The organism is Aeromonas sp. R7-5 (genome assembly GCF_040908015.1).
Taxonomy (GTDB): Bacteria; Pseudomonadota; Gammaproteobacteria; order Enterobacterales; family Aeromonadaceae; genus Aeromonas; species Aeromonas caviae.
Genome location: NZ_JBFOCZ010000028.1, coordinates 1 through 55,669, shown reverse-complemented (window position 1 = coordinate 55,669; position 55,669 = coordinate 1). Strand labels below are relative to the sequence as shown.

53 protein-coding genes (1 of these 53 cut by a window edge) are annotated in these 55,669 nt (G+C 63.2%); 20 read left to right on the top strand and 33 right to left on the bottom strand.

Features of this window, described 5'->3' with window-relative positions; translation table 11 throughout:
* Both rstB and AB5Y53_RS11980 read left to right on the top strand, forming a co-directional pair.
* Positions 1-564, top strand: partial view of a two-component system sensor histidine kinase RstB gene (gene rstB / locus AB5Y53_RS11985; RefSeq protein ID WP_368182124.1) — the 3' end only. Its footprint begins 762 nt before the window's first position; the window shows 564 of its 1,326 coding nt (coding positions 763-1,326); the start codon falls outside the window, past its left edge; it ends in the stop codon at positions 562-564.
* A gap of 54 nt (positions 565-618) precedes the next feature.
* On the top strand, positions 619-801 hold the full coding sequence (locus tag AB5Y53_RS11980) for a hypothetical protein (RefSeq protein ID WP_010676075.1): 183 nt from the start codon (positions 619-621) through the stop codon (positions 799-801).
* A 73-nt stretch (positions 802-874) separates the two neighbouring features.
* On the opposite strand, the gene AB5Y53_RS11975 is transcribed toward AB5Y53_RS11980, so the two are convergent.
* From AB5Y53_RS11975 to rpmE, 3 genes are all read right to left on the bottom strand, one after another.
* A complete protein-coding gene (locus tag AB5Y53_RS11975) occupies positions 875-2,131 on the bottom strand; it encodes a malic enzyme-like NAD(P)-binding protein (protein WP_103243917.1) in 1,257 nt (418 codons plus the stop codon).
* A 179-nt stretch (positions 2,132-2,310) separates the two neighbouring features.
* The gene (locus AB5Y53_RS11970; protein WP_042864746.1) at positions 2,311-3,744 is read right to left on the bottom strand and encodes a DUF2867 domain-containing protein; all 1,434 of its coding nucleotides are present in this window, start codon (positions 3,742-3,744) and stop codon (positions 2,311-2,313) included.
* Between the two features lie 116 nt (positions 3,745-3,860).
* Positions 3,861-4,076, bottom strand: coding sequence for a 50S ribosomal protein L31 (gene rpmE, locus AB5Y53_RS11965; protein WP_010676078.1), 216 nt, complete (start codon positions 4,074-4,076; stop codon positions 3,861-3,863).
* Between the two features lie 147 nt (positions 4,077-4,223).
* Between rpmE and priA the strand changes: the two genes are divergently transcribed.
* Positions 4,224-6,431 carry a primosomal protein N' gene (gene priA / locus AB5Y53_RS11960; RefSeq protein ID WP_368182122.1) on the top strand — a complete coding sequence of 736 codons (2,208 nt, stop codon included), beginning with the start codon at positions 4,224-4,226 and terminating at the stop codon, positions 6,429-6,431.
* On the opposite strand, the gene AB5Y53_RS11955 is transcribed toward priA, so the two are convergent.
* Positions 6,428-6,967, bottom strand: coding sequence for a TetR/AcrR family transcriptional regulator (locus AB5Y53_RS11955; RefSeq protein WP_368182120.1), 540 nt, complete (start codon positions 6,965-6,967; stop codon positions 6,428-6,430). The genes priA and AB5Y53_RS11955 overlap by 4 nt on opposite strands.
* 150 nt (positions 6,968-7,117) lie before the next feature.
* Between AB5Y53_RS11955 and AB5Y53_RS11950 the strand changes: the two genes are divergently transcribed.
* Positions 7,118-7,513, top strand: a complete 396-nt coding sequence (locus tag AB5Y53_RS11950; RefSeq protein WP_041201741.1) for an HPP family protein — start codon at positions 7,118-7,120, stop codon at positions 7,511-7,513.
* A gap of 52 nt (positions 7,514-7,565) precedes the next feature.
* On the opposite strand, the gene ompA is transcribed toward AB5Y53_RS11950, so the two are convergent.
* The 6 genes from ompA to ilvG form a co-directional block, all read right to left on the bottom strand.
* Positions 7,566-8,696 carry a porin OmpA gene (gene ompA / locus AB5Y53_RS11945; RefSeq protein WP_368182119.1) on the bottom strand — a complete coding sequence of 377 codons (1,131 nt, stop codon included), beginning with the start codon at positions 8,694-8,696 and terminating at the stop codon, positions 7,566-7,568.
* A gap of 248 nt (positions 8,697-8,944) precedes the next feature.
* Complete coding sequence (gene ilvA, locus AB5Y53_RS11940) at positions 8,945-10,477, bottom strand: threonine ammonia-lyase, biosynthetic (RefSeq protein WP_368182117.1); 1,533 nt, start codon at positions 10,475-10,477, stop codon at positions 8,945-8,947.
* A gap of 64 nt (positions 10,478-10,541) precedes the next feature.
* The gene (gene ilvD / locus AB5Y53_RS11935; protein WP_128273001.1) at positions 10,542-12,383 is read right to left on the bottom strand and encodes a dihydroxy-acid dehydratase; all 1,842 of its coding nucleotides are present in this window, start codon (positions 12,381-12,383) and stop codon (positions 10,542-10,544) included.
* Between the two features lie 146 nt (positions 12,384-12,529).
* The gene (locus AB5Y53_RS11930; protein WP_368182116.1) at positions 12,530-13,474 is read right to left on the bottom strand and encodes a branched-chain amino acid transaminase; all 945 of its coding nucleotides are present in this window, start codon (positions 13,472-13,474) and stop codon (positions 12,530-12,532) included.
* A gap of 12 nt (positions 13,475-13,486) precedes the next feature.
* A complete protein-coding gene (ilvM, locus tag AB5Y53_RS11925) occupies positions 13,487-13,744 on the bottom strand; it encodes an acetolactate synthase 2 small subunit (protein ID WP_010676086.1) in 258 nt (85 codons plus the stop codon).
* On the bottom strand, positions 13,741-15,387 hold the full coding sequence (gene ilvG / locus AB5Y53_RS11920) for an acetolactate synthase 2 catalytic subunit (protein ID WP_368182115.1): 1,647 nt from the start codon (positions 15,385-15,387) through the stop codon (positions 13,741-13,743). The genes ilvM and ilvG overlap by 4 nt, the downstream gene beginning before the upstream one ends.
* 384 nt (positions 15,388-15,771) lie before the next feature.
* On the opposite strand from ilvG, the gene AB5Y53_RS11915 reads away from it, so the two are divergent.
* The 3 genes from AB5Y53_RS11915 (at position 15,772) to AB5Y53_RS11905 (ending at position 19,285) form a co-directional block, all read left to right on the top strand.
* On the top strand, positions 15,772-17,289 hold the full coding sequence (locus AB5Y53_RS11915; protein WP_069784600.1) for a YifB family Mg chelatase-like AAA ATPase: 1,518 nt from the start codon (positions 15,772-15,774) through the stop codon (positions 17,287-17,289).
* A gap of 132 nt (positions 17,290-17,421) precedes the next feature.
* Complete coding sequence (locus AB5Y53_RS11910) at positions 17,422-18,321, top strand: acyltransferase (RefSeq protein ID WP_368182113.1); 900 nt, start codon at positions 17,422-17,424, stop codon at positions 18,319-18,321.
* Between the two features lie 7 nt (positions 18,322-18,328).
* Complete coding sequence (locus tag AB5Y53_RS11905) at positions 18,329-19,285, top strand: acyltransferase (RefSeq protein WP_368172468.1); 957 nt, start codon at positions 18,329-18,331, stop codon at positions 19,283-19,285.
* Here the strand turns inward: AB5Y53_RS11905 and AB5Y53_RS11900 are convergent.
* Together AB5Y53_RS11900 and AB5Y53_RS11895 are read right to left on the bottom strand one after the other, a co-directional pair.
* A complete protein-coding gene (locus AB5Y53_RS11900; protein WP_368182112.1) occupies positions 19,231-19,716 on the bottom strand; it encodes a DUF523 domain-containing protein in 486 nt (161 codons plus the stop codon). The genes AB5Y53_RS11905 and AB5Y53_RS11900 overlap by 55 nt on opposite strands.
* 76 nt (positions 19,717-19,792) lie before the next feature.
* Positions 19,793-20,443 (bottom strand): DNA mismatch repair protein MutT, encoded by a 651-nt coding sequence (locus tag AB5Y53_RS11895; RefSeq protein WP_368182110.1) that lies wholly within the window; start codon positions 20,441-20,443, stop codon positions 19,793-19,795.
* Between the two features lie 74 nt (positions 20,444-20,517).
* Here AB5Y53_RS11895 and AB5Y53_RS11890 point away from each other — a divergent pair, with 74 nt between their 5' ends.
* Complete coding sequence (locus AB5Y53_RS11890; RefSeq protein WP_045522729.1) at positions 20,518-21,153, top strand: nicotinamidase; 636 nt, start codon at positions 20,518-20,520, stop codon at positions 21,151-21,153.
* Between the two features lie 101 nt (positions 21,154-21,254).
* Positions 21,255-22,433 (top strand): nicotinate phosphoribosyltransferase, encoded by a 1,179-nt coding sequence (gene pncB, locus AB5Y53_RS11885; protein ID WP_201970049.1) that lies wholly within the window; start codon positions 21,255-21,257, stop codon positions 22,431-22,433.
* 74 nt (positions 22,434-22,507) lie between these two features.
* Here the strand turns inward: pncB and AB5Y53_RS11880 are convergent, their stop codons facing one another.
* The 9 genes from AB5Y53_RS11880 to rph form a co-directional block, all read right to left on the bottom strand.
* Positions 22,508-23,116 (bottom strand): thiol:disulfide interchange protein DsbA/DsbL, encoded by a 609-nt coding sequence (locus AB5Y53_RS11880; protein WP_010676095.1) that lies wholly within the window; start codon positions 23,114-23,116, stop codon positions 22,508-22,510.
* A 209-nt stretch (positions 23,117-23,325) separates the two neighbouring features.
* A complete protein-coding gene (locus AB5Y53_RS11875) occupies positions 23,326-24,315 on the bottom strand; it encodes a serine/threonine protein kinase (RefSeq protein ID WP_368182197.1) in 990 nt (329 codons plus the stop codon).
* A 74-nt stretch (positions 24,316-24,389) separates the two neighbouring features.
* Positions 24,390-25,838 carry a cytochrome c oxidase accessory protein CcoG gene (gene ccoG / locus AB5Y53_RS11870; protein WP_010676097.1) on the bottom strand — a complete coding sequence of 483 codons (1,449 nt, stop codon included), beginning with the start codon at positions 25,836-25,838 and terminating at the stop codon, positions 24,390-24,392.
* 197 nt (positions 25,839-26,035) lie between these two features.
* Entirely contained in the window at positions 26,036-26,299 is a 264-nt protein-coding gene (locus AB5Y53_RS11865) for a YihD family protein (protein ID WP_010676098.1), read from the bottom strand.
* 30 nt (positions 26,300-26,329) lie between these two features.
* Positions 26,330-27,484, bottom strand: coding sequence for a diguanylate cyclase (locus tag AB5Y53_RS11860; protein WP_039039690.1), 1,155 nt, complete (start codon positions 27,482-27,484; stop codon positions 26,330-26,332).
* 153 nt (positions 27,485-27,637) lie between these two features.
* A complete protein-coding gene (gene cueR, locus AB5Y53_RS11855) occupies positions 27,638-28,027 on the bottom strand; it encodes a Cu(I)-responsive transcriptional regulator (protein ID WP_010676100.1) in 390 nt (129 codons plus the stop codon).
* On the bottom strand, positions 28,024-30,453 hold the full coding sequence (locus AB5Y53_RS11850) for a heavy metal translocating P-type ATPase (protein WP_368182109.1): 2,430 nt from the start codon (positions 30,451-30,453) through the stop codon (positions 28,024-28,026). The genes cueR and AB5Y53_RS11850 overlap by 4 nt, the downstream gene beginning before the upstream one ends.
* Positions 30,454-30,632: 179 nt before the next feature.
* Positions 30,633-31,286 (bottom strand): orotate phosphoribosyltransferase, encoded by a 654-nt coding sequence (gene pyrE / locus AB5Y53_RS11845; protein ID WP_368182107.1) that lies wholly within the window; start codon positions 31,284-31,286, stop codon positions 30,633-30,635.
* A 75-nt stretch (positions 31,287-31,361) separates the two neighbouring features.
* Positions 31,362-32,078: a ribonuclease PH gene (gene rph, locus AB5Y53_RS11840; RefSeq protein ID WP_368182106.1), complete on the bottom strand. Its 717-nt coding sequence runs from the start codon at positions 32,076-32,078 to the stop codon at positions 31,362-31,364.
* A 146-nt stretch (positions 32,079-32,224) separates the two neighbouring features.
* On the opposite strand from rph, the gene AB5Y53_RS11835 reads away from it, so the two are divergent.
* Positions 32,225-33,088: a YicC/YloC family endoribonuclease gene (locus tag AB5Y53_RS11835; protein WP_010676104.1), complete on the top strand. Its 864-nt coding sequence runs from the start codon at positions 32,225-32,227 to the stop codon at positions 33,086-33,088.
* A 317-nt stretch (positions 33,089-33,405) separates the two neighbouring features.
* On the opposite strand, the gene AB5Y53_RS11830 is transcribed toward AB5Y53_RS11835, so the two are convergent.
* From AB5Y53_RS11830 to waaF, 3 genes are all read right to left on the bottom strand, one after another.
* Positions 33,406-34,284 (bottom strand): DMT family transporter, encoded by an 879-nt coding sequence (locus AB5Y53_RS11830; RefSeq protein ID WP_368182104.1) that lies wholly within the window; start codon positions 34,282-34,284, stop codon positions 33,406-33,408.
* A 111-nt stretch (positions 34,285-34,395) separates the two neighbouring features.
* A complete protein-coding gene (waaA, locus tag AB5Y53_RS11825) occupies positions 34,396-35,664 on the bottom strand; it encodes a lipid IV(A) 3-deoxy-D-manno-octulosonic acid transferase (protein ID WP_368182103.1) in 1,269 nt (422 codons plus the stop codon).
* Between the two features lies 1 nt (position 35,665).
* Positions 35,666-36,763 (bottom strand): lipopolysaccharide heptosyltransferase II, encoded by a 1,098-nt coding sequence (gene waaF, locus AB5Y53_RS11820; protein ID WP_368182101.1) that lies wholly within the window; start codon positions 36,761-36,763, stop codon positions 35,666-35,668.
* A 339-nt stretch (positions 36,764-37,102) separates the two neighbouring features.
* Here waaF and AB5Y53_RS11815 point away from each other — a divergent pair, with 339 nt between their 5' ends.
* Complete coding sequence (locus AB5Y53_RS11815; protein WP_010676108.1) at positions 37,103-37,879, top strand: glycosyltransferase family 2 protein; 777 nt, start codon at positions 37,103-37,105, stop codon at positions 37,877-37,879.
* Positions 37,880-38,219: 340 nt separating this feature from the next.
* On the opposite strand, the gene AB5Y53_RS11810 is transcribed toward AB5Y53_RS11815, so the two are convergent.
* The gene (locus tag AB5Y53_RS11810; protein WP_010676109.1) at positions 38,220-39,263 is read right to left on the bottom strand and encodes a glycosyltransferase family 9 protein; all 1,044 of its coding nucleotides are present in this window, start codon (positions 39,261-39,263) and stop codon (positions 38,220-38,222) included.
* A gap of 221 nt (positions 39,264-39,484) precedes the next feature.
* Between AB5Y53_RS11810 and coaD the strand changes: the two genes are divergently transcribed.
* Positions 39,485-39,967, top strand: coding sequence for a pantetheine-phosphate adenylyltransferase (gene coaD, locus AB5Y53_RS11805; RefSeq protein WP_368182100.1), 483 nt, complete (start codon positions 39,485-39,487; stop codon positions 39,965-39,967).
* A 74-nt stretch (positions 39,968-40,041) separates the two neighbouring features.
* On the opposite strand, the gene AB5Y53_RS11800 is transcribed toward coaD, so the two are convergent.
* The 6 genes from AB5Y53_RS11800 to radC form a co-directional block, all read right to left on the bottom strand.
* Positions 40,042-40,914 (bottom strand): VirK/YbjX family protein, encoded by an 873-nt coding sequence (locus AB5Y53_RS11800; RefSeq protein WP_368182196.1) that lies wholly within the window; start codon positions 40,912-40,914, stop codon positions 40,042-40,044.
* A 176-nt stretch (positions 40,915-41,090) separates the two neighbouring features.
* Entirely contained in the window at positions 41,091-41,903 is an 813-nt protein-coding gene (gene mutM / locus AB5Y53_RS11795) for a bifunctional DNA-formamidopyrimidine glycosylase/DNA-(apurinic or apyrimidinic site) lyase (protein WP_368182098.1), read from the bottom strand.
* A 14-nt stretch (positions 41,904-41,917) separates the two neighbouring features.
* A complete protein-coding gene (locus AB5Y53_RS11790; protein WP_042864728.1) occupies positions 41,918-42,373 on the bottom strand; it encodes a hypothetical protein in 456 nt (151 codons plus the stop codon).
* 90 nt (positions 42,374-42,463) lie between these two features.
* On the bottom strand, positions 42,464-42,631 hold the full coding sequence (gene rpmG, locus AB5Y53_RS11785; protein WP_005323752.1) for a 50S ribosomal protein L33: 168 nt from the start codon (positions 42,629-42,631) through the stop codon (positions 42,464-42,466).
* Between the two features lie 11 nt (positions 42,632-42,642).
* The gene (rpmB, locus tag AB5Y53_RS11780) at positions 42,643-42,879 is read right to left on the bottom strand and encodes a 50S ribosomal protein L28 (RefSeq protein ID WP_005307492.1); all 237 of its coding nucleotides are present in this window, start codon (positions 42,877-42,879) and stop codon (positions 42,643-42,645) included.
* 136 nt (positions 42,880-43,015) lie between these two features.
* On the bottom strand, positions 43,016-43,690 hold the full coding sequence (gene radC, locus AB5Y53_RS11775) for a DNA repair protein RadC (protein WP_039040991.1): 675 nt from the start codon (positions 43,688-43,690) through the stop codon (positions 43,016-43,018).
* Between the two features lie 148 nt (positions 43,691-43,838).
* Here radC and coaBC point away from each other — a divergent pair, with 148 nt between their 5' ends.
* The 4 genes from coaBC to AB5Y53_RS11755 all read left to right on the top strand — a co-directional run bounded on the left by coaBC (position 43,839) and on the right by AB5Y53_RS11755 (position 47,364).
* Positions 43,839-45,041: a bifunctional phosphopantothenoylcysteine decarboxylase/phosphopantothenate--cysteine ligase CoaBC gene (gene coaBC, locus AB5Y53_RS11770; protein WP_319861905.1), complete on the top strand. Its 1,203-nt coding sequence runs from the start codon at positions 43,839-43,841 to the stop codon at positions 45,039-45,041.
* Positions 45,042-45,117: 76 nt separating this feature from the next.
* The gene (gene dut / locus AB5Y53_RS11765; protein ID WP_010676116.1) at positions 45,118-45,576 is read left to right on the top strand and encodes a dUTP diphosphatase; all 459 of its coding nucleotides are present in this window, start codon (positions 45,118-45,120) and stop codon (positions 45,574-45,576) included.
* 70 nt (positions 45,577-45,646) lie between these two features.
* On the top strand, positions 45,647-46,243 hold the full coding sequence (gene slmA, locus AB5Y53_RS11760; protein ID WP_010676117.1) for a nucleoid occlusion factor SlmA: 597 nt from the start codon (positions 45,647-45,649) through the stop codon (positions 46,241-46,243).
* Between the two features lie 284 nt (positions 46,244-46,527).
* A complete protein-coding gene (locus AB5Y53_RS11755) occupies positions 46,528-47,364 on the top strand; it encodes a mechanosensitive ion channel domain-containing protein (RefSeq protein WP_039040993.1) in 837 nt (278 codons plus the stop codon).
* 106 nt (positions 47,365-47,470) lie between these two features.
* Here AB5Y53_RS11755 and AB5Y53_RS11750 read toward each other — a convergent pair whose 3' ends face one another.
* Complete coding sequence (locus tag AB5Y53_RS11750; protein WP_029314882.1) at positions 47,471-47,659, bottom strand: hypothetical protein; 189 nt, start codon at positions 47,657-47,659, stop codon at positions 47,471-47,473.
* Between the two features lie 421 nt (positions 47,660-48,080).
* Here AB5Y53_RS11750 and pgi point away from each other — a divergent pair, with 421 nt between their 5' ends.
* Positions 48,081-49,730 carry a glucose-6-phosphate isomerase gene (pgi, locus tag AB5Y53_RS11745; RefSeq protein ID WP_368182095.1) on the top strand — a complete coding sequence of 550 codons (1,650 nt, stop codon included), beginning with the start codon at positions 48,081-48,083 and terminating at the stop codon, positions 49,728-49,730.
* A gap of 259 nt (positions 49,731-49,989) precedes the next feature.
* On the opposite strand, the gene ilvC is transcribed toward pgi, so the two are convergent.
* Positions 49,990-51,471, bottom strand: a complete 1,482-nt coding sequence (ilvC, locus tag AB5Y53_RS11740) for a ketol-acid reductoisomerase (protein ID WP_368182093.1) — start codon at positions 51,469-51,471, stop codon at positions 49,990-49,992.
* A 193-nt stretch (positions 51,472-51,664) separates the two neighbouring features.
* On the opposite strand from ilvC, the gene ilvY reads away from it, so the two are divergent.
* The 3 genes from ilvY (at position 51,665) to AB5Y53_RS11725 (ending at position 55,521) form a co-directional block, all read left to right on the top strand.
* Entirely contained in the window at positions 51,665-52,558 is an 894-nt protein-coding gene (ilvY, locus tag AB5Y53_RS11735) for an HTH-type transcriptional activator IlvY (protein WP_010676123.1), read from the top strand.
* 107 nt (positions 52,559-52,665) lie between these two features.
* Positions 52,666-52,857 carry a hypothetical protein gene (locus AB5Y53_RS11730; protein ID WP_042878337.1) on the top strand — a complete coding sequence of 64 codons (192 nt, stop codon included), beginning with the start codon at positions 52,666-52,668 and terminating at the stop codon, positions 52,855-52,857.
* Between the two features lie 90 nt (positions 52,858-52,947).
* Positions 52,948-55,521 carry a GNAT family N-acetyltransferase gene (locus AB5Y53_RS11725; protein WP_368182091.1) on the top strand — a complete coding sequence of 858 codons (2,574 nt, stop codon included), beginning with the start codon at positions 52,948-52,950 and terminating at the stop codon, positions 55,519-55,521.
* Positions 55,522-55,669: the final 148 nt, after the last annotated feature.

Here is a 55,669-nt window from a genome sequence, read left to right as displayed (position 1 = left end):
GCCCTCGATGCCCTCATCGAGGAGATGCTCACCTATGCCAGGCTCGATCGCCCCGAACTGCCGCTGCAATGCAGCGATCTGGAGCTCGGCAGCTGGGCCGGCAGCCGCCTGGCCGACTGGCAGGCCCTGCGACCGGACAAGCGGCTCGACTTCGTGCGCCCGGCCATGGCTCTGCCCTGGCGCGGCGACACCCGATTGCTGGACCGGGCGCTGGAGAACCTCATCGGCAACGCCCTGCGCCATGCCACCAGCCAGGCAAGCCTCTGCATAGCGCGACAGGGGGACGACTATCTGCTGGAGGTGGCCGACGATGGCCCCGGCATCGATCCCGCGCTGGCCCCGCAGATCTTCGAGCCCTTCGTGCGCCTAGATCAGAGCCGGGACAGACGCACCGGCGGCGCCGGGCTGGGGCTGGCCATCGTGCGCAGCATCGCCCACCACCACGGCGGCGAGGTGCAACTGCTGCCAAGCAGCAGCGGTGCCCGTTTCTGCCTGATCCTGCCCGTACATTTGGATACAAACCGTCACCAGTCGCTCACTGAACCGCAGGTCGAACAGCCCTAGGATGAAGTCATGGAGAAACGCTCCATGTCATCAAACCGAACGAGGAACTGGAATATGAACAAGCTGATCCCCCTGACTCTGGCCGCTGTCTTCGCCCTGACCTCCGGCTTCACCATGGCCGCCACCCCGACCAAGGCCGCCGCTCCCCACGCCACCCAGACCAAGGTCGTGAAAAAGCATCACAAGGCTGCCCACGCCAAGGCGCCGGCCGTCAAGGTTGCCCCCAAGACCAAGTAAGCTGCCCGCTTCCACCATGAAAAAGGGGCCCCCGACAGGGGGCCCCTTCTGTTTTTTACGCGCTTGCCGTGACTCAACCCAGCATGTAATCCGCCGGCAGTTCGATGCGGGCCACCCCGGAGGCAACCGCCGCCAGTGCCACGGCACGGGCAACCCGCGGCAGCAGGCGGGCATCCATGGGCTTGGGAATGACGTAATCTTTGCCGAAGGCGAGTTCACTCACGCCAGCGGCGGTCAGCACCTCGGCGGGCACCGGCTCCTTGGCCAGAGCCCGGATAGCCTCCACTGCCGCGATCTTCATGGCATCGTTGATGCGGCTGGCACGGGCGTCGAGGGCGCCGCGGAAGATGAAGGGGAAGCAGAGCACGTTGTTGATCTGGTTCGGGTAGTCCGAGCGGCCGGTACCCATGATGAGGTCACCGCGCACTCCGTGAGCCAGGGCAGGCTTGATCTCGGGGTCCGGGTTGGAGCAGGCGAAGATCACCGGGTTGGGGGCCATCAGGGCCACCGCCTCGGCGGGCAGTACGTCCGGGCCGGAGACGCCGACGAAGACGTCAGCCCCGTCGATCACCTCCATCAGGGTGCGCAGGGGGGTGTCGTTGGCGAAACGCTGCTTGTACTGGTTGAGATCGGTGCGGCCGCTGTGGATCACACCCTGGCGGTCCAGCATGAAGATGTTGTGCGGCGCAGCCCCGCACTTGATCAGCAGATCCATGCAGGCGGTGGCGGCGGCGCCGGCGCCCATGCAGACGATGCGGCTGGTACCAATCTCCTTGCCCTGCACTTCCAGCGCGTTGAGCAGCCCGGCGGCGGTGACGATGGCGGTACCGTGCTGGTCATCGTGGAACACCGGGATGTCGCAGCGAGCGATCAGCGCCTCTTCAATTTCGAAGCACTCGGGGGCCTTGATGTCTTCCAGGTTGATGCCGCCAAAGGTGTCGGCGATGGCGGCCACCGTATCGATGAACTGGGCGCTGGTCTCGTGCTTCACCTCGATGTCGATGGCGTCGATGCCGGCAAAGCGCTTGAACAGCAGGGCCTTGCCCTCCATCACCGGCTTGGAGGCCAGCGGGCCCAGATTGCCCAGCCCCAGGATGGCGGTGCCGTTGGAGATGACGGCCACCAGGTTGCCCTTGCCGGTGTAGCGGTAGGCATCGGCCGGATTGGCGGCGATCTCGCGTACCGGTTCGGCAACGCCCGGGCTGTAGGCCAGCGCCAGATCGCGAGCGGTCTCGGCGGGCTTGGTGAGGGCGATGGCGATTTTGCCCGGAACGGGTTGGGCGTGGTAGTCGAGTGCCTGTTGGCGGAGATCGTGCTGCTGATCGGACATGGGGGACCCCGATACGGAAATGAATGAGTGATGCGTTGGCTCGCCGACGGGCAAGGGCTGAGGATCATAAAGAAATCCCCCGCCCTTTCACAGCATAAAATATCGCTGGATAGCAATGACAGACTAGTCAGCAGCATGTCATGCCACCCAAAACTACCCAATTAGTTATAGATTCGATTTCAATCCATGACTGGAATGCCGGCTTTTGCCTCTGCCTGCCGGGCGATGGCCTCCGTCATCCCCTGGAAGATGAAGAGGTGGAACGGCAGCATGGCGAGCCAGTAGGCCAGCCCCCAGGCACCCTGCGGATGCCAGTGGGCCGTCACCCGCAGCCGGGTCAGGCCGGACTCCAGGGGCTGAATGTTGAACTCCAGCCGACCGACGCCGGGGGCCTTCATGTTGAACAGCAGATCCAGCCTGCGTCCTTCATCCACCCCGAGGATCTGCCAGGAGTCCAGCATGTCCCCCTTCACGAAGCGATCCGGGTTGGTGCGTCCCCGGGTCCGGGCCGGGCCGCCGATCAGATGATCCATCCATTCGCGCACCACCCACAGCTCGTTCATGTAGAAGTAGCGCTGCTCGCCCCCCAGCTGCTGCAGCACCTGCCACACCACCTCGGGGGCGGCGAGGCAATCCGCCTCCCCGCTGGCGGTGCGGTCGTAGAAGCCATACTCGGGATGACGCCAGCGCAGACCCAGGGGCGTCTCCTCCCCGTGCTGCTCGGCACCGAGCCTCTGCTCCAGCGCCAGGCTCTCCGCCAGCGCCTCGTCGAAGCTGAGCAGATGCTGGGGCAACAGGGCGCGCAAGGGGCCATCATCCGCCGGGATGTCGTGCTTGAGCCCCCCCACCAGCGCCTTGGCGATGGGTTGGGGAACCGAGGTGGCGAACTGCAGCCACCAGGCGGAGAGCCGGGGGCTCAAAAAAGGTATCGGAATGATGGGGCAGCGTTTGCCGATATGGGTGGCGAACTTCTGGAGCTGCTGCTGGTAGCTGAGCAGCTCGGGGCCGGCCGCATTGAAGATCTGGCCATCCACCCCGTCGGCTTCCACCAGCCCGCCCAGATAGTGCAAGAGGTTGGAGAGGGCAATGGGGGGCGTGCGGGAGCGCACCCACTTGGGCGTCACCATCATGGGCAGGTTGTACACCAGATCCCGCATCACCTCGAACGCCGCCGAGCCGGGGCCTATGATGATGCCGGCACGCAGCTCTACCGTGGGCACCCCTGCGCTGCGAAACAGCTCGCCACAGTAGCGCCGGGAGTTGAGGTGGCGACTGTTGCAGGGCTCGGGCTGGATGGCGCCGAGATAGACGATGCGGCGCACCCCGGCGGCACGGGCGGCGGCGGCGAAATTCTTCACTCCCTGCTGCTCCAGCCGATGAAAACCGGCCCCCGCCCCCATGGCGTGTACCAGATAGAAGACGGTGTCGACCCCCGCCAGCGCAGGGGGCAGGGTGGCAGGCTTGAGGCTGTCGGCGAGGCGAAACGCCACCCCCTCCGGCAGACGGCAGGGACGACGGGCCCCGGCGATGACCCTGTACCCCAGACCCTGCAGATGAGGCACCAGGTAGGATCCTATGTACCCGGCAGCTCCCATCACCAGACATGTGCGCATCGGCTCTTCTCCCTTGGTTGAGCCAACACCATAGGGCAAAGCGGGGAATTACAGAATGGCGGCCAATAAAAAAGGCACCCGATGGGCGCCTTTTTCAGAATTCTTCAGAAGCAAGATTACTTCTTGGAGGTCAAGCCACCGAAACGCTTGTTGAACTTGTCTACGCGGCCGCCGCTAGAAACTTCTTTCTGCTTGCCGGTGTAGAACGGGTGGCACTCGGAGCACACGTCCAGGTTCAGATCTTTACCGATGGTAGAGAAGGTGTTGATGACGTTACCGCAAGAGCACTTGGCGGTGATGGCTACGTAGTCAGGATGGATACCAGCTTTCATGGACAACCTCAATTATCAGGCCGTGTCGCCATCCGATCTCTTGTCGGACACCACACGATTGTTGAACACAGTTTCAAAGGCTGCGAATAATATAGGAAACGCCTGAGATCAGGCAAGTGGCTTCGCAGAAAAAATAGGCAATCCCTGGTGAATTCTTCCCAAACGCTGGATCTGGTTCGTGTGGCTGTGCCGGTGCCGTTACGCCGTCATTTCGACTATCTCTCTCCCCTGCCCTTGCCTGCCCCCGGTTGCCGGGTCGAGATCCCGTTCGGCCCGCAGACCCTGGTCGGTCTGGTGGTGGATCACCCGACCGAGAGCCAGGTCCCCCGCAACAAATTAAAGCCCTTGAAGAGGGTGCTCGACAGCGCCCCCGTGCTGGGGCCCGACATCCTGGCGCTGATGGCCTGGAGCGCCGGTTACTACCAGCACCCGCTGGGGGAGGTACTGCCCCACGCCCTGCCGGTGCTGGTGCGCAAGGGGGAGCCCGCCGCCTATCGGGAGCTGGAGTTCTGGTTTGCCACCGAGGCCGGCATGGCCATCGACCTCAACGAGCTCAAGCGGGCGGCCAAGCAGCAGCAGGCCCTCGCCTTGCTGCGCAAGGGGCCGCAAACCCCCTCCGCCCTCAAACAGGAGGAGATCCAGAGCGCGGCCCTCACCGCGCTGGAGAAGAAGGGACTGCTGGAGAAGCGCTCGCTGGAGCCGAGCCATGATGGCGATTGGGCCACCCGCTTCGAGCCGGGTGAGGGGCTGCGCCTCAACGGCGAGCAGGCGCTGGCGGTGGCCGCCGTCACCAGCCAGAGCAACAAGTTCGGTGCCTTCCTGCTGGACGGCATCACGGGCTCCGGCAAGACCGAGGTTTACCTCAGCATCCTCGAGCCCCTGCTCAAGGCGGGCAAGCAGGCGCTGGTGATGGTGCCGGAAATCGGCCTCACCCCCCAGACCATCAACCGCTTCCGGCGCCGCTTCAACGTGCCCGTGGTGGCGATGAACTCCGCCATGAACGACAGGGAGCGGCTCGATGCCTGGCTGGCCTGCCGCGACGGTGGTGCCGCCATTCTGATCGGCACCCGATCCGCGGTGTTCACGCCGTTCAAGGACCTCGGCATCATCATCATCGACGAGGAGCACGACAGCTCCTTCAAGCAACAGGACGGCTTTCGCTACCACGCGCGGGATCTGGCGGTGATGCGGGCCCATCGCGCCGGCATTCCCATCCTGCTTGGATCTGCCACCCCGTCGCTGGAGACGCTGCACAACGCCCGCAGCGGCAAGTATCACCACCTCACGCTCACTCGCCGCGCTGGCAACGCCCAGACCGCTCGCCAGGTGATCCTGGATATCAAGAACGTGCGGCTGCAGGCGGGGCTCTCCCCCCAGCTGGAACAGCTGATGGCCGAGCACCTGGCGGCGGGCAACCAGGTGATGCTGTTTCTCAACCGTCGTGGCTATGCCCCGGCTCTTATCTGCCACCAGTGCGGCTGGAGTGCCGCCTGCGAGCGCTGTGACGCCTGGTACACCTGGCACCAGGCCGGGCGGCGGCTGCACTGCCACCACTGCGACAGCGTGCGCCCGCTGCCCCACCACTGTCCCGAGTGTGGCAGCAACGAGCTGATCGGCTCCGGGGTCGGCACCGAGCAGCTGGAGCAACTGCTTGGCACCGTGTTCCCGCAATATCCGGTGGTGCGCATCGACCGGGACAACACCCGCCGCAAGGGGGAGCTGGAGACCCATCTCGGCGACATCAAGGCGGGCAAGTACAAGATCCTGATCGGCACCCAGATGCTGGCCAAGGGCCACCACTTCCCGGATGTGACCCTGGTCGGACTGCTGGATGTGGATGGCGCCCTGTTCAGCGCCGATTTTCGCGCCGCCGAGAAGCTGGCCCAGCTCTACACCCAGGTGGCGGGCCGGGCTGGTCGTGCCAGCAAACCCGGGTTGGTGGTGCTGCAGAGCCACCATCCCGAGCACGCCCTGCTGCAGGATCTGACCCAGAACGGCTATGGCCACTTCGCCGACACGGCGCTGAAAGAGCGCCGCCTGCTGGGGCTGCCACCGTTCAGCCATCAGGGGCTGTTTCGGGCCGAGGCCAACGGCCGCGACGAGGTACAGCTGTTCCTCAGTCGCCTCGCCGATACCCTGCGCAGCGCCCGCTATCCCCAGGTGCAGGTGCTGGGGCCCATCAGCGGCTTCATGGAGCGCAAAGCGGGCAAGTTTCGCATGCAGCTGCTGGTGCAGGGGCCCAGCCGGGCACCGCTGGCCCAGTTGCTCGACTGGGCAGTGAAGGAGCTGGAGGGATGGCCCGAGACCAAGCGGGTGCGCTGGAGTCTGGATATCGACCCCACGGAACTGAACTAGCGCGGCTCTGCCAGCACGGCCCCCGCCAACACCCTGGCCTGTTCCAGAGCCAGGGGCTGCTGATAGCTGTGGGCCATCACCACGGCCCCTTCCAGCAGCAGGCATAACCCGGTGGCCTGCACCTCGGTGCATTCGAGGGCCTCCCTGACCCAGTTCAGCAACGCCCGCTTGTGGGCCACCACCAGCTTGCGCACCGGGTGGCGAGGATCGGAGAACTCGGCGCTCGCGTTGATGAAGTTGCAGCCGTAGAAGTCGCTGCGGCCAAACCAGTCGGCAAAGCCATCGAGCAGCGCCAGCAACCTGGCCTCCCGTCCCGACACCCCATCCATCCTGGCATCGAGCAGGGCAAAGAACTCCGCATCCCGCGCCATCAGCACGGCTTCGATCAACGCATCCTTGGTGGGGAAGTGGCGATAGAGGGTGCGTTTGGTACTGCCCGCCTCGGCCCAGATGCGATCGATGCCGGTGGCGTGAAAGCCGTGACGATTGAACAACCGATAGGCTGTCGTCATCAGCTGTTGCCGTTTGTCGCTCATGGTGAATTTCCTCTTGAAGTACACCGATCTGTCTACCTAATGTCGCAGGCTGGATCAAGTGATCCGGCACAGACAAGGAGACAGGAGATGGAAACAAGACGATGGCGAAGTGCCTGGCTGGCAGGGCTCGGTGCCTGCCTGGCCATAATGTTGCTCGGCTGGCTGGACATGAGCTGGCAGTCGACCCTGTTGATGGCACCGTTCGGGGCAAGCTGTGTGCTGCTCTTCTCCCTGCCGGACAGTCCGCTGGCCCGTCCGCAGAACGTGCTGGGAGGCCATCTGCTATCGGCCACCGTGGGGTTGGTGGTGCAATTGCTCCCGCTACCGATGGAGCTCAAGCTGGCGCTGGGTGTGGGCCTGTCCATTGCACTCATGCAGGGACTGGGGCTGATCCACCCACCCGCCGGAGCCAATCCACTGTTGATCCTGCTCACCACCCAGTCCTGGCCTTTCCTCTGGCAAACAGTGCTGCCCGGCGCCTTGCTGCTGATCATGGTGAGTCATTGCGCCAGGCGGCTGCAAACGTCACGACTCACACCCACATAAACAACGAGGGGGCCAAGGCCCCCTCGTTGTTTAATAGCAAGGCAAAGATGGCTTATTCGGCGACCTGGGAGACCCCGGTCAGGCGTACCTCGACCCGGCGATCCGGGGCCAGACAGGCGATCATCTGCGCCTTGGCGCCATCCGGGCAGCTGCCCCCGGTCACGGGCGAAGACTCTCCCCGCCCTTCGGCACGCACCTTGTCGGCAAACAATCCCTTGGCGATGAGATAATCCGCCACCGTGCGGGCACGCTGTTCGGAGAGGGACTGGTTGTAGCCCTCCGAGCCGATGCGGTCGGTATGACCGATCACCGTCGCCACCCCGTCTTTCGGATTGGCCGCCAGGATCTGGGCAAACAGGTTGTCGAGGGCCTGGCTGGCGGCTGGCTTCAGGGTCGCCTTGTTGAACTCGAACAGCACATCGGAATCCAGGCTGAACTGTTTCTCCACCAGCACGGGGGCCGGGGCGGGCGCAGGTTCGGGCGCAGGCGTTGGTGCCACCGGCTCGTCGCCGATCTGGCCGAAGCGATAGAGCATGCCGACCGACAGCAGGCCGTTGTCCATCTCGATGCCTGACTCGTCGAGGGAAGTCTTGCCAAGGGGTGTGGTGTACTGGTATTCGAGGCGGGCGGCCCAATCCTTGTCGATGGCGTATTCGACCCCCAGCGCCCCGACAAAGGCAGCACCATGATATTTGTTGCCCTCATGGGATTCGGAGAGGCTGCTGGTGCCATCGCTGGCCCTGACGTTGAGTGAGCTCTCGGTCCAGGCATAGGCCCCCCCGAGACGGCCGTAGATATCCAGTGCCGAGGTTGCAGGCAGGATGATCTTCATGGTGGCCTGCACCATCTGGGCCTTGGCCTCGCCATCGAGTGCGAAATCAACCCCGTTGCCCGAGTAGTGCTTGTCCACCTGATACTTGCCGAGCCAGTCATAGCCGAGCTCAACCGCCACGTTTCTGTTCACCTGATAACCGGCAAACAGCCCCAGACCGAGATCATCGCTGTTCTCGTTCACCTTGGTCGCATCGAACAGCTCTTCGACCTGAGCGTTGTAATCCACCCCGTAATAATTTGACCAGCCGGCCTTGCCGCCGACATACCAGGTGTTGTCCTGGGCGGCAGCCTGCACCGTCCCTGTTGCCATCAAAGCGCCGATCAGGACGGCGAGCATAGATCTGTTCATGGATGAGCCCCTGCAATGAATTGTTATGACGCGGCTGCGTCTCTCTTCCCTGACGGGGCCCTGAACCCAAGCCCCGCATTCAGATTATCCCATCTGCAACCAGCCTCAAACGACCAGGGACTCAGGAGTGTGATATTGGCGACATTATCAGCCACCGTGCCCCCAATCATGGGGGCCGACGCGTTGCCCATAAAAAAACGAAGAGCCGAGCTCTTCGTTTTTCATCTGGCAAGGGGATGGCTCCCCGCTCACTGACTGCCCTGGCTCGCCAAGAAGAGGCGGTAGGCGGGATCCTCGCTCACCTCTTTCCAGCCGTAGCCAATCTCGTGCAGGTAGTCGTGGAAGGCGGCCACGTCCTCGTCCGGCAGCTCGAAGGCGCAGAGCACCCGTCCATAGTCGGCGCCGTGGTTGCGGTAGTGGAACAGGCTGATGTTCCAGCGACAGCCCAGGGTCTCCAGGAAGCGCATCAGGGCCCCCGGCTGCTCCGGGAACTTGAAGCTGTAGAGGCGTTCACCGAGGGGCCGGGCCGGGCGGCCGCCAATCATGTAGCGCACGTGGTTCTTGGCCAGTTCGCTCTCGGTCATGTTGACCACCGGATAGCCGTTGCCGCCGAGCTGATCGATGATCTGGCCGAGCTCCTCGTCACCGCCGGTGAGGCGCACCGAGACGAACAGCGACGCCTGCTCCGCGTCCGCATAGCGATAGTTGAACTCGGTCACCATGCGGGGCCCGAGCTGACGGCAGAAGTCGAGGAAGGCCCCCTTGCGCTCGGGGATGGTCACCGCCAGCATGCCCTCGCGCTTCTCGCCAATCTCGCAGCGCTCGGAGACGTAGCGCAGGCTGTGGAAGTTGACGTTGGCGCCGGACAGAATGGCCGCCATCCGCCCTCCTTTCACCTGCTCTCGCTCGCTGTACGCTTTCAGACCCGCCAGCGACAAGGCCCCCGACGGCTCGGCGATGGCGCGGCAGTCATCGAAGATGTCTTTCAGGGCGGCGCAGATCTGGTCGTTGGAGACGGTCACCACCTCGTCCAGATACTGGTTGCACAGCCGGAAGGTCTCCTCACCGATGCGCTTGACCGCCACCCCGTCCGCAAACAGGGAGACCCGGTCCAGATTGACCGGCTCGCCGGCCGCCAGCGCCGCCTTGAGGCAGGCGGACCCCTCCGCCTCCACCCCGATCACCTTCACATCCGGCAGCAGCTGCTTGATGTAGACCGCCACCCCGGCGGCCAGGCCGCCGCCGCCCACCGGCACGAAGACGTGGGTGAGGTGGGTATCCTGCTCCAGCAGCTCCTTGCCGATGGTGCCCTGGCCCGCGATCACCTCGACGTCGTCGAACGGCGGGATCAGGGTGTAGCCCTCCAACTCGGCGAGTCGGCGGCTCTCGCCGTAGGCCTCATCAAAGCTGTTGCCAAACAGCATGACGTTGCCGCCCTGACGGCGCACCGCGTCGATTTTGATGTCCGGCGTGGTCTTGGGCATCACGATGATCGCCTTGATGCCGAGCTTGGCGGCCGACAGGGCGACCCCCTGGGCGTGGTTGCCGGCGGAGGCGGCGATGACGCCGCGCTCTTTCTGCTCCTGGGTCAGGGTGGCGATCTTGTGGTAGGCGCCGCGCAGCTTGAAGGAGTGAACCGGTTGCAAATCCTCCCGCTTCAGGCTGATGTGATTGCCGAGCCGCTCGGAGAGTTTCTTCAGGGTTTGCAAAGGGGTGACCCTCGCCGCCTCGTAGACGGGGGAGAGGAGTACCTTGCGTAGATAATCCGCCGCAGAGACCATGGTTTATACCCCCGTCTCGTGGCGAAGGGCGCGCAATGCGCCCATATCATAACTGTTCATTCTCTCACTCCCCCAGCAGGGTGCGGTCACGCACCGCGCCCTTGTCGGCGCTGGTGGCGAACATGGCGTAGGCGCGCAGGGCAAAGGAGACCTGACGCTGGCGATCGAGCGGCTTCCAGCCACGGGCTTCAACGGCAACGCGGCGGGCAGCCAGCACGCTGTCGGCCACCTCCAGCACCATGCTGCGGGCCGGGATGTCGATGTTGATGATGTCGCCATCCTCCACCAGACCGATAGTGCCACCAGAGGCCGCCTCCGGGGAGACATGGCCGATGGAGAGACCCGAGGTACCGCCGGAGAAGCGACCGTCGGTGATGAGGGCACACGCCTTGCCCAATCCCATGGATTTCAGATAGGTGGTGGGATAGAGCATCTCCTGCATGCCGGGGCCCCCTTTCGGGCCCTCGTAGCGGATCACCACCACTTCACCGGCTTTCACCGTGCCGTCCAGAATGCCGCTCACCGCGCTCTCCTGGCTCTCGAATACCCGGGCCGGGCCGCGGAAGGTGAGGTTCTCCTCGTCCACCCCGGCGGTCTTGACGATGGCCCCGTTGAGGGCGAGGTTGCCAGCGAGGACCGCCAGGCCACCTTCCTGGCTGTAGGCGTGATCGAAGGAGCGGATGCACCCCTCGGCGCGGTCCAGATCCAGCTCGGGCCAGCGGCAATCCTGACTGAACGCCTTGGTGGTACGGATGCCGGCAGGGCCTGCACGGTAGAAGTCGTGAACCCCCTTGTCATTGCTGCGGCTGACGTCATATTCGGCCAGCAGCTCCACCAAGGAGGTGCCCAGCACGTTGCGGGTATCCCCGTGCACCAGGCCCGCTTTTTCCAGCTGACCCAGGATGGCGACCACGCCGCCGGCGCGGTGCACGTCTTCCATGTGGTACTTCTGGGTGGAAGGCGCCACCTTGCACAGCTGGGGCACCTTGCGGGACATGCGGTCGATGTCGGCCATGGTGAAGTCGACACCCGCCTCCTGGGCTGCCGCCAGCAGGTGCAGCACGGTGTTGGTGGAGCCGCCCATGGCGATGTCGAGCGCCATGGCGTTCTCGAACGCCGCCTTGGTGGCGATGTTGCGCGGCAGTGCCGAGGCATCGTCCTGCTCATACCAGCGCTTGGCCAGAGTGACGATGCGCTGGCCCGCCAGCTTGAACAGCTGCTCGCGATCGGCGTGGGTTGCCAGCAGGGAGCCGTTGCCCGGCTGGGAGAGACCCAGTGCCTCGGTCAGGCAGTTCATGGAGTTGGCGGTGAACATGCCGGAGCAGGAGCCGCAGGTGGGGCAGGCACTGCGCTCGATCTGATCGCTCTGTGCATCGGAGACCTTGGGGTCGGCGCCCTGGATCATGGCGTCCACCAGATCCAGCTTGATGATCTGGTCGGAGAGCTTGGTCTTGCCCGCTTCCATGGGGCCGCCGGAGACGAAGATCACCGGGATGTTGATGCGCAGGGCAGCCATCAGCATCCCCGGGGTGATCTTGTCGCAGTTGGAGATGCAGACCATGGCGTCGGCACAGTGGGCGTTGACCATGTACTCCACCGAGTCGGCGATGAGTTCGCGGGACGGCAGGGAATAGAGCATGCCGCCGTGGCCCATGGCAATGCCGTCATCCACGGCGATGGTGTTGAACTCCTTCGCGACCCCGCCAGCCGCCTCGATTTCGCGGGCGACCAGCTGGCCCAGATCCTTGAGGTGGACGTGGCCCGGCACGAACTGGGTGAAAGAGTTGACCACGGCGATGATGGGCTTGCCGAAATCCTGATCGGTCATGCCGGTGGCACGCCAGAGGGCGCGGGCCCCGGCCATGTTACGTCCGTGGGTGGTGGTGGCGGATCTCAACTTCGGCATTGTCTCTACTCCCTGAATGCCCCTGGGGCGCATTGTCTTTCAACATGAATGTGTGATTCGCGGATCGGGAATCGATCCTGGTGAAGGCACCCCGGGGAGCCTTCACCGGAAGCGACTCGGGGAGGCGTAACGCCTCCCCGCTATCATCAGTCGTTGACCGGCGTCAGCCAGCCCCACTTGTCTTCGGTCTTGCCGTTGAACAGGCCGAAGAAGGCGTTCTGCAACTGCTCGGTCACCGGGCCACGGCAACCGGCGCCCACCTTCATCCGATCCACCGAGCGTACCGGGGTCACCTCGGCCGCCGTGCCGGTCATGAAGATTTCGTCTGCGACGTACAGCGCTTCACGGGGCAGCGCCTGCTCGCGTACCTCGTAACCCAAGTCGCGGGCCAGCGTCATGATGGTGTCGCGGGTGATGCCGGGCAGGATGGCGGCAGTGGCGGGCGGGGTGAACAGCACGCCGTTCTTCACCAGAAACAGGTTCTCCCCCGCCCCTTCGCTCAGATAGCCGTTCACATCCAGCGCCAGCCCCTCGGCGAAGCCGTTGCGCTTGGCCTCACGGCTGATGAGCTGGGAAGAGAGATAGTTGCCCCCCGCCTTGGCACCGGTCGGGATGGTGTTGGGAGCGAGCCGGTTCCAGGAGGTGACGCACACATCCACCCCGTTTTTCAGCCCCTCTTCTCCGAGGTAGGCGCCCCAGGGCAGGGCCGCGACCATGAGGTCGGCCTTGGCACCCAGCGGCGGATGCAGCCCCAGCCCCACGTTGCCGACAAAGGCCAGCGGGCGCAGGTAGCCGCTCTTCAGGCCGTTCTCGCGCACCACGGTGCGGCAGGCTTCATTCACTTCGGACTCGCTGTAGGGGACGTCCATCCAGTAGATCTTGGCGGAGTCGAACAGGCGGCGGGTGTGCTCCTGCAGGCGGAAGATGCAGGTCCCCTTGGGAGTGTCATAGGCCCGCACCCCCTCGAACACCGAGGATCCGTAGTGCAGGGCATGGCTCATGACATGCACCTGGGCATCCTGCCAGGGGACCAGCTTGCCGTTGAACCAGATGTATTGGGGGTGGGCGGCGGATTGGGAAGGCTGTGACATTGGCTTGGCTCCTTAAGCTCTGATCCGGGGTTGCTGTTCCAGTGCATCGACCCGGGAGACATCCACCAGCTTCACCAGCTGGCTCCACAACTGCTGGATGGGACGTACCGATTCGACAGTAACCGTGATCCGCAGCTGTTGGCAATCCTGCTCCATGTTGAGGGCGCAGAGATTGAAACCGCGGTGACGGACCACCCGCAGCACCCGTTCCATCACTTCGGGTCTGGGTTGGGCATGGATTTCCAGGGTGCTGGTATTGAGCTGGTTCATGGGCGTTGCTCCATCATCTTGTGGTTGGCGACTCCTGGCGGAACCAGGGGCCAGACATTTTCTTCCTCTGAAATAGCCACATGCAGCAGATAGGCACTCTCGCTCGCCAGCAGGCGATCCAGTGCCGGACCTATCTCTTCCTTGCATGTGATGGTCTCGCCGGGGATGCCGAAGGCGGCGGCCAGAGCGACGAAATCGGGGTTGTCGGACAGATTGGTCTCGCTGTAGCGACCGTCGAAGAACAGCTCCTGCCATTGGCGCACCATGCCGAGGCGCTGGTTGTCCAGCAGCACCATCTTCACCTTGAGCCGGGCACGGCGGATGGTGCCGAGCTCCTGCACGTTCATCATGAAGGAGCCGTCACCGCTCACCAGCACCACCTCGTCATCGGGGCGCGACATCTTGGCGCCGATGGCGGCGGGCAGGCCGAAGCCCATGGTACCGAGGCCGGCACTGGAGAGGTGGTTGCGCGGGCTGGTGAAACGCATGTGCTGGGCCACCCACATCTGGTGCTGACCCACGTCGCAAGCCACCACGCTGGTGTCAGGCAGCTGGCTTGAAAGCTCTTTGAGCAGGGCCGGGGCGTAGATGGCCTGACCCGGATGGTCGTAGCGGAAGGCGTATTCCCGAGCCATGGTGGCGCAGTGCTCGCGCCAGGGGTCGAGGGTCAGCGTCATCGCCAGGGCGGGCAGCACACGCTTGAGATCCGTGGTGATGCCCACATCGGCGGCGCGGCGCTTGCCGAACTCGGCGGCGTCCACATCCAGGTGGATCACCTTCGCCTCGGGGGCAAACTCTTCCAGCTTGCCGGTCACCCGATCATCGAAACGGGCGCCTACCACCACCAGCAGATCGCACTGCTGTACCGCCAGGTTGGCGGCCTTGGTACCGTGCATGCCGAGCATGCCCAGATAAACGGGGCTGTCAGGGTCGAGGGCACCTATCCCCTTGAGGGTGGTGACCGCCGGCATCCCCGTGGTGGCGGCAAAGTCGCGCAGCTGCTGCTCGGCATTGGCCATGCCCACCCCGCCGCCGACGTAGAGTACCGGACGCTCGGCACCGGCCAGCAGGGTACGGACGACCGTCAGTTCGGCCGGATTCATGGGGTCGGGTTCCTCCACTGCAAACAGCGGGCTTTGAGAGGGAACGGCGGCCAGTTGCACATCCTTGGGCAGGTCGATGAGCACGGGGCCCGGACGCCCTTCGGTGGCGATGGCGAAGGCTTCGGCAATGACCCGTCCCAGATCCGCCGGGTCCGTCACCATGAAGGAGTGCTTGGTGCAGGAGAGGGACATGCCGAGCACGTCCACTTCCTGAAAGGCATCGGTACCGACGGCGGCGCAGGGCACCTGGCCGCTGATGGCCACCAGCGGTACCGAATCGAGCAGTGCCTCCGCGAGGCCGGTGACCAGGTTGGTGGCGCCGGGGCCAGAGGTGGCGATGCAGACCCCCACCTGACCGGAAGCGCGGGCATAACCCACCGCAGCCATGGCGGCACCCTGCTCGTGGCGGCAGAGCTGATGGGCCAGGCCACCGTCATACAGGGCGTCATAGACCGGCATGATGGCCCCGCCCGGGTAACCAAACACCTGGGTCACACCCTGTTTCTTGAGAGCCTGTACCAAAAACTGCGCGCCGTTCATGTGGAAAATCCTGTCCTTTGGTCGAAAAAAAACCCCCGGGCCGTGAGGCTCGGGGGTCGCTTGTTTCGTTCTGTCCGGTGGTGGGTCTATCCCTTGTTCCGTGCAGCCAAACGAGCCCCGAGCGGTGAGATAATAATCACCACTAGGACCACAATAATGCTGACGAAACGGGAGGCCATGTTCATAGTTACAACCGGAAATCCTGTGAAATGGGAGCGGAGCTTGCCGCGAATGGCTATTAGAACTAGCACGGTGATTTTTATTGGGCAAGCACTTTTTACCTGACAAGACTCTGATTTTAACTGCTCTGAAACCTGACAACTGGAACAAAAAACTAATAAAAAACGGTTAACCAGCATATACATCAAACCAAGGACGGTATTTATGTCATTAGCTGTTGTTTATAGCCGTGCCAGCCTGGGGATAGCGGCGCCGCAAGTCACGGTGGAGGTGCACCTCTCCAACGGCCTGCCCGCCTTCAACATGGTGGGGTTGCCGGAAACCTCGGTGAAAGAGTCGCGGGATCGGGTGCGCAGCGCCCTGCTCAACGGCAATTTCGAATTTCCGGCCAAGCACATCACGGTCAACCTAGCCCCTGCGGATCTGCCCAAGGAGGGGGGCCGCTTCGACCTGGCCATCGCCATCGGCATTCTCGCCGCATCCAAGCAGATACCCGCAAAATACCTGCTAAATCACGAATTTTTAGGGGAATTGGCCCTGACGGGCGAGATCCGCCCCGTGCTTGGGGTGCTCCCCTCGGTGCTCGCCTGCCGCGACGCGGGGCGCACCCTACTGGTCCCACGGGAGAACGGTCCGGAGGCTTCCCTCATACAGGATGCCGAGGTGCGCACCGCCCACCAGCTGCTGGCGGTCACCGCCTGGCTGGCCGGCCAGTACGAACTACCGCTGCCGGAACCCCAGAGCGCGGAGACCCTGCCCGACGTGCCGGATCTACAGGACGTGATCGGTCAGTCCCAGGCGAAGCGGGCGCTGGAGATCGCCGCAGCCGGCAGCCACAACCTGCTGTTCATCGGCCCCCCCGGCACCGGCAAGAGCATGTTGGCCAGCCGTCTGCCCGGCATTCTGCCGCCGCTCAGCGAACAGGAGGCGCAGCAGACCGCCGCCATCCACTCCATCGGCGGCCTCACCCCCCGCGCCGGCCACTGGCACCACAGGCCGTATCGCACGCCCCATCATAGCGCCTCGGCGGTGGCGCTGGTGGGCGGGGGTACCCATCCCAGGCCTGGCGAAATTTCCCTCGCCCACAACGGGGTACTGTTTCTGGATGAACTGCCGGAGTTCGAGCGCAAGGTGCTCGACTCCCTTCGCGAGCCGCTGGAGACCGGGCACATCACCATCAGTCGTGCCGCCCGCCAGGTGGATTTTCCCGCCCGCTTCCAGCTGGTGGGTGCCATGAATCCCAGCCCCTGCGGCCATTATGGCGACGGCCAGACCCGCTCCAGCCCGGATCAGATCTTGCGCTATCTGGGCAAGCTCTCTGGCCCCTTTCTCGATCGGTTCGATCTGACGGTAGAGGTCCCGCTCTTGCCCAGGGGGAGCCTGACCGGCAAGGCGGAGCGGGGGGAATCGAGCCAGCAGATACGCGAACGGGTGCTGGGGGCGCGAGAGCGCATGCTGAGTCGCAGCGGAAAACTCAACAATCTGCTGGATAGTCGTGAAATCGAAGATGTTTGCAGATTATCGCCACAGGATGCCGAGTTTCTGGAGGGTGCTATCCAGAAGCTGGGGCTCAGCATCCGGGCCTGGCACCGCATCCTGCGGGTATCGCGCACCATCGCCGATCTGGCGGGACACGCCACCATCGAGAGAGCGCATCTGATCGAAGCCCTGGGCTATCGTGCCATGGACAGGCTGTTGTCACGGCTGCGCGGGGGCCAGTGAGCGGGGGAACGGCAGCAGCCACCTCCCGACTCGGAAAGGGCGCCACCATGGTCTAGTCGTGGGCCGGCTGATATTATGGCCACAGATCTGACCACTTGGTTGCCATCCACCGATACGAAGACGGATTCCACCATGCCCAACAAGCTGATAGAGCGACTGCGCGGCAGCCTCTCGACCCTGCTCTATTTCATCAACACCCTGTTCTGGTTTGTCCCCGTCCTGCTGCTTGGCCTCATCAAGCTGCTGCTGCCCTTCAAGGGGGGGCGACGTCTCTGCAACACGCTCCTGGACGGCTGCGCCACCCACTGGATAGGTTTTAACAATCTGATCCAGAAAACCATCATCAACACCCCTTTCGATGTGGTCGGAGTGGACAAAGGGCGCCGGAATGAGTGGTATATGGTGATTGCCAACCACCAATCCTGGGTCGACATACTGGTATTGCAGCGGATTTTTAATCAAAAAATCCCCTTCCTGAAGTTTTTCCTCAAGAAAGAACTGATTTGGGTACCTTTTCTCGGTCTGGCCTGGTGGGCGCTGGATTTCCCATTCATGCGGCGTTATTCCCGAAAATTTCTGGAAAAGCACCCGCATCTGAGGGGAAAAGACATAGAAACCACGCGCAAGGCGTGTGCCCATTTCCGCCATATGCCGGTGAGTGTGATGAACTTCGTGGAAGGGACCCGCTTCACCGTCGGCAAGCACGACAAGCAAGGGGCACCCTATCGTCATCTGCTGCACCCGAGAGCAGGGGGCATCGCCTTCACCCTGGCGGCCATGGGGGATCAACTGCACAAGCTGGTGGATGTGACCATCGCCTATCCCGGCGGCGTCCCCAGCTACTGGGACTTCATGTGCGGTCGGGTCAAGGAGATCAAGGTTCGGGTCCGCTTTCTGCCGATCGAACGCAATCTGGTGGGGGATTACTTCAATGACCCCGAGTTCCAACAAGAGTTTCAACAGTGGTTGAACGGGATCTGGCACGAGAAGGACCAGACCCTGGATAAGCTGCTGGCGGACAAGACGCAGTAAGACACTCATGCCAAACCTGCTCCCGGGCCCCCTGGTGCTGTTCATCAGCGCCGGTCTGACCATACTGTTTACCGCCCTATGTGCCAGCCTGATCCTGCTGGTTTCTCTGGCCAAACTGCTGCTGCCCGTGCCGGCCTTTGGTCGCGCCTGCAGCCGGCTCAACAATCGCTTCATGGGCCTGTGGCTCGGTTGCAACGCCCAGGTGATCCGCCTCACTACCCGCATCGACTGGCAGATTGAGGACAATACCCGGCTGCGCAAGGATGGCTGGTATCTCATCATCAGCAACCACATGAGCTGGACCGATATCGTGGTGCTCGGCCACCTGTTTCGCAATCGGCTGCCGGTGCCCAAGTTCTTCATGAAGCACGAGCTCATTTACATCCCGCTGCTGGGGCTCGCGTGCTGGGGGCTGGACATGCCCTTTATGCGCCGCTATTCGAGAGAGTTTCTGTTAAGAAATCCACATCTGCGGGGCAAGGATATCGAGACCACCCGCAACGCCTGCGAGAAGTTTCGCCACATTCCCACCACCGTCATCAACTTCGTGGAGGGGACCCGCTTCACCGATCAGAAGCGCGAGGCCGCCCGCTCCCGCTATCGCCATCTCATGCCCCCCAAGGCGGCAGGACTCGCCTTCACCCTGGCAGCCATGGGCGATCAGTTTGACAGCCTGATCAACGTCACCATCAGCTACCCGGACAACCCCGACACCCCCTTCAAGGATTTCCTGATGGGGAAGATGAAGCGCATCCGGGTGCGAATCGAGGAGCTGCCGGTGGACGAGCAACTGGTGGGGGATTACTTCAACGACAAGCAGTTTAAACGCGGTTTCCAGGAGTGGCTGAACGCACGCTGGAAGGAAAAAGACGACGTGCTGGCGCAGTGGCAGGCGGCCGATGCGGCGGCTCAGACCGATCCGCAGGCAGCCAAGGCGAGCGCCGAGGCCAGCTCGGGCAGCTGATCCTCGCTGAACACCGCGATGCCATGGCGGCGCAGCAAAGCCGTGGTCTTGCCCTCTCCCGCCAGTGAAACCCCTTCGAAGCTGCCATTGTAGATGCGACCGCTGCCGCAGGAGGGGCTCCCCTCCTTCAGAAGGGCGAAGCGAATGCCCTCCTGCTGACAGAGGGCCAGCGCAAGGGCGGCGCCCCGATCGAACTCCTCCGTCACATCCAGCCCGCTTTCGGTGACCACCCGCTCCCCCTGGCGCTCGGCAGGGGGGCGTGGCGTCGGAAGGCCACCCGCCACCTCGGGGCAGAAGGCCAGCGCCCGCCCCTCGGCTCCCAGCGCCTGCAGCCAGTCGCTGACAATCCCCTTGCTCTGGCCGTCGTAACGTACTGGCTGCCCCAGCAGACAGGCGCTCACCAGCACCTTGTGCATTCCCGTCTCTCCCATGCTTTCACTTCCTGTGTGAGGTGCCAGTGCACCAGACCCGCTATGGGGTGACAATCCGGCTTTCGCAGACATCGGCTTATGCTTCCGCACCGTGCATCACCTGATCGAACATGACGCAACAGGGGGTCTCCAGCCGATAGAGGATGGCGGGACGTTGCTTGCCGGTGCGCTTGCGCCCTGTGTCCACCAGGATGTCGGCACGGTGGAGCCGCTTGCGAAATGCGGCCGTGTTCATGGGGGTCTGCAGGACGATCTCGAACGCCCGCTGCACCTCGGAGAGGGTGAATTCTGCCCCCAGCAGATGCAGCGGCAGGGTGCTGTAACGGCTCTTGATGCGCAGCCGCTCCAGCCCCATGGCGACCAGCTTGCCGTGATCGAAGGCGAGTTGCAGGCCGGGCAGATCATCCAGAGGATGCCAGTGACCGCGCACCGCCCCCCCATCGGGATCCGCCAGACAGAGATAGACCAGGGTGGTGGACCAGCCGCGGGGATCCCGCTCCAGGTTGCCGAGGGTACAGACCTGCTCGCTGTAGCAGTGCTCCAGCCCCCACTCTGCCAGCAGGCGATGGCGAGCCGCGTCCAGATCCCGATCCCGGGTCTCGTCGATGCGCAGGGCCGGCAACTGCCAGCAGTGGGCAAAGGGGGGGCGATCCCGGGTCTCGAGAAGCAGTTCGAGCTGCTCCTCGCGCAACCGCAGCACCACCATATCCAGACTCATTCTCGGCATCCTGGTCGACCTGCTCGCCTTCTAATAATGTTTGGTAGATAATATCACAAGAATATTATGTGAAGGAGCCATCCATGGGAATCATCGCCAGCCTGGATATTGATGCGCAGAAGGGATTCACCCCCCTCTGCCCGAACGAGCTGCCCGTCGCTGGCGGGGATACCATAGTGGCGGCGCTCAATGCCCAGGCTGCCCTCGCCACCCTGCGAGTCGGCAGCAAGGATGCCCACCCTGCGAACGCCCCCTGGGTGGTGACCGAACCCGGCGCCATGTTGCAGCCCCTTGCACTGGCGAATGCCGATCTCACCTGGCCGGCCCACTGCGTGCCCGGCACACCTGGGTTCGAGCTGCTCGACGGCCTGCCCGCCCCCATCGACTACGATTTCTTCGTCTGGAAGGGGGTCGAGCCGGACCTGCATCCCTATGGCGCCTGCTATCACGACCTGGCGGAGCGGCGCAGCACCGGGCTTATCGAGTTTCTGCAAGCCCGCGGCGTCACTACCGTGCTGGTCGGCGGCCTCGCCACCGACTATTGCGTCAAGACCAGCGTGCTGCAACTGCGTCGCGCCGGTTTCCGGGTCATCGTCCACCTCGACGCCTGCCGCGGCATCGCCCCCGAGACAATCGACCAGGCCCGCACCCGGATGATCGAGGCCGGCGCCGAGCTGGCCCAGACCCTGGCCGACATTCAACGCCTGCTGGATGCCTGACATGCCTTCCATTTTCCACTGCCCACCCGACACCGGCGCCCACCCGTCACAGATGCAGCCAGAGTGCGTTGCCCGCGCAGCACTCATCACAGGAGCCTGATATGCCTCCCATCCTCCACAGCCTGCTCGACACCGATGCCTACAAGCTGCACATGCAGCAGGCGGTGTTCCATCGCTATCCGGATGCCGACGTCGTCGCCGAGTTCCACAGCCGCAACGAAGAAGATCTGCTGCCCATGATGGGCCAGATCGAGGAACAACTGCGCCTCGCCGGCTCCCTGCGCCTGACCCGGTCCGAACTCGACTTCCTGGCCGAACGCCCCTTCTTCACGCCCGACTACCTGGACCACCTGCGCCGCAAGCCGCTGGATGCCTCCCTGCTCAAGGTGTTCGAGCAGGATGGCCGCATCAATGTGCGGGTCGAAGGCCCCTGGCAGGACGTGATCCTGTGGGAGATCCCGGTGCTCGCCATCATCAGCGAGATGCGCAACCGCTTCCGCTATCCCCAGTTCGGCGTCAGCCAGGCACTGGAGCGGCTCGATCAGAAGATCGACAGGCTGGAACGGGAGCTGAGCCGGGAGGAGATGAGCGAGTTCAACCTCATCGACTTCGGCACCCGTCGCCGATTCTCCCTCGCGGTACAAGACGCCGTGGTGGGTCGCCTCAAGGAGCGGCTGCCGGCGTTTCGCGGCACCAGCAACTACCTGCTGGCCCAGAAGTACCGGTTGCCCGCGGTGGGCACCCAGGCCCACGAGTGGTTCCAGGCCCACCAGCAGCTCGGCTTCCCGCTGGAGCTCAGCCAGCGCGCCGCCCTCACCAGCTGGCTGGACGAATTCACCAACCACCTCGGTATCGCGCTCACCGACTGCATCACCATGGATGCCTTCCTGCGTGACTTCGACTTCGAGCTGGCGAGCCGCTACCAGGGGCTGCGCCACGACTCCGGTGATCCCGTGGTGTGGGGCGAGAAGGCCATCAGCCACTATCAGCGGCTCGGCATCGATCCTGCCGAGAAGACGCTGGTCTTCTCCGACGGCCTCAACCTCGACAAGGCCGTCGAGCTGCTGCGCCACTTCCGCGGCCGCATCAACACCAGCTTCGGCATCGGCACCAAGCTCACCTGCGATCTGCCCGGCGTCAGCCCGATGAACATCGTGTTCAAGCTGATGGAGTGCAACGGCGGCCCGGTCGCCAAGATCTCCGACAGCCCGGGCAAGACCCTCTGCCGGGATGCGGACTTCATTCGCAACCTCAAGCAGGCCTTCCACGTCGGTGTCTGAGTCAGGCCCGCGAGATGCCAAACAAAAAGCCCGCCGGTTTACACCGGCGGGCTTTTGTATCGACTCAGGAATGATCAGTCCTTCTTGGCCAGCAGGAATTTCACCAGCTGGTTGAACTGCTCCTGGGAAGTGATGGATTCAATCTTCACCATGTATTTGCCGTTGACCAGGAAGGCCGGCACACCGCGCACATTGTAGCTCTCGGTGTTGCGATCGAACTGGGAGACCATGCCGGAGACGGCGAAGCTGTCGACGGCACCGTCGAACTCCTCGGCCGGCACGCCATTGTCCACGAAGACCTGCTTCACGTCGGCGCGGCTCTGGGGGATCTGGCGCTGGGTGTGGATCTTGTCGAAGATGGCCGGGGTCAGCTTGCCTTCCACGTTCAGCAGATTGGCGACGGCGTAGGCACGCTGCATCTCGGGGCCCATTTCACGGCCCAGGAAGGCCACCGGGTTCTTCTTCATCGGCACGCCTTCCGGCAGGCTCTTCTTCAGATCCTCAGCAATCGGCTCGAACTTGGCGCAGTGCGGGCAGAAATAGGAGAAGAACTCCATCACTTCCGGCTGGGCGCTGCCGGTCTGGCTGACCACGTCATAGTTGACACCTTCCTTGAATTGCGGGGCGGCGTGAACCATGGGGATCATCAGCATGGCAGCGAGGAAAAATAGTACTTTTTTCATGACGTTTCCTGTTAAGGGATCACTGTGAGGCACGCCCGGCGAACCGAAGCAGTCCAAGCCTATTGCCTCACCCTCGTGCCGTCAATGGCAAAGGCAGACAGGCGGGACCGCCATCCCGCCTCCCACGGGCACCTTGCCGCTGTGGTAATGGTACGGGCAACACCACCAGCGGACGCCCCGTGGTGTGGCGATCTGCCGGGTTCACGCCCCTACCACTGCGGCATCAGGCTGAGCGGCGGGGCCTTCAATGCCTCGAGCTGATCATGCAGGGTCGCAATCTGCTGGCGCCAGTAGTGTTCGGTGTTGAACCAGGAGAAGTGGCGGGGGAAGGCGGGATCTTCCCAGCGTCTTGCCAGCCAGGCCATGTAGTGGACGATGCGCATGGCACGCAGCGGCTCGATGAGCGCCAGCTCCCGCGGGTCGAACTCCATGAACTCCTCATACCCCGCCAGCAGGGTATCGAGCTGGATCTGCTGCTCATGACGCTCCCCGTTCAGCATCATCCAGAGATCCTGGATGGCAGGGCCTGTGCGGCAATCGTCGAGATCGACAAACAGGGGGCCGTCACGCCACAGGATGTTGCCCGGGTGGCAGTCCCCATGCAGGGAGATGCGCGCCACATCCAGGGTCATGGCGTCGCATACGTACCGGATCAGCTCGTCCAGCACCCCGAAGAAGGACTTGGCCAGCCCGCTCGGCAACCACTCGCCTGCCGCCAGCAACTGACGCGGCTCGTGCAGCATGCTTTCCACATCCAGCGGAACCCGGTGATGAAAGGCATGGCTGGCACCGACGCTGTGGATGCGACCGAGGTAACGCCCCACCCACTCCAGCTGGTCCAGGTTGTCCACCTCGAACTGACGCCCCCCGACGCTCTGCCAGATGGCAAACGGGTAGCCCTGATGCTCCAGCAGGGTCTCGCCGGCAAAGGCAATGGGAGCGGCGACCGGGATCTCAGTTTCACAGAGGTGAGCGGCAAACGCGTGCTCTTCCAGGATCTGGGCCCGGCTCCAGCGACCGGGGCGGTAGAACTTCACCACGTAGCGACGGCGATCCTCATCCTGGAACTGATAGACGCGGTTCTCGTAACTGTTGAGCTCGATAAGGCCGGAGTCGATGCGCAAGCCGCTGAGATCGATGGCATCCATGATGAGATCGGGATTGAGGTCGGAATAGTTGAAACGCATGTCATCCACCATAGAAAAGGGGCGCTGTTGCACCCCATTCTATCACCACTGTCTGCCGTTGCCGTGCATGGCGGTGCGCCTTGCCGTCACAACCTGCTGATAAACTTGCTCGGTTGGCGCAAGGTCCCCTTGCTGTCGTCCGGCGCCGCGCCTTCCCGCTTGAGCACGAACTGGACGTCCAGAGTGGGGCGCTTCAGGTTGAAGGGATCCACCGCCAGACTCACCGGCAGGGTATAGATCTCGCCCGCCTTCAGGGTCACCTCGCGGGGTCCGAACCACTGGTACTCCGGCAGCCCTTCCACGTCCAGCCGGTAGGTCTGGGAGTTCAGGGTCTTGTTGAGGATCTTCAGGGTATAGGTGTTCTCGATGAGCCCCTCGCTGTTTTCCCGGAACAGCTGGTTGCGATCCCGCAGGATGTCGAGCCCCATGGGCATGATGGACATGGCGTTATAGACGAAGACCCCCAGCATGACGACCATCACCAGGCCATAGCCAATCAGCTTGGGCCGCGCCACCTGGGTTTCACTGTGGGCCAGCTTGTGCTCGGTGGTGTAACTGATGAGCCCTTTCGGATACCCCATCCGCTCCATAGTCTGATCGCAGGCGTCGACACAGGCGCCGCAGTTGATGCACTCGTACTGCAGACCGTCACGGATGTCGATACCGGTCGGGCAGACCTGCACGCAGAGGTCGCAGTCGATGCAGTCCCCTAGCCCCAGGGCCTTGGGATCGGCCTTGCGACCACGGGCGCCGCGGGTCTCGCCACGCTGGCTGTCATAGCCGACGATGTAGGTGTCCTTGTCGAACATGGCGGACTGGAAGCGGGCATAAGGGCACATGTGGATACACATGATGGCGCGCATCCAGCCAGCGTTGCCATAGGTGCAGGCGGCAAAGAACAGCACCCAGAAGATGACCCAGCCTCCCGCCTGCAGGGTGAAGAAATCGGGCACCAGGTGGAAGACATCCTGGAAGTAGGCGACGAAGGTCAGCCCCGTGCCCAGCGACAGCAGGATCCAGGCCAGGTGCTTGGCGCCCTTCCGGGCCAGCTTCTCGCCGCTCCAGGGCGCCGCATCCAGCTTGCGACGCTTGTTGGCGGCCCCTTCCAGCTTCTCCTCGAACCAGATGAACAGGAAGGTCCACACCGTCTGGGGACAGAGGTAGCCGCACCAGACCCGGCCCAGGAAGGTGGTCACAAAGAAGAGTGCGAAGGCCGCGATCATGAAGACCCAGGCAAGCAGGGTGAGATCCTGCGGCCAGATGGTGGCACCGAAGATATGGAACTGCTGGTGCTCCAGATCGAACAGCACCGCCTGACGGCCGTCATAACGCAGCCAGGGCAGGAGGACAAAGAGCGCGACGAAGAACCAGCCCATGGCCTTGCGCACCCGCTGCCAGTAGCCGGTCTGGGAGCGGACATAGATGCGGTTGCCGGGGTTGAACCTGTCATCTCCCGCCTTGAAGGTGTTGGGATTGAAAGTCCCGGTGACGTCACCGGTCACATCCTTGATGTCGATCTTGTCCTTGTCGGCCATTGCAACACATCGCTCCACTCATATTGTTATGAAAGCGATTATATCTTAAACAACCTGCTAATTGTGTGGGTTAAATGTATCTATAGTTCGAGTCCCGTCGCAATTTCAGGCAACAAAAAAGGCCCATAGCCAGTTGACTATGCGCCTTTTCACAGATTCTCTTGAAACCTTTCTCTGATGGCGATGTGACGCCCGGATTACTTGATGCCGCGGGCCTTGAGCAGGGCTTCCTTGAAGTCGGGCACGTGATCCTTGGCCAGCCCCGGGATCATCGCCTGCTTGTCGGATTCCCGCATCTTGAGGTGGTAGATCAGCATGTCGTCGGTCAGTGCGGACAGGGGACCGTCAAATCCCGCCTCCTCGGCCAGTTTGGCAACAAACTGCACCAGGCTGAGATCCTGCTCCTTGATCCAGGCAGGCTGCAGCAGTTCCAGCAGCTCTTCGATACGATGACATTGCATAGACGACCTCTTTAATCTGTCTTGTGAAACTCAGGCAACCTTACCCATCAAGGCTACTTCGATACGATCCCGGCCATTATGCTTGGCCTGATAGAGCGCCGCATCCGCTTTCTGGATAAGCTCGGCAATGGAGTGATGCTGATCCGGCACCAGGGTCGCCACCCCGAAGCTGCAACTGACCCGCCCCGAGACCCGGGATTTGTGGTGGGGAATGCCGAGGGCTCGCAACGAGGTACGCACCTGCTCGGCGATCTGCATGGCCCCCTGCAAGGTGGTGCAGGGCAGCAGCAGGGCGAACTCCTCTCCGCCGTAACGGGCAGCGAGATCGTCTTCCCGCCGCAGCACTTCGGCCAGCAGGCTCGCCACCTGTTGCAGGCACTGGTCCCCCACCTGATGACCATAGTGATCATTGAACTGCTTGAAGTAGTCCACATCCACCAGCACCAGAGAGAGAGGCGCCCTGGCACGGTGGCAGCGACGCCAGGCGCGCGCCAGGGAGTCGTCGAGATGGGCCCGGTTGGCGATGCCGGTCAGACCGTCGAGGCGGGACGTGAGCTTGAGGTGCTCGGAGACCGCCTTCAGCTCGGCCACCAGATCCGCATTGGAAAAACTGTGGTAGAGAGAGGCCACCTGATCCCGCCGCAGGCGCCGCAGCAGGGTCGGCAGAAAGACGAACAGATACCCCGCCAGCATGCAGGAGACGATACGCTCCTGGGTGTTGCCGCCACTGAGCTCGAACAACATGGCAAACCCGAGGGGCAGCACGGCCCCATAGAGGGTACGGCGGCTGCCGAACAGCATGATGGCGCTGCCGGTCAGGATCAGGCTGGAGAGCATCATCATGGCGGCACGATAGGTGTCGGGCAGCTTGTCCATATAGAGCAGCACGCCCAGTGCCCAGACGATGGAGGTGATGGTCACCCCGACAAAGAGCTCGCGCTCGAGCACCGGCAGCGGAAGCTCCGCCAGCCTGGGCTGGCGCCAGCGCAGATGCCACCAGCGCCCCAGCAACAGCAGCAGGACCAGACCGAGCCAGCCCAGCGACTCGCTGGCCGGCAGGTAATCGTGGAACAGCAGGCTCCAGCTGATCGCCAGCAGCCCCAGGCAAGGCAGGCTGAAGGAGGCATGGGTATAGAGCTGGACCATGATGGCCCGCCGCACCTGATATTTCACACTCTGTGTCAACTGGGTACTCCCTGTACAAGAGCCGCACAGTTTAACACTCCCCTTTCCTGCTCAACAATCAATCGACCGCTATTAAGCTGCCACTCAGCGCGTCCTCTCCCTCACAGGCCCTGGCAGACCCTTTTCTGCAGGGTCAAATGGCGCAGCCCTCCCTCACCCTTTCTCCAACTCGTCGAGGATGGGGCACTGGGGATTCGCATCTCCGTGACAGCAGCTCACCACCTCCTCGAGGGCGCTGAGCATGGCTTGCAAACCGGCGATGCGGGAGCGCAGATCGACGATTTTCTCCTGGGCCAGCTTCTTCACCTGGGCACTGGTTCTGTGCTCGTCCCGATAGAGCGCCAGCAGCTCCTGACACTCCTCCAGATTGAAGCCGGTCTCCCGCGCACGCTTGACGAAGCGCAGCTCCCGCAGGGAGGCATCCGTATAACTGCGATACCCGTTGTCGCTGCGCACTGGCGACGAGATGAGGCCGATGCTCTCGTAGTAGCGGATGGTCTTGGCGGTCAGGCCGGTGGCCTTGGCGACCTTGCTGATGTTCATGAATGACTCCTTTGGGATTCAGATGCACGCAGGCTGCCCGCCCGGGGCTGCCAGCGCTTCAATAACAGGGAATTGCTCAAGACGGTGATACTGCTCAAGGCCATGGCCGCCCCCGCCAGCTCGGGGCTGAGGTAACCCAGTGCCGCCAGCGGAATACCGATGATGTTGAACACGAAGGCCCAGAACAGATTCTGCTGGATGGTGCGCCAGGTGGCCGCCGAGATGTCGATGGCATCGGCCACCAGCCGCGGATCAGACCGCATGAGGGTGATGGAGGCGGTCTCCATCGCCACGTCGGAGCCGGAGCCCATGGCGATCCCCACATCCGCCGCCGCCAGCGCCGGGGCGTCGTTCACCCCGTCCCCCACCATGGCGACCAGCCCGCTGGTTTGCGCCCGCAGCGCTTCGACTTTTTCCACCTTGCCGGCCGGCAGCACGGAGTCGAAGGCCCCGTCCAGCCCCAGCTTGGCGGCGATATGGGCCACCGGCGCCGGCGCATCTCCGCTCACCAGCCAGCTGGCGATGCCGCGCTGGCGCAGGGTGGCGATGGCATCCGGGCTCTCGGGGCGCAGGGTATCGGCCAGCGCCGCAATGCCCGCTACCACGCCGTCGATGGCCACCCAGACCCGGGTCGCGCCGTCGGTAGGCTGCTTATCCTGCGCGGGCACCTCAATGCCGAGCTGGGCCAGCAAAGAGCCATTGCCGATGGCGACCCTATGACCGGCGACCTGACCGACAATACCGGCACCGACCCGCACCTCCACCGCCTCCGGCTGGGGCAGCACGGCCTCTTTGTCGACAGCCTCGCGCATGGCCAGCGCCAGCGGGTGTTCGCTCGCCTGCTGCAGGGCGGCGGCCAGACGCAGCTGCTCGTCGTTGCCGCTCCAGCTCGCCAGTACCGGCCGGCCCTGGGTCAGGGTGCCGGTCTTGTCGAAGATCAACGCCTTGATGGCGTGGGCCTTCTGTAGGGTATCGACATCCTTGATCAGAATGCCGTGGCGCGCCGCCACCCCGGTACCGGTGACGATGGCCGCCGGCGTTGCCAGCCCCAGCGCACAGGGACAGGCGATCACCAGCACGGCCACCGCCGCCAGCAGCGCCTGACCGAAGTCGTTGCTGATGGCGTACCACACCAGCAGGGTGAACAGGGCGATGGCCATCACCACCGGCACGAACACGGCGGAGACCTTGTCCACCAGCTGTTGCAGCGGCGCCTTGCCCATCTGGGCACTCTCCACCAGGGCGATGATCTTGCTGAGGCTGGAGTCCTCCCCCACCGTAGTGGCTTCAATTTCCAGCACGCCGGAGCGGTTGATGGCGCCGCCCAGCACCTTGTCGCCATCACCGCGCGGCACCGGCAGGCTCTCGCCGGTGAGGATCGACTCGTCCAGCTCACTCTCACCGCTCACGATTCTGCCATCCACCGGCACCCGCTCACCCACCAGCACCCGCAGCCTGTCGCCGCGCAGCACCTCGTCGATGGCGACGCTCTGCCAGCGCTCGCCGCGCCAGACGGTGGCGGTTTCCGGCCGCAGCGACATCAGTTCGCGAATGGCGGACTGGGTACTGCGTCTGGCTCGCGCTTCCAGCAGTTTTCCCAACGAAATCAGGGTAATGATGATGGCACTCGCCTCGAAGTAGAGCTGGCCACTGGCGGCCATCCCCAGGTTGAGCAGCAGATAGAGGCTGTAGAAGTAGGCCGCGCTGGTACCGGTCGCCACCAGCACATCCATATTGGCGGAGCGGTTCTTGATGGCGAGCCAGGCGCCGCGATAGAAGCGGGCCCCGATCCAGAACTGTACCGGGGTGGCGAGCAGCAGCTCCAGCCAGGCGGGCAGATGCCAGGGCAGCAGACCGGCCATTGAGAACATACCCACCAACAGCGGCAGGGTAAGCAAAGCCGAGACGATGACCCGGGTTTGCGCCTGACGGGCGCTGGCGGCCTCCTGCGCTTCCCGCTCCAGCAACTGCTGGCGGCGACCGCTGGCCGAGCCCTGCGCCAGTTGGGCGCCAAAGCCGAGGGCCTCGATCTGCTCGCGCAGGGCCGCGGGCGTCTGCATCCCGGGGACCAGCACGATACGAGCCTGCTCGATGGAGAAGTTGACGTCGGCGGAGATGACGCCGGGCAGCGCCGCCAGCATCTTGTTCAGGCGGGCCGAGCAACCGGCACAGGTCATGCCGGTGATTTGAAACAATATGGTCTCACTGCCGTAGTCATAACCCTGCGCCTTGATGCTCTCCAGTACCGCCGGCAGACGGTCGGGGCTGGTCAGCTCGATGGCCGCCTGCTCCAGCGCGAAGTTGACGGTGGCCGATACCCCGTCGAGCTTGTTGAGGGCGGTCGTGATGCGGCCGGCGCAGTTGGCGCAGCTCATACCGCTGAGCGGCAACTGCAGATGAATGGGTGATTGAAGATGAGTGGTCATGTTGTTCCTCCCAGGAACCCGTCGGCACCACAAAACGCCGACTGGCAAACCCTAACCTTTACTGTAAGGGTAAGCTCAAGCCACATGATCCACTTTTTGCAGATGAAAAAACGGCGCCCGTTTGCTGCCAGAGAACAAACGGGCGCCGCCTTCAACTATTGCGCGGTATACGCGGCGACTCAGATACCGTACTGGGCGCGATAGGCCTTCATGGCCGCCAGCTGCTCGGCCAGCTCCGGCTGTTCGGCCTGCTTCTCTTCCAGATACTGGATCAAGTCGCTCATCTGGATGATCGCGATGATGTGAGCGCCGTAGTCACACTCCACCTCCTGAATGGCGGAGAGCTCGCCCTTGCCCTTCTCCTGACGGTCCAGCGCGATCAGCACGCCCGCCAGCGAGGCGCCGTTGGCCTGGATCAGATCCATGGATTCGCGGATGGCGGTGCCGGCAGTGATGACATCGTCCACCAGCATGATGCGCCCCTTGAGCGGGCTGCCCACCAGATTGCCACCCTCGCCATGATCCTTGGCCTCCTTGCGGTTGAAGCACCAGGGCACGTCCACGTCGTGCTGCTCCACCAGCTGCACGGCGGTGGCGGAGGCGATGGGGATCCCCTTGTAGGCCGGGCCAAACAGCACGTCGAACTCGATGCCGGCATCCATCAGGGCGGCGGCATAGAAGCGGCCGAGACGGGCCAGATCGCGGCCGCTGTTGAACAGGCCGGCGTTGAAGAAGTAGGGGCTTTTACGACCGGATTTCAGGGTAAATTCACCGAATTTGAGGACCTGTTTCTCTAGGGCGAACTCGATAAATTGACGCTGGTAGGCTTTCATTCTGGCTCCTTGCTTGGCTTGTCGTTTACTGGTGTGGGGGTATAAAAAAACGCGGTCAATGCCGCGTTTTTAAAATCATGCAAGTGACTGCTTCTGCAGCGCAATAATGTCGGCAATACCGCCCTTGGCGAGGGCCAGCATGGCCAGCAGCTCCTCGTGGGTGAAGGGTTCGGCCTCCGCGGTGCCCTGCACCTCGATGATGCGACCATCTTCGGTCATCACCACGTTCATGTCAGTCTCGGCGGCGGAGTCTTCGATGTACTCCAGATCGCAGATGGCCTCCCCTTCGAACATACCGACGGAGACGGCCGCGATCATCTGCTTGAGCGGGCTCTGTTTGAGCATGCCTTTCTCGACCATCCAGTTCAGCGCATCGACCAGCGCCACACAGGCACCGGTAATGGCGGCGGTGCGGGTGCCACCGTCGGCCTGCAGTACGTCGCAGTCAACGGTAATGGAGTGCTCGCCCAGGGCACTCAAGTCTACCGCCGCGCGCAGGGAGCGGGCGATCAGACGGGAGATCTCCAAGGTGCGGCCGCTCTGCTTGCCGGCAGCCGCCTCGCGGTTCATCCGGGAGTGGGTGGAGCGCGGCAGCATGCCGTACTCGGCAGTGACCCAGCCCTGCCCCTTGCCTTTGAGGAAGCGCGGCACGCTGGTGTCGACGCTGGCGGTGCAGAGCACGCGGGTGTGGCCGAATTCCACCAGCACGGACCCTTCAGCATGCTTGGTGAAGTGGCGGGTGATGGTTACCGGACGCACCTGGGCTGCGCTGCGATCGCTGGGACGGGACATGGGACTGACCTCTGGGCTGGCTGAATTGGCGCAGGAGTATAAGCGATCGCTACTCAAATATCAGCCGCTAAAACCACCTCGTCGGCTGACGGAGCAGGCCTGGCTGAGTATACTGGCCGCACACTTCATCAAGCCCGGAACAATCAATGATTCACAGCATGACCGCCTACGCCCGCAAGGAACTCAAGGGCGACTGGGGCACAGCCGTTTGGGAAATTCGTTCGGTCAACCAGCGCTATCTGGAGACCTACATTCGCCTGCCGGAACAACTGCGCAGCCTGGAGCCGGTTCTGCGTGAGCGCTTCCGGGCCAAGCTGCAGCGCGGCAAGGTGGAGTGCAACCTGCGCTTCGAGGCCGCCCAGGCCGCCGCCAGCCAGCTGCACATCAATGAAGAGCTGGCCAAACTCATCATCGAGAGCGCCAACTGGGTGATGAAAGAGGCGGGCCAAGGTCAGCTCAATCCGGTGGACGTGCTGCGCTGGCCGGGGGTCATGGCTGCCGCCGAGCAGGACATGGACGTGGTCGCTACCGAGCTGATGGCAGGCTTCGACCTGACCATGGAAGACTTCCTCGCCTCCCGCGCCAGCGAAGGGGCCAACCTCAAGGCGCTGATCGAACAGCGTCTAGCCGGCATCCAGGTGGAAGTGAAGAAGGTGCGCGAGCACCTGCCGCAGATCATCGAGTGGCAGCGCCAGAAGCTCACCGACCGGCTGGCCGAGGCCAAGGTGGAGCTGGATCCGGCCCGCATCGAGCAGGAGATCGTGCTGCTGGCCCAGAAGATCGACGTGGCCGAAGAGCTGGATCGCCTGGAGATGCACATCAGCGAAACCAACAAGATCATGAAGAAGGGTGGCGCCTGCGGCCGTCGTCTCGACTTCATGATGCAAGAGTTCAACCGCGAGTCGAACACGCTGGGCTCCAAGTCGATCAACGCCGAGGTGACCCAGTCCGCCGTCGAGCTGAAGGTCCTCATCGAGCAGATGCGCGAGCAGATCCAGAACATCGAGTGATCTCCCTCATCGATGCACCAGCCCCCGCCACCCGGGGGCTTTTTTATGCTCGTTTCCCGCAGCGCTCAGCCACCTGACTGATGGTAACCCCTAGCAAAGGGAGCCCGACATGTGCCATCACGCAAATCGAGTGATCTCCCTCATCGATGCACCAGCCCCCGCCACCCGGGGGCTTTTTTATGCTCGTTTCCCGCAGCGCTCAGCCGCCTGACTGATGGCAACCCCTAGCAAAGGGAGCCCGACATGTGCCATCACGCAAAGAGGGTCTGCCATGCAGACCCTCTCCTTCTTTTCGATCCATCCCCCGCCCGTGCAGGCTAGACCGGTGACTTCAGCCTTCGGCTGCGCAGCAGCAGGGGGAGCTGGTAGAGCACCAGGGCGCCCAGCACCAGGCCGCCGCCGGCCAGCTTGGCGGGGCCCAGCGGCTCGTCATAGAAGAAGGTGCTTAAGATCAGGGTCCAGACCGGCTCGAGCAGCATCAGCAGGGCGGCGTGGGCCGTGGTCATCCGGCTCAGGGCGTGGGTGAGCAGCCAGTAGCGCAATGTGGTGGCGATCAGGACGCTGGCCGCAAACCAGCCCCAGATGCCAGTACCGATGCTGGCAGGCCACTGCTCGGTCAGCAGGGAGAGCAGGGTGCCGAGCAGTCCGGTCACCGCCAACTGGATGCAGGTGAGCCAGGTGGGGGGGATGGACTGGGCGAAGTGGCGGTGCACCGCGAGCTGGACCCCCAGGGTGGCGGCCGCCGCCAGAAACCAGAACAGGGAGAGCGACACACCCCAGTGGGTGCTGCTGGAGAGCAGCAGCAGGCCAGCCACGGCGACGGGCAGGGTGAGCCAGTAGTGGCGGCCGGGTCTGGCCTTGAAGGCGGCCCAGGCGGCGAGCGGCGCCATCAGGGTGGCCACGCTCATGATGAAGGCGCCGCTGCCGAGGGCATCGCTCTGGCTGATGGCGGTAACCCAGAACAGCAGGCTGGCCCCGAGCAAGGTGCCGCACCCGGCGGCGCGCAGCAGCTGTGAGCCACTGGGGGGCGGCTCGCGCAACCAGGCGAGCGGCAACAGCAGCAGGGCGGCCAGCAGGAAGCGGCTGCCGATAAAGGCGGCGGTGGGCAGTTCGCGAATCGCCTCTTTCGAGAAGAGCCAGCCAGCGGCGGCCAGCAGGGTGACCAGTATCATCAACAGCAGGGGAGCGCGGTTCATCGGAGCATCACAGGGTCAGGGGCAAAGGGCAGAGCATAAAGGAAAGAGGCGCGGATTGTCTCCCGGGGTTTGGCAGACATGCTGGCGGGGCGGCCACCACGCCGCCCCGCCTCAGTCGTCACTTTCCAGGCTGGCGAGGCAATGGGAGAGGGTGCGCGCCAGCGCCCCCTGATTGCGCAGCACCACGGCGCGGGCCTGCTCCCCCATCTCGCGGCGGGCAGGGGCATCGCCGAGCAGGGTGCTCACCCGGTGGCCGAGCGCCTCGGCATCCGTCACCACGGCGGCGCCCCCCTGGGCCACCAGCTGGCGGGTGATGTCGCTGAAGTTGAAATAGACGGGGCCGGTCAGGCAGGGTTTGCCAAGCGCCGCCGGTTCCAGCAGGTTGTGACCGCCCACGGGCACCAGGCTGCCACCGACAAAGGCGAGATCCGCCGCCGCCAGCATCAGTGGCAGCTCGCCCATGGTGTCACCCAGGTAAACCTTGTCGCTCTCGCCGACCGCACTGCCCGCCGTACGCCGCACGCAACCGTAGGGGGCGCACAGCTCGGCCACCCGATCGAAACGCTCGGGATGGCGCGGCACCAGGATCAGCAGGGCGGAGGGGTGGGCCTTGAGCACCCGATCGAAGGCGGCCAGCACCTGCTCGTCTTCCCCCTGGTGGGTACTGGCGGCGATCCAGACAGGTCGTGCCTCCCCCAGTTGCTGGCGCAGGGCACGGCCCCTGGCCTGTACCTCGTCGCCAAACTGGATGTCGAACTTGATGGAGCCGGTCACCGCCAGCCGGTTGCGCGCTATGCCCAGCCGATGGAAGCGATCCGCATCGTCCTGATGCTGGCACAGCAGGTGGGTCAGCGGGCGGCTCAGGGCATCGAAGGCACCCTGGAAGCGACCATAGCGCTGACAGGATCGCTCCGAGAGGCGGGCATTAAGGATGGTCACTGGCAGGTGCCGTACCTCGCAGGCCGCCAGCCAGTTCGGCCACAGCTCTGTCTCCATCACCCAGAGGGCGCGGGGCTTGACGGTGCTCAGAAACGCCGAGACGGCCCAGGGATAGTCGAGAGGCGCATAGCGGTGCACCACCAGCTCCCCGAGCTTGGCCGCCTGTTCGGCGCCGGTGCGGGTGGTGGTGGTGAGCAGGATGGGCAGCTCGGGGCGCTCGGCCTTCAGGGCGCGGATGAAGGGGGTGATGGCCAGGGTCTCCCCCACGCTCACCGCATGGATCCAGAGGGGAGCCTCCTGCCCGGTCGGCGGCAATCGTCCCAGATGCTCGGCCCAGCGCGCCCCGAAGCCGGGCTTGCCTTTTTTGGGCTTGTAGAGCGCCAGCAGCGCCAGGGGCAACCCCAGGTGGATCAGCAGGTTGTAGAGCAACCGGTAGATCATGCTAGCTATTACCTGGTTCAGCAGCAGAGGATTCCACCGGCTGCCGCACTATGGTCAGATCTGCCGTTTCCCCACGCTCCAGCCGATTTCCCGCCTCGATGACCTGTTCCGGCATCAGTTCGATCAGGCACTTGAGGTGGCCGAACTTGCAGGTGCGCTTGAAGCAGGGGCGGCACTCGATGTCGGTGTGGACGATCTCGACCCTGTCCGCCAGCGGTGGGGTATAGAGGGGCGAGGTGGAGCCGTAGACGCCGATCAGCGGCCGGTTGAGGGCGGCCGCCACGTGCATCAGGCCCGAGTCGTTGGCGATGACCCGACCGGCCAGCGCCATCAGATCGAGCGCCTCGTGCAGGCTGGTCTTGCCCGCCAGCACGTGGCAGTTGGGGCGCGACAGGGGGTTGATCCGATCGCGGATGGTGTTGGCCACGTCCACGTCCTTGCCCGAACCGAAGATCCACACCTGCCATCCCTCGTCGAGGTGCTTTTGCGCCACCACCGCGTAGTGCCCTTCCGGCCAACGTTTGGCCGGGCCGAACTCGGCCCCCGGACAGAGTACCAGCACAGGGCGGGCACGATTCAGGCCGAGCCGCTCCAGCGCCTTGCCCTGGTTGATGAGATCCACGTGCAGGGAGGGATGGGGAATAGCGGGAATGTCGTCCCGACTCTTCATCTGCCCCTTGGGGTAGGCCAGAGCCACATAGCCTTCCACCATCAGCGGGAAGGCCTGCTTGTTGCTGCGCATGTCGTTGAGCAGACCGAAGCGGTGCTCCCCCTTCCAGCCGGTGCGCACCGGGATCCTGGCAAACCAGGGGATGAGGGCCGACTTCATGGAGTTGGGCTGGATGATGGCCTGATCGTACTGCTCGGCGGCCAACTGCTTGCCAAGGCGGCGGCGTGCCCCCAGCTTGAAGTCACCGTGGCCAAGCGGCATGGGGATGGCCTTGTCCACCTCGGGCATGCGCTCCAGCAGCGCCACGCACCAGGCCGGCGCCATCACATGGAGCTCGCTGCCCGGGTGGTTGCTCTTGAGCGCCTTGTAGAGGCTCTGGGACATCACCATGTCGCCGACCCAGGAGGGGCCGATCACCAATATCTTCATCGCGCGTCTTCTCTCGGGACTGGCCCGGCTGTTGATCATTACTGGGCGAGATTATGCCCCAAGAAAGGCCGAAGAAATAACAGAAGATACCCGTCTGCTCCCGCAAAACGCCTACCTGGCAGGATCTGCTCCCCCGCGCATCCCTCCTGAGGCCCTCTTCGACCCGGACACGGCGTGCCCTGGGCCACCGACTGCCGGGTAGCAGAGATCCCCCTTCCCCCGCATTCAAAAGCAGGCCCACCGGGCCCTCGGGTCATGCCCCGCGCGGGGTTTTAGGCTAGAATGGGCGCCAATCCGAGCATGACCCGCCCGCCGGGCACCAACAAGAGTCCCTTGCCTGTGAAAAAACCGACCCTGGCGGCCGTCCTGATCGTCAAGAACGAAGCCGACAACCTCCGTGCCTGCCTCGCCTCCCTCGAAGGCCTGGCGGATGAAATCGTCATCCTGGACTCCGGCAGTCAGGATGACACCCCGGCCATCGCCGCCGAATTTGGCGCCCGCTTCTTCGTCAACACCACCTGGCCCGGTTTCGGCCGTCAGCGCCGCCTCGCCCAGTCCCATGTCCAGTCGGAGTGGGTGCTGTGGCTGGACGCGGACGAGCGGCTCACCCCCGAACTCAGGGAAGCCATCCAGGGGGTCATGGCCAACCCGGCCAGCGACACCATCTACTCCATCCCGCGCCTCTCCTGGGTGTTCGGTCGCTTCATCCGCCACAGCGGCTGGTACCCGGATCGGGTGCTGCGCCTCTACCCCAAGGCGCTGACCGGCTACAACGAGGCGCTGGTACACGAGAAGGTGGAGGTGCGCGCCAACATGAAGATCGTCAATCTGCAGGGCGACCTCCTTCACTACACCTACCGGGATCTGGAACACTACCTGGTCAAATCCGCCGGCTACGCCCGCGCCTGGGCCGATCAGCGCACCGCCCGCGGCAAGAAGGGATCCCTCGGCCAGGGGCTGGTCCACGCCGTCGGCTGCTTCCTCAAGATGTACCTGCTCAAGGCCGGTTTCCTCGACGGCAAGCAGGGCCTGCTGCTGGCCATCCTCTCCGCCCACTCCACCTTCGTCAAATACGCCGATCTCTGGGTTCGACAGCAGCCCCAGCAGCCGAAATAGGGCATCGTGCCTCAAACATCGCATTAATCACTCACCCCTTGTTCCAGCGGAACAAGGGGCAAACCCCATTGCCATGGAGCGGGCGCAGCCCTCGCGGGGCCGCTCACGGCGCAAACCTGGGCGCCACGGACGAAAACTGGCCGCTATAAGCCGAATGCATGAATATTGGCAACATGACCCGACTCCGGCTTATACCGACAGGATTCCCCTGCCCGGAGCCTGGGCAGGCCCATCAAGGGGCTGTCGGGAGCCACGCCCGGTAGGCCGGTCTGCCAGCAGGGCTCATCCCCATACAAGACAGGGCCCCGCGGGGCCCTGTCTGTATGTTCTGTGTGCGCTCTCAGCGCTCGGCGCGCCAGAAGGGCGGCGCCCAGCGGGCGATCTCTGCCGCCATGGCCTTGGGATCGAGCTGGCTCATGTCCTCCGGGTGGTCGCTGTCTTCCGGCGGGCTGAAGGGCAGATGGCGCCCCTCGCCGTTGAGCGGCCGCCAGCGCAGCGGCGTCGCCGAACGGTGTGCCGGGAAGAAGCCGACGGTCGGCACGTCCATGGCCGCGGCGATGTGCAGGGGCCCCGTGCTGCCCGCCACGAACAGGGCGGCGTTGGCCATCACCTGGCAGAACTTCGGCAGCCCCTCGTCGGAGCGATAGATCCAGCCGTTGCCCCCATGGGCCAGCAGTTCGGCCGCCAACTGCTCCGCCTTCCCCTCCTCCCCCGGCCCTGCCGTCAGCACGCACTGCAACTCGGGACAGGCCTGGTTGAGCTTGATGATGAGGCGCGAGTACTGCTCGATGGAGAGGTTGTTGGCCGAGCCACCGCTGCCCGCATGCACCATCAGCCAGGGGCGGCTGGCGTCGAGCCTGAGACGGGCGGCGACCTGCTCGCGCACCTGCAGCAGGCTCTCGGGGTCGAAGCCGAGGTAGGGGCCCTGTGGCTCCACCACGGTCTGATGCTGATCGGCGAGGAAGCGGCGCACCAGATCCAGGTTGTATTCGTACTCCGGCTTCTGGGAGCGGGAGCGGCGCTGCACCAGGCGCTGGTTGTAGAGCACCTGGGCCAGCTTGGTGGCCGGGGCCAGCCGGTAGGGAATATGCGCCTTCCACACCAGCTTGGCATTGCGGGTGTTGGAGAAGAGGCAGATGGAGGCATCGAAGGCGGCCGCCTTGATACGCGCCAGCAGGGCGCGTTGCTGCTCCTTGTCGGCCCGGGCACCCGGATCCAGGATGATCTCGTCGATCCAGGGGCAGAGGCGGGCCAAGGGCGCCGTGTAGGCGGGAACCAGGGCAGTCACATGACACTCCATGGAGCGCTTGAGCATGGCAAAGCTCGGCCACGCCAGCATGAAGTCACCAATCTTGTCATTGCGGACTACCAGAATACGTTTCATAAAAAATCCCTATGCTCCCTGTCACCAGCGAAGGAGGCTTGATGCGCGATGCGGGTATTCTTGCCTGATGCAGGGCGATTCTCAAGCGAAGACGCCACGGGGCCCCGATTTGTGCGACCCCGGCCGCCGATCAGCGCCAGAAATCCGCACCATCCCGGTCGCGACAAACCGGCAACAGCCCCTATAATGCGACCAGTTTTCCGGTTTCAGGAATCAGCAGCATGACCAACAAGGTAATCTATCCCGGCACCTTCGATCCCATCACCAACGGCCATACCGATCTCATTGGCCGCGCCGCCAGACTGTTCGACAAGGTGGTGGTCGGGGTGGCCAACAGCCCGAGCAAACGGCCGCTGTTCGATCTCGAGGAGCGCGTTCAGCTAGCCCGACAGGTGACGGCTCACCTGCCCAACGTCAAGGTGGTGGGCTTCTCCGGCCTGCTGGTGGATTTTGCCAGGGAGCAGCAGGCCAACGTGCTGATCCGCGGCCTGCGCGCCGTCTCCGACTTCGAATACGAGTTCCAGCTCGCCAACATGAACCGTCGCCTGATGCCCACCCTGGAGAGCGTCTTCCTCACCCCGGCGGAGGAGAACTCCTTCATCTCCTCCACCCTGGTGAAGGAGGTGGCGCTGCACGGAGGTGACATCCACCAGTTCGTCGACCCCCTGGTGGCTCAGGCCATTGCCGCCAGGCAGCAGCGCTAATCCCCTCCCCTGATGGGCAGAAACGAACAAGGGCTACCCGCGGGTAGCCCTTGTTGCATCAACGCACTGCACGCCTAGCTGCGGGCAAACTGCTGGCGGATCGCCCGCTCCAGCCCGTCCAGCCACTCGTAGCGACGCCGGTACATGGCCCGCTTCTTGGCGGCCACCTCCTCCAGCGGCTTGCGCACCACGGGCTGCAGCCGCACGAAGTTGGCGTCCTGATCGAGGGCGCCAAACTCCTGCCACAGCTCGTCGTAGTCCGCCTGCAGGCAGGCTTTCTTCTTCTTGCTGTACCGTCTTGCCTGGAAGATGTGGGCCTTCATGCGCACCGCACAGACCCGGTGGGCCCCCATGGCCCCGGCCAGCGCCATCACCAGCATCACCACCAGCGACTTGGGTCTCAGACCCTGACCCGCCCGGGTCAATGCCCGTACCTGCTCCTGGGGCTGTTCGACACAGGGCTCCGGCCCCTGCACCGACCCGATCACCAGGGCCAGCTCCTGTTCGTTGCCCGCCAGGGAGAAAGCACAGCTGTAGAGTCGCTCCCCCCGCGCGTTGACGATGGAGAGCGCCAGCTCCGCCTCCCTGCGGAAGGTGCCGTCGTGACGCAGCACGATGCGCCAGCCGCCATCGGGATAATGGCCCAGCACTATCCCCTCCCCCAGATAGAGCGGGTCGATGAGCTCGGGGTACAGGCACAGCAGCAGGCGGTAGTGATCCTCCACCATCTTGACCCGCTGGTTCACCGTCGAGCAGGCGAAGCGATAGGGGCGCATCGGCTTGTCGAGCAGCTCGGGGTGGCGGGCGGGAAGCGCCCGCAGGGGGGCGCTCTGGAACAGCTCGAATACCCGGTTCAACTGCGCACGGTAGAGCAGACTGCGCAGCAAAAACTTGCCGCGATTGAAGGTCTTGCGGGCGCTGTCTTCGGGATAGAGGAAGCGGGCCATATCGTGGGCACAATAGTGCCCCTGCCGGGATAAATGTTCCCAGTCTATTGATTTAGCTGTCATTTTATTACCTCGCAGCCTGAACTGGCGAGATAGTAGTCATGGGCTGACGCCGCTTCAACAGACCGGAAATACTCTCTTACAACTTGGCCGGTTCCGGCTCAAAAACCCCTCTTTCAGCGTTGGCAGTGGGAGCAGAACACCGTGGTTCGCTGGCCCATCTTCACCTCGGTGAGCAGGGTGTGGCAGTGGAAACAGGGCTGGCCGCCACGGCCGTAAACCTGCAGCTGCTGCACGAAATAGCCTGGCTTGCCGTCGGCGCTGGTGAAATCCTTGAGGGTGGTGCCCCCCTGGCGAATGGCTTCGGCCAGCACCCGCTTGATCTCGCTCACCAGGGTGCCCAGCCGCTCGGCGCTGATGTTGCCCGCCGCCCGCCTGGGATGAATGCCGGCGGCATAGAGCGCCTCGTTGGCGTAGATGTTGCCCACCCCGACCACCACGTGGTTGTCCATCAGGAACTGCTTGATGGCGGTGCTGCGCCCCTTCGCCCGCTCCCGCAGGTAATCGGCATGGAAGGCATCGGTGAGGGGTTCCGGCCCCAGCTTGGCGAGCAGGGCATGGGCCTCGGCCGGTTCGCGGGTCCACAGCAGGGCGCCAAAACGGCGCGGATCGTTGAGCCGCAGCAGCTTGCCGTTGGCCAGCTCGATATCCACGTGATCGTGCTTCTCGGCCGGGGTGCCGATGTCCAGCACCCGCAGGCTGCCGGACATCCCGAGATGCAGGATGGCGGTGCCGAAGTCGGTCTCCAGCAACAGGTATTTGGCGCGGCGGCTGACGCGGTGGATGACGAGATCCACCAGCTCCTGGATATCGCCGGGCACGGGCCAGCGCAGGCGGCCGTCCCGCACCACCACGCGGGTCACCTTGATGCCGGTAAGCCAGGGGGAGATGCCCTGGCGGCTGACTTCGACTTCCGGTAATTCAGGCATGGGCGATCTCTCGTTCAGGGAATGGGACGCATCAGGTCACGGTATTGCGCCTGACTCAAGCTGAGCCAGGTCGAGGAGGGCAGCAGGGCGGCAAACTTGCCGTCGTCCTGATAGAGCCCGACTTCCACCGGATCGCTCTGTCCGGCGATCCAGATCTTGAGGGTCACCGGGGTGCCGCGCACGGGCTCGCCGGGGGGCAGCAGCCAGCCTTGCCACGCCTCGATGCGGGCCGCCAGCTGGGCGCTGCCAAGCCCCAGATCCGGCACGCTGCGCCAGCCCTGGCCGATACGCTCTATCTGCCAGCTCGGCCCCTGCCAGGTCAGTACCACGGCACTCTCCGGCAACAGCGGACGCGCGCGTTTGGCACTGTTCTCCTGCTGGGCCTGCTCCAGCCGGTGCAACAGGGTAATGACGATCAACACGACCACGATGATCACGTTGTTCCAGCCTTTGCGGCTCAATTTGAACATGGCTAGCCTCCCTTCGAATCGGCAGTGTACTGAATTCCAGCCATAAAAAAACCCGGCACGAGGCCGGGTTTTTGCAGCGAAACCAAGTAATTACTTGATTTTGCCTTCTTTGTAGATCACATGCTGACGAATCACGGGATCAAATTTCTTGATCTCCATTTTTTCGGGCATGGTGCGCTTGTTCTTGGTAGTGGTATAGAAGTGACCAGTACCGGCGCTGGAGTTCAGGCGAATCTTATCGCGAATACCTTTAGCCATGATCTAATTCCTTATACCTTAACGCCGCTGGCACGCAGTTCAGCCAGAACCACTTCAACGCCGCGCTTGTCGATGATACGCATGCCTTTTGCGGATACGCGCAGGCTCACGAAGCGTTTTTCACTCTCAACCCAGAAACGGTGAGTGTGCAGGTTCGGCAGGAAACGACGCTTGGTAGCGTTGTTAGCGTGCGAACGGTTGTTACCAACTGCCGGGCGCTTGCCGGTTACTTGGCATACTCTAGACATGTCAGTCTCTCCAAATCTTACTTCATTGCTCGAGCAAATATCTGCCCCGCTGGCCTTCGATTGCGGGGCAAACAGAAGGCGGCATTTTATACAGCATCCGTGATCAAAGATCAACTAATACAGTGCCAGAGCCCAGTCACAACCAACCACGCTCTGCGAAAGAAACCGTGATGCCATCACCGATCACCAGGTGATCAAGCACTCTGATATCGACCAGGGCCAGGGCGGCCAAGATCCGATCCGTGATCTGGCGGTCCGCCCGACTGGGCTCGGCCACGCCGGACGGGTGATTATGCGCCAGAATCACGGCGGCTGCATTATGTTTGAGCGCGATCTGCACGATTTCTCTGGGCCAGACGCTCGCCGAGTCGAGGGTGCCGTAAAAAAGTTCGACAAACCGGATGACCCTGTGCTGGTTGTCGAGCAGCAGCAGGGCGAACACCTCCCGCCCCCGATCCCGCAACTGGGCTTGCAGAAAGTCACGGGTGAGCCCTGGCGAGGTGAGCGCCTCTCCCCGTTGCAACTGTTCGGCCAGATGGCGCCGCCCCATCTCCAGCACCGCCTGCAACTGGGCATACTTGGCAGGTCCCAGCCCGTGAGCGCCACAAAAATCCTGCTGCTCGGCTCCCAGCAGTGCCCGCAGGGAACCAAACTGCTGCAACAACTGGCGGGAGAGGTCCACCGCACTCAACCCGCTGACCCCGGTGCGCAGGAAGATGGCCAGCAGTTCGGCATCGGAGAGCGTCGCCGCTCCTCGGCGCAGCAGCTTTTCCCTCGGGCGCTCCTCTTCCGGCCACTCCTTGATGCTCATTTGTCTCTCCCCACATGGCTATTGAGAGAAAACATAGCAAAGAATCCCGCGAGCCCGACCACAACTCCCCCATGTCAGCCTCTGTCGCCACCCATTGCCTGTGCTATCTTAGCCGACCAGTCAGAGTGAGCCGGAAGAGAAGCAGCAGATGAGATTGGCCGATAAACGCATCCTGTTGGGTGTCAGTGGCGGGATCGCCGCCTACAAGAGTGCCGAACTGGTACGTCGCCTGAAAGATCAGGGGGCCGAGGTGCGAGTGGTGATGACCCGCTCCGCCAAGGAGTTCATCACCCCGCTGACCCTGCAAGCCGTCTCCGGCCACCCGGTGGCCGACAGTCTGCTGGACCCGGCTGCCGAGGCGGGCATGGGCCACATCGAACTGGCCAAGTGGGCCGATCTGGTGCTGATCGCCCCCGCCAGCGCCAACCTGATGGCCCGCATGGCCGCCGGCATGGCGGACGAGTTGCTCACCACCCTCTGCCTTGCCACCCCGGCGACTATCGCCCTGGCGCCAGCCATGAACCAGCAGATGTACCGCAACGCCGCCACCCAGGCCAACCTCCAGACCCTCACCGAACGCGGCATTCAGCTGTGGGGGCCAGATTCCGGCAGCCAGGCCTGCGGCGATGTGGGCCCGGGCCGGATGCTGGATCCCCTGGAACTGGTGGAACGCTGCTGCCAGCAGCTCGCCGCCGAGCCACTCTTGGCAGGCGTCAGGCTGCTGCTCACAGCCGGGCCGACCCGCGAGGCGCTGGATCCGGTGCGCTATATCAGCAACCACAGCTCCGGCAAGATGGGCTACGCCATTGCCCGCGCCGCGCGCGAAGCGGGCGCGGAGGTGACCCTGGTGAGCGGCCCGGTGGCACTGGCCACCCCGGCCGGCGTTACCCGCATCGATGTGGAGAGTGCCCTGCAGATGCACGAAGCGGTGATGAGCCGGGTCGGTGAGTGCGACCTCTTTATCGGCTGCGCTGCCGTCGCCGACTACCGTCCCGCCCAGGTGGCCGAGCAAAAGATCAAGAAGACCGGCGACAACGACCAAATGCAGCTGACCCTGGTCAAAAACCCCGACATCATCGCCGATGTGGGGGCGTTGTCAGACAAACCCTTCACCGTCGGATTTGCCGCCGAAACCGTGGATGTGGAACAATACGCCCTCGACAAACTTCGACGTAAGCGGCTGGACATGATCGCAGCCAACGATGTGTCCCGTGCAGGCCAGGGTTTCAATGCCGATGACAACGCCCTGACCGTCTTCTGGCAAGGGGGTCAAGCCGCCCTGCCCCTGGCCGATAAGCTGACGCTCGCCCGTCATCTTGTCGCCCTGATTGCACGCCATTATCGACCCTGAGCCCATTGAACATGCCGGGAGCCCCAGGCTCCTGCAGTACCACCCGATCGCCAGGCGATCCAATTGAAAAAGATTCATGACGACACAAATTGAACTGAAAATCCTGGATGCCCGCATCGGCACCGACTTCCCGCTGCCCGCCTACGCCACACCGGGCTCCGCTGGCATGGACTTGCGCGCCCTGCTGGATGCCCCGCTGACCCTGGCCCCGGGCGACACCACGCTGGTGCCGACCGGGCTGGCCATTCACATCCAGGATCCGGGTCTGTGCGCCACCATCCTGCCCCGCTCCGGCCTCGGCCATAAGCACGGCATCGTGCTGGGCAACCTGGTCGGCCTCATCGACTCCGACTACCAGGGTCAGTTGATGGTCTCGGTCTGGAACCGTGGCAACGACAGCTTCACCATGCAGCCTGGCGAGCGCATCGCCCAGCTGGTGATCCTGCCGGTGGTACAGGCCAGCTTCCAGTTGGTCGACGAATTCAATCAGAGTGAACGGGGTGAAGGCGGGTTTGGTTCTTCTGGTCGCCAATAACAAGACCACACGACCCCCTGGGGCACGTGCCAAATAATAGAATCAAGCCATTGTTTTTTTAGGGGAATCCATGGCAAGCAGTAACCAGAAACAGAGTCGGCGCGATCAGATCCTGCAGGCACTCGCCCACATGCTGGAAACCAGCCCGGGCCAGCGCATCACCACGGCACGCCTCGCGGCCGAGGTGGGCGTGTCCGAGGCGGCCCTCTACCGGCATTTTCCCAGCAAGGCGAGGATGTTCGAGGGGCTGATCGACTTTATCGAGGATTCCCTGCTGTCACGGGTCAACCTGATCATGGCCGAAGAGAAGGACACCATGGCCCGCTGCCATCACATACTGCAGCTGCTGCTGGTATTCGCCGAGCGCAACCCCGGCATCACCCGCATTCTCAATGGCGATGCCCTGCTGGGCGAACACGATCGGCTGCGGGATCGCATCAGCATCCTGTTCGACAAGCTGGAGACCCAGATCAAGCAGGTACTGCGCGAGAAACGGCTGCGGGAAGGCCAGGGCTTCCAGCTCGACGAGACCATGCTGGCCAACCTGCTGCTGGCCTATACCGAGGGCCGCATCAGCCAGTTCGTCCGCTCGGAGTTCAAAATCAAGCCCACTGCCGGCTTTGAAGATCAGTGGCAATTTATCCGCAGCCAGCTGCTGCAAAGCTGAGCCAGCAGACCGCATCAACCAATGCACGTCCGCTCCGAGCTCACAATCAAACCCACCGCCGGGTTTGAAGATCAGTGGCAGTTTATCCGCAGCCAGCAGCTGCAAAGCTGAGTGCGCACATGCCCAGCGTCCCTGCGCCAACAGGGTTGTGACAAAACGGGAGGCCTTGGCCTCCCTTGCTTTTTGTGGCACAAAAGAAGAGACAAGCACCAGATGCGACCCAGCTTGTCGCGCTCAAATGTTAGATTCATCTGCCATAAATCTTCACACCAACAGGACATCCTATGGAACCCGAGATCATTACCGAAGCACAGACCTGGCTGACCAACAACCAGGGACTGATCATCGAGTATGCGGTCAACATCGCCGCCGCCCTGATCACCCTGCTGGTCGGTTACATTGCCGCCAACCTTCTCAGCGGTGGGGTGGTCAAGGTGATGCAGACCCGCAAGCTGGACACCACCGTCACCCACTTCGTCGGCAGCATCCTCAAATACACCATCCTGGTGTTCGTGGTGATCGCCGCCCTGGGTCGGGTCGGGGTGCAGACCGCCTCCTTCGTGGCCATCATAGGTGCCGCCGGTCTGGCCATCGGTCTGGCGCTGCAGGGCTCTCTCTCCAACTTTGCCGCCGGTTTCCTGCTCATCATCTTCCGCCCCATCAAGGCAGGGGAATTTATCGAGGTGGCAGGCACCAATGGCGTTGTGCAATCGGTGCAGCTCTTCACCACCACCCTCACCTCCGGTGACAACAAGATGGTAGTAGTGCCGAACTCCGCCATCCTCAACGGCACCATCGTCAACTACTCGCGCATGGATACCCGCCGCGTCGACATGACCTTCGGCATCGGCTACGGCTCGGATCTCCGCAAGGCCAAACAGATCCTGGAGCGGCTGGTGAGCGAAGAGCCCCGCATCCTGAAGGAGCCGGCAGCCACCATTGCCGTTGCCGCGCTGGCCGACTCCTCGGTCAATATCGTGGTGCGCCCCTGGGTCAAGACCGGCGACTACTGGGGTGTCTGGTTCGACTTCCACGAGAAGGTGAAGCTCACCTTCGACGCCGAGGGCATCGAGATCCCCTTCCCCCAGCGTGTGGTCCACATGCAAAAGACGGCGGATTGATCCTCGGTGTGCGTTCTCCAGTGCCAGCCTTCGGGCTGGCACTGTCGTTTCTGCCTTCTGTGACATGAAAAAAACCGGCCACAGGCCGGTCTTGCGCACCGTGTTCTCACCCCAGCCGGCGTGCAACCCGGTTGAGCAGGGGCTGCATCAGCACATAGCCCCCCAGCACGGCTCCGATCACCGCCAGCACGCGGATCTCCAGCGTCGGCGCCGCATTGGCCAGCGTCAGGGTCAGCAAACCGATGAGGCCGGTGGCGATCAGGCTCAGGGCAAACAGGGATAACAGGGCTTTCATCTCGATCTCCTCATTCCACACCATTGATTCCATACCTTGGCCATCCCTGGGAGATCTCGTCCATTCGGCTCATATGGTAGCCAGCGTCTGTTGCCCGCCATTTGCGCCTGCTCAAAAAACCGTCCGATGAGCGTCTGTTGAATACCCTTTTATCTGTCACGCCAGCTTTCCAGCGCCACGGCCGTGCTCCCCTTGAAATGAAAGCCTTTTCAACCCGAACAAGCATGCGCGAACGCAAGATCCCGGGGTACTGGGTGACTCATAATCGCACTGTTTTGGTTGTACACTCCCTCGTTGCAGACAATTGGTAATGCTCTGTTACACGGGGCGCACGGAGTGCCCGGTATAATGCTCGCATAATAAGGTTTGGCGGGAGCCTTGCCTGCAAGGTTCAAACACAACTTGGAAGACTGATAATCCTATGAAAAATATCAATCCAACCCGGACCCAGGCCTGGCAGGCACTGGAAGCCCATTTTGCAGCCAACAAGGAGATGCGTCTCAAGGATCTGTTCGCACAGGATCCCAAGCGTTTTGACAAGTTCTCCCTCACCTTCGGTGGCGACATCCTGGTCGACTACTCCAAGAACCTGATCACCGAAGAGACCCTCAAGCTGCTGGTGAACCTGGCTGGCGAGACCGATCTGCGCAGCGCCATCGACGCCATGTTCAACGGCGACAAGATCAACATGACCGAAGGGCGCGCCGTACTGCACACCGCCCTGCGCAACCGCTCCGACCGTCCCATCGAGGTTGACGGCAAGGACGTGATGCCGGAAGTGAACGCCGTACTGGCCAAGATGAAGGGCTTCTGCGAGAAGGTCATCGGTGGCGAGTGGAAGGGCTATACTGGCAAGGCCATCCAGCACGTGGTCAACATCGGCATTGGTGGCTCCGATCTGGGCCCCGTCATGATCACCGAGGCCCTGCGCCCCTACAAGAATCACCTGGAGATGCACTTCGTCTCCAACGTTGACGGCACCCACATCGCCGAGGCGCTCAAGAAGATCGATCCGGAAACCACCCTGTTCCTGGTGGCCTCAAAGACCTTCACCACCCAAGAGACCATGACCAACGCCCTGACCGCCCGCGACTGGTTCCTCGGTCATGCCGGTGACAAGGCCCACGTTGCCAAGCACTTCGCCGCCCTCTCGACCAACGGCAAGGCCGTGGCCGAGTTCGGCATCGACACCGACAACATGTTCGAGTTCTGGGACTGGGTCGGCGGCCGCTACTCCTCCTGGTCCGCCATCGGCATGCCCATCGCCCTCTCCCTCGGCTTCGAGCACTTCGAGGCCCTGCTGCAAGGCGCCTTCGAGATGGACATGCACTTCGCCACTGCCGCCTATGAACAGAACGTGCCCGTACTGCTGGCCCTGATCGGCCTGTGGTACAACAACTTCCATGGTGCCGAGTCCGAAGCTATCCTGCCGTACGATCAGTACATGCATCGCTTCCCTGCCTACTTCCAGCAAGGCAACATGGAGTCCAACGGCAAGTACGTGGACCGCGACGGTAATCCGGTGGACTACCAGACCGGCCCCATCATCTGGGGTGAGCCGGGTACCAACGGCCAGCACGCCTTCTACCAGCTGATCCATCAGGGCACCAAGCTGATCCCCTGCGACTTCCTGGCGCCGGCCATCAGCCATAACCCCATCGGTGACCACCATCCGAAGCTCCTGGCCAACTTCTTCGCCCAGACCGAGGCCCTGGCCTTCGGCAAGAGCAAGGAAGCGGTGGAGGCCGAGTTCCTGGCCGCCGGCAAGACCCTGGAGCAGGTCAAGGATCTGGTGCCATTCAAGGTGTTCGAAGGCAACCGCCCGACCAACTCCATCCTGTTCAAGCAGCTGACCCCGAAAACCCTCGGCTCCCTGATCGCCATGTACGAGCACAAGATCTTCGTACAGGGCGCAATCTGGAACATCTTCTCCTTCGACCAGTGGGGTGTGGAGCTGGGCAAACAGCTGGCCAACAAGATCCTGCCGGAGCTGGGCACCGATGAGGCCGTCACCAGCCACGACGGCTCCACCAACGGCCTGATCAACACCTGGAAAGCCTGGAAGGCCTGATTGCTCCCGCCCTCCAGAATGCAAAAGCCCCGCTCGATGAGCGGGGCTTTTTTATTGCTATCAATCGGTCTGTTTGCATCATCCGGACGACAGGCCAGGTGTCTAAGCCAGCCAGTAACGGGGATCGTCATCCCCGCCCCTTCCGATGCCGCTCAGCGAAGGCTTAACCGCCGACGGCAATACGCTTCATGTCCTTCATGTAACCACGCAGGGTCTGGCCGATCTTCTCGCACCAAGCATGGTTGCGGGTCATGCCAGATTAACCGCCAACAGCGATGCGCTTCATGTCCTTCATGTAACCACGCAGGGTCTGGCCGATCTTCTCGATCGGGTGGTTGCGGGTCGCTTCGTTGGCAGCCAGCAAGGCCAGGTTGTCCACCGCCTTGCTCTCGGCACGGGCACTGCCCAGGTCCCCTGCTTGCAGAGTCGGCATGAAGTGCTCGCGCAGCAGCGGCATGGCGGCGTTGGCGAACAGGTAGTTGCCGTACTCCGCGGTATCGGAGATGACCACGTTCATTTCGTACAGACGCTTGCGGGCGACGGTGTTGGCGATCAGCGGCAGCTCGTGCAGAGACTCGTAGTAGGCGGACTCTTCATAGATGCCGGAGGCCACCATGGTTTCGAACGCCAGCTCGACACCCGCCTTGACCATGGCCACCATGACCACGCCATTGTCGAAGTACTCCTGCTCGGCGATCTTGCCGGCATAGGCAGGGGCATTCTCGAAGGCGGACTTGCCGGTCTCTTCGCGCCAGCCGAACAGCTTGGCATCGTCTTCGGCCCAGTCAGCCATCATGCCGCGGGAGAACTCGCCGGCGATGATGTCATCCATGTGCTTCTCGAACAGCGGACGCATCAGGGTGCGCAGTTGCTCGGAGAGCTCGAAGGCACGCAGCTTGGCCGGGTTGGAGAGACGGTCCATCATCAGGCTGATGCCACCCTGCTTCAGGGCCTCGGTGATGGTCTCCCAGCCGAACTGGATCAGCTTGCCGGCATAGGCCGGGTCGGTGCCCTCGGCAACCAGCTTGTCGTAGCAGAGCAGGGAACCGGCCTGCAGCATGCCGCACAGAATGGTCTGCTCGCCCATCAGGTCAGATTTCACTTCCGCGACGAAGGAAGATTCCAGCACGCCGGCACGATCGCCACCGGTAGCAGAGGCCCACGCCTTGGCGATGGCCATGCCCTCACCCTGGGGATCGTTCTCCGGGTGGACGGCGATCAGGGTTGGTACGCCGAAGCCGCGCTTGTACTCTTCACGCACTTCGGTGCCCGGGCATTTGGGTGCAACCATCACGACGGTGATGTCGGAACGGATCTGCTGACCCTCTTCCACCACGTTGAAGCCGTGGGAGTAGCCCAGAGCGGCGCCCTGCTTCATCAGCGGCATCACGGTTTTGACGACGTCGGAGTGCTGCTTGTCCGGAGTCAGGTTCAGCACCAGATCGGCGGTCGGGATCAGATCTTCATAGGTGCCGACCACGAAGCCGTTGTCGGTGGCCTTCTGCCAGGAGGCGCGCTTCTCGGTGATGGCGGCCTTGCGCAGGGCGTAGGAGATGTCCAACCCGGAGTCGCGCATGTTCAGACCCTGGTTCAGGCCCTGGGCGCCACAGCCCACAATCACCACCTTCTTGCCCTTCAGCACGTTGCAGCCGTCCGCGAACTCTTCGCGCTGCATGAAACGACACTTGCCCAGCTGGGCCAACTGCTGACGCAGGTTCAAGGTGTTGAAATAGTTAGCCATGGTGATTGCTCCGTTCGATTGATTCCATGCCGGATAGCGGCGTTGTCGAAACCACTATAGCGCGGGACACTTATTGCCTGAACTGATATATTCGAAACAGTACGTTGCAGGAATTGAAATGTGATTTCCCGTAATCTCCCGCCGCCGAGCCATCGTGCTACAGGGCGCCTGACAACGCCGCAGGAATAAAAAGATGGACCTTCGCAATCTCGAACTGTTTCTCCACCTCGCCGACTCCCTCCACTTCGGCAAAAGCGCCGATGCCATGGCGGTCAGCCCCTCCACCCTGAGCCGCGCCATCCAGCGACTGGAACAGGAGACCGGCTGCGTGCTGTTCGAGCGGGACAACCGCTCGGTGCGGCTCACCCCTGCTGGTGACAAGCTGCGGGAGTTTGGCGGTGCCTTGCTGCAGGAGTGGCGCCAACTCAAACAGGAGCTCAAGCGCAGCGACGAGCCGCTGCAAGGGCGGCTGCGGGTGTTCTGTTCGGTTACCGCCAGCTACTTTCTGCTACCCGAGGTACTGGAACGCTTTCGTCGCCGTTATCCCCAACTGGAGATCAAGCTGGAGACCGGCGACCCTGCACTGGCAGTGGACAAGATCCTGGCTGACGAAGCCGATCTCGCCATCGCAGCGAGGCCGGATGCGCTCTCGTCCAAGCTGGAATTCGCCAGCCTGCAACAAGTCCCTCTGGTGTTCATCGCCCCCCGCAATGCCCCCCAGCAGGGTCAGTGGTTCCCCCAGGGCGAACCTGACTGGGAGCGCCTGCCGCTGATCCTCTCCGAACAGGGGCTGGCCCGAAAGCGCTGTGATCAATGGTTTCGCAACAAGGGGATAGCTCCCAACATCTATGCAGAAGTGGCGGGCAACGAGGGCATCGTCGCCATGGTGGCCCTCGGCTTCGGTGTGGGTGTCGTGCCTGCCGCCGTCATCGATCACAGCCCCATGGGAGACAAGGTGCGTGTGGTCGAGCCCAAACCGGCGCTCAAGGCGTTCGACGTCGGCATCGCCGTGCTCAAGAAGCGGCTGGAAGAGCCGCTGATCCGCGCCTTCTGGGACACCGCACGCGGCCAGGGAGGCCTTCGCTGATCCGGCAGGCGTCAGAGCCACGGTGAGTGTCAAATGTATCAGTATGAAAGTGGGGGAGAAGAGGGGACACTGGCCGGCACCATCCAGCCACCATCAAGGAATAGAGCGTGAGCCAGCATCTTGTCGAAATCCGCAGTGCCATCCTGTTCGCAGAATATCTGCAAAGCCTCGGGGTCCAGCGCCATGAACTCGATCGGGAGCAGGAGATCTATCTCCAGGACAAGCACCTCGCCACGGTGCAATGCATTCAGGGGGAGCTGCGCTTTTATCTGCGCGCCAGCGCACTGGCCAGATCGTGATCCGCAATCGGTCACAGAACCCGCACGCAAAGCGTATTAGACTGGCACCATCCGTCCCCCTCGCCCCGGGGGCCACCACGAGGAGTGCCCATGAAACAAAGCGGCCTGGATCGGCTCTTCAAACCTCACTCGATCGCCGTCATCGGCGCCTCCAGTGATCCGCAGAAGGCAGGCCATGTGGTCATCCGGCACCTGCTGGCGGGTCAGTTCCAGGGCCCTATACTACCCGTAGCCCCCCGCAGCCAGGCCATCGCTGGCGTGCTCGCCTATCCGGACATAGAGAGCCTTCCCCTCTCCCCCGATCTCGCCATCGTCTGTACCCGGCGCGAACGGGTACTGCCGCTCATCGAGGAGCTCGGCAAGAAAGGAACCGGAGCCGCCATCATACTGGCCGCCCAGTTCTCCACTGACGAGCGCCTGCGGCTCAAGCATCTGTGCCAGCAATACGGCATCCGGCTGCTCGGCCCCAACAGCATGGGCATGCTGCTCCCCGGGCAGGGTATCAACGCCAGCTTTTCCCCCATTGCAGCGACTCCGGGACAGGTGGCGTTTCTCTCCCAGTCGGCAGCGGTCAGCACCACCATCCTGGATTGGGCCAAGCAGCGCGAAATCGGCTTCTCGGCCTTCATCTCCCTGGGCGATCATTGCGACATCGACTTTGGCCAACTGCTGGATCAGCTCTCCCGGGACGGGACGACCCGCGCCATCCTGATCTACATGGACAAGCTGCACGATGCCAGGCACTTTCTCTCCGCCGCCCGTGCCGCCTCGCGTAACAAACCCATCCTGATCCTCAAGAGCGGTCGGCACGACCCAGCCAGCGGTCTCGACAATGTCTATGATGCCGCCATCCGCCGGGCTGGCATGCTGCGCGTCCGGGATACCCACGAACTGTTTGCCACTGTCGAGACCCTGAGCCACTCCCTGACCCTCAAGGGGGAGCGGCTCGCCATACTCTCCAACGGGCGCGGCCTCGCCAACATGGCCGCAGACGTACTGCTGTCTCGGGGAGGCAAGCTGGCGATGCCACCCCTCGACATCGGCAGCGATGCAGATATCGAGGCCTACAAGAGTGCACTCGAGACGCTGCTCCAAGGGGACAGTGCCGATGCCATCCTGCTGATCCATGCACCGTCCCTCACCGCCCGAGGTGTCACCCTCGCCAGCAACCTGATCGACTTCATCAAGCAGCATCCCAGGGCCAGACGATTCAACATACTGACCAACTGGGCAGGCGAATACTCCGCCCAAGAGGGGAGACGCCTGTTCAACGAGGCGGGCATCCCGACCTATCGCACCCCGGAAAGCGCCGTCACGGCCTTCATGCACATGGTGGAATATCGCCGCAACCAGAAACAGTTGATGGAAACACCGGCCTCCCTGCAGGGCGACAGGCTCGATGTCGAGCGCTGCCAGCAGCTCCTTGGGCAAGCGCTGGACCGCCAGCAGCGGGTGCTGGACACCCACCTGGCCCATCCCATCTTGCAGGCAGCCGGGCTATCCACCCTCGCGACCTGGATCGTTTCCGATGCCATCGAGGCCGCACTGACTGCAGAACAGATTGGCTACCCCGTAGCGGTGAAGCTGCGATCTCCCGACATCGCCCACAAATCCGATGTACACGGTGTCATGCTGAACCTGCGCACCTCGGCGGAAGTCGCCCAGGCGGCGGATGCCATTCTGGACAGGGTACGTCAGCATGATCCTGGCGCCCGCATAGAAGGGCTGCTGGTACAACGCATGGCACGCCGCAGCGGGGGTCTGGAGCTACGGATCCGCTTGCAGCAGGATCCGGTCTTCGGCCCCGTCATCCTGCTCGGGGAATCCGGCGCCGAGCCCCGCGAGATGGTCGCGGCCCTTCCTCCCCTCAACCAGGCACTGGCTCGCTACCAGATCATTGGTGCCCTCAAGGATGGCAAGATCCGCGAGCAGGCCAGTCCGGTACGGCTCGATATCGACGCCCTCGGCCAGGTGCTGTGCCAGCTCTCCGAGCTGCTGCTGGCCTTCCCCGAGATACAAGAACTGGATCTGCACCCGCTGCAGGCCTGTGGCGAAGAGATGGTGATCCTGGATGCCCGGCTCGTCTTGGCAGAGCGAGGCCAACAAGTGCTGCCACTGGCCATTCGCCCCTATCCCACCGAGCTGGAAGAGGGTGCCTGGCTGAAAGATCAGAGTCATGTGCTGCTGCGCCCCATCCGCCCCGAAGACGAGCCGGCCCACAAGCAGTTCGTGCGGCAGGTGTCTGATGAAGACAGGTACAAACGCTTCTTCGCCGACGTGGGGGAGCTGGGGCATGAGGAGCTGGCCCGCATGACCCAGATCGATTACGACCGGGAAATGGCCTTCGTCGCCGTGGGTCAGGACGGCCCTTTCAGCCAGCAGATCCTGGGAGTGGTGCGAGCCATTGCCAGCCCGGATCAATCGGATGCGGAGTTTGCCATCCTGGTCCGCTCAGACTTGAAAGGGCTCGGACTCGGCAAGTTGATGATGGAAAAGATCGTGCGCTATGCCAGAGAGCGTGGCATAGGCCAGCTCTCTGGCATGACCATGCCCAGCAATCGCGGCATGATCAATCTGGCCAAACGGCTCGGTTTCAAGATCGATATTCAGCTGGAAGATGGGATAGTCAACATGGAGCTGCCCTGTGCTGATCAGGTTGTATAACGATACAATCGTGTGTGGTAAATCAAGCAGATATGGATGGATAACGTGAATTTCAGGCAATAAAAAACCCCGCTCGAGTGAGCGGGGTTTCTTGTATTGGGTGCCTGGCAGTGTCCTACTCTCGCATGGCGAATGCCACACTACCATC

Excerpts from the sequence above, each read along its gene's own strand:
- ompA (WP_368182119.1), bottom strand. The coding sequence starts at position 8,696 with ATGAACAGATCTATGCTCGCCGTCCTGATCGGCGCTTTGATGGCAACA.
- pyrE (WP_368182107.1), bottom strand. The coding sequence starts at position 31,286 with ATGAAAGCCTACCAGCGTCAATTTATCGAGTTCGCCCTAGAGAAACAG.
- ilvY (WP_010676123.1), top strand. The coding sequence starts at position 51,665 with ATGGACCTTCGCAATCTCGAACTGTTTCTCCACCTCGCCGACTCCCTC.
- AB5Y53_RS11865 (WP_010676098.1), bottom strand. The coding sequence starts at position 26,299 with ATGCAATGTCATCGTATCGAAGAGCTGCTGGAACTGCTGCAGCCTGCC.
- AB5Y53_RS11970 (WP_042864746.1), bottom strand. The coding sequence starts at position 3,744 with ATGCGCACATGTCTGGTGATGGGAGCTGCCGGGTACATAGGATCCTAC.
- AB5Y53_RS11930 (WP_368182116.1), bottom strand. The coding sequence starts at position 13,474 with ATGTCACAGCCTTCCCAATCCGCCGCCCACCCCCAATACATCTGGTTC.
- pncB (WP_201970049.1), top strand. The coding sequence starts at position 21,255 with ATGCCTCCCATCCTCCACAGCCTGCTCGACACCGATGCCTACAAGCTG.
- ccoG (WP_010676097.1), bottom strand. The coding sequence starts at position 25,838 with ATGGCCGACAAGGACAAGATCGACATCAAGGATGTGACCGGTGACGTC.
- AB5Y53_RS11895 (WP_368182110.1), bottom strand. The coding sequence starts at position 20,443 with ATGCCGAGAATGAGTCTGGATATGGTGGTGCTGCGGTTGCGCGAGGAG.
- AB5Y53_RS11890 (WP_045522729.1), top strand. The coding sequence starts at position 20,518 with ATGGGAATCATCGCCAGCCTGGATATTGATGCGCAGAAGGGATTCACC.
- AB5Y53_RS11880 (WP_010676095.1), bottom strand. The coding sequence starts at position 23,116 with ATGAAAAAAGTACTATTTTTCCTCGCTGCCATGCTGATGATCCCCATG.
- dut (WP_010676116.1), top strand. The coding sequence starts at position 45,118 with ATGACGACACAAATTGAACTGAAAATCCTGGATGCCCGCATCGGCACC.
- AB5Y53_RS11980 (WP_010676075.1), top strand. The coding sequence starts at position 619 with ATGAACAAGCTGATCCCCCTGACTCTGGCCGCTGTCTTCGCCCTGACC.
- AB5Y53_RS11915 (WP_069784600.1), top strand. The coding sequence starts at position 15,772 with ATGTCATTAGCTGTTGTTTATAGCCGTGCCAGCCTGGGGATAGCGGCG.
- coaBC (WP_319861905.1), top strand. The coding sequence starts at position 43,839 with ATGAGATTGGCCGATAAACGCATCCTGTTGGGTGTCAGTGGCGGGATC.
- coaD (WP_368182100.1), top strand. The coding sequence starts at position 39,485 with ATGACCAACAAGGTAATCTATCCCGGCACCTTCGATCCCATCACCAAC.
- ilvC (WP_368182093.1), bottom strand. The coding sequence starts at position 51,471 with ATGGCTAACTATTTCAACACCTTGAACCTGCGTCAGCAGTTGGCCCAG.
- ilvA (WP_368182117.1), bottom strand. The coding sequence starts at position 10,477 with ATGGTCTCTGCGGCGGATTATCTACGCAAGGTACTCCTCTCCCCCGTC.
- radC (WP_039040991.1), bottom strand. The coding sequence starts at position 43,690 with ATGAGCATCAAGGAGTGGCCGGAAGAGGAGCGCCCGAGGGAAAAGCTG.
- pgi (WP_368182095.1), top strand. The coding sequence starts at position 48,081 with ATGAAAAATATCAATCCAACCCGGACCCAGGCCTGGCAGGCACTGGAA.
- AB5Y53_RS11810 (WP_010676109.1), bottom strand. The coding sequence starts at position 39,263 with ATGAAACGTATTCTGGTAGTCCGCAATGACAAGATTGGTGACTTCATG.
- rpmB (WP_005307492.1), bottom strand. The coding sequence starts at position 42,879 with ATGTCTAGAGTATGCCAAGTAACCGGCAAGCGCCCGGCAGTTGGTAAC.
- AB5Y53_RS11875 (WP_368182197.1), bottom strand. The coding sequence starts at position 24,315 with ATGGTGGATGACATGCGTTTCAACTATTCCGACCTCAATCCCGATCTC.
- AB5Y53_RS11905 (WP_368172468.1), top strand. The coding sequence starts at position 18,329 with ATGCCAAACCTGCTCCCGGGCCCCCTGGTGCTGTTCATCAGCGCCGGT.
- AB5Y53_RS11755 (WP_039040993.1), top strand. The coding sequence starts at position 46,528 with ATGGAACCCGAGATCATTACCGAAGCACAGACCTGGCTGACCAACAAC.
- AB5Y53_RS11725 (WP_368182091.1), top strand. The coding sequence starts at position 52,948 with ATGAAACAAAGCGGCCTGGATCGGCTCTTCAAACCTCACTCGATCGCC.
- AB5Y53_RS11750 (WP_029314882.1), bottom strand. The coding sequence starts at position 47,659 with ATGAAAGCCCTGTTATCCCTGTTTGCCCTGAGCCTGATCGCCACCGGC.
- AB5Y53_RS11975 (WP_103243917.1), bottom strand. The coding sequence starts at position 2,131 with ATGTCCGATCAGCAGCACGATCTCCGCCAACAGGCACTCGACTACCAC.
- AB5Y53_RS11800 (WP_368182196.1), bottom strand. The coding sequence starts at position 40,914 with ATGGCCCGCTTCCTCTATCCCGAAGACAGCGCCCGCAAGACCTTCAAT.
- ilvD (WP_128273001.1), bottom strand. The coding sequence starts at position 12,383 with ATGCCGAAGTTGAGATCCGCCACCACCACCCACGGACGTAACATGGCC.
- ilvM (WP_010676086.1), bottom strand. The coding sequence starts at position 13,744 with ATGAACCAGCTCAATACCAGCACCCTGGAAATCCATGCCCAACCCAGA.
- AB5Y53_RS11955 (WP_368182120.1), bottom strand. The coding sequence starts at position 6,967 with ATGAGCGACAAACGGCAACAGCTGATGACGACAGCCTATCGGTTGTTC.
- rpmG (WP_005323752.1), bottom strand. The coding sequence starts at position 42,631 with ATGGCTAAAGGTATTCGCGATAAGATTCGCCTGAACTCCAGCGCCGGT.
- waaF (WP_368182101.1), bottom strand. The coding sequence starts at position 36,763 with ATGAAGATATTGGTGATCGGCCCCTCCTGGGTCGGCGACATGGTGATG.
- slmA (WP_010676117.1), top strand. The coding sequence starts at position 45,647 with ATGGCAAGCAGTAACCAGAAACAGAGTCGGCGCGATCAGATCCTGCAG.
- AB5Y53_RS11830 (WP_368182104.1), bottom strand. The coding sequence starts at position 34,284 with ATGAACCGCGCTCCCCTGCTGTTGATGATACTGGTCACCCTGCTGGCC.
- AB5Y53_RS11835 (WP_010676104.1), top strand. The coding sequence starts at position 32,225 with ATGATTCACAGCATGACCGCCTACGCCCGCAAGGAACTCAAGGGCGAC.
- mutM (WP_368182098.1), bottom strand. The coding sequence starts at position 41,903 with ATGCCTGAATTACCGGAAGTCGAAGTCAGCCGCCAGGGCATCTCCCCC.
- AB5Y53_RS11910 (WP_368182113.1), top strand. The coding sequence starts at position 17,422 with ATGCCCAACAAGCTGATAGAGCGACTGCGCGGCAGCCTCTCGACCCTG.
- AB5Y53_RS11850 (WP_368182109.1), bottom strand. The coding sequence starts at position 30,453 with ATGACCACTCATCTTCAATCACCCATTCATCTGCAGTTGCCGCTCAGC.
- ilvG (WP_368182115.1), bottom strand. The coding sequence starts at position 15,387 with ATGAACGGCGCGCAGTTTTTGGTACAGGCTCTCAAGAAACAGGGTGTG.
- rpmE (WP_010676078.1), bottom strand. The coding sequence starts at position 4,076 with ATGAAAGCTGGTATCCATCCTGACTACGTAGCCATCACCGCCAAGTGC.
- AB5Y53_RS11790 (WP_042864728.1), bottom strand. The coding sequence starts at position 42,373 with ATGTTCAAATTGAGCCGCAAAGGCTGGAACAACGTGATCATCGTGGTC.
- cueR (WP_010676100.1), bottom strand. The coding sequence starts at position 28,027 with ATGAACATCAGCAAGGTCGCCAAGGCCACCGGCCTGACCGCCAAGACC.
- rph (WP_368182106.1), bottom strand. The coding sequence starts at position 32,078 with ATGTCCCGTCCCAGCGATCGCAGCGCAGCCCAGGTGCGTCCGGTAACC.
- AB5Y53_RS11900 (WP_368182112.1), bottom strand. The coding sequence starts at position 19,716 with ATGGGAGAGACGGGAATGCACAAGGTGCTGGTGAGCGCCTGTCTGCTG.
- waaA (WP_368182103.1), bottom strand. The coding sequence starts at position 35,664 with ATGATCTACCGGTTGCTCTACAACCTGCTGATCCACCTGGGGTTGCCC.